The 57,671-nt window shown below is 27.7% G+C and carries 46 protein-coding genes (2 of these 46 only partly in view); 7 read left to right on the plus strand and 39 right to left on the minus strand.

Features of this window, described 5'->3' with window-relative positions:
• The 5 genes from CJ192_RS02305 to CJ192_RS02325 form a co-directional block, all read left to right on the plus strand.
• Positions 1-111: the 3' end of an oxidoreductase gene (locus CJ192_RS02305; protein WP_102197612.1), read on the plus strand. Its footprint begins 435 nt before the window's first position; the window shows 111 of its 546 coding nt (coding positions 436-546); its start codon lies beyond the left edge, outside the window; the stop codon is at positions 109-111.
• A 453-nt stretch (positions 112-564) separates the two neighbouring features.
• Positions 565-3,174, plus strand: a complete 2,610-nt coding sequence (gene mutS, locus CJ192_RS02310; RefSeq protein WP_102197613.1) for a DNA mismatch repair protein MutS — start codon at positions 565-567, stop codon at positions 3,172-3,174.
• Positions 3,171-4,976 carry a DNA mismatch repair endonuclease MutL gene (mutL, locus tag CJ192_RS02315; RefSeq protein WP_102197614.1) on the plus strand — a complete coding sequence of 602 codons (1,806 nt, stop codon included), beginning with the start codon at positions 3,171-3,173 and terminating at the stop codon, positions 4,974-4,976. The genes mutS and mutL overlap by 4 nt, the downstream gene beginning before the upstream one ends.
• Positions 4,966-5,919, plus strand: coding sequence for a tRNA (adenosine(37)-N6)-dimethylallyltransferase MiaA (gene miaA, locus CJ192_RS02320; protein ID WP_102197615.1), 954 nt, complete (start codon positions 4,966-4,968; stop codon positions 5,917-5,919). The genes mutL and miaA overlap by 11 nt, the downstream gene beginning before the upstream one ends.
• On the plus strand, positions 5,909-7,204 hold the full coding sequence (locus tag CJ192_RS02325; protein WP_102197616.1) for a methionine gamma-lyase family protein: 1,296 nt from the start codon (positions 5,909-5,911) through the stop codon (positions 7,202-7,204). Before miaA ends, CJ192_RS02325 begins: the two co-directional genes overlap by 11 nt.
• Before the next feature lie 22 nt (positions 7,205-7,226).
• Here CJ192_RS02325 and CJ192_RS02330 read toward each other — a convergent pair whose 3' ends face one another.
• From CJ192_RS02330 to gmk, 15 genes are all read right to left on the minus strand, one after another.
• Entirely contained in the window at positions 7,227-8,219 is a 993-nt protein-coding gene (locus tag CJ192_RS02330) for a tyrosine recombinase XerC (RefSeq protein ID WP_102197617.1), read from the minus strand.
• A 389-nt stretch (positions 8,220-8,608) separates the two neighbouring features.
• A complete protein-coding gene (locus CJ192_RS02335) occupies positions 8,609-10,864 on the minus strand; it encodes a glucosaminidase domain-containing protein (protein WP_102197618.1) in 2,256 nt (751 codons plus the stop codon).
• Positions 10,865-10,925: 61 nt separating this feature from the next.
• Complete coding sequence (locus CJ192_RS02340; protein WP_102197619.1) at positions 10,926-12,080, minus strand: hypothetical protein; 1,155 nt, start codon at positions 12,078-12,080, stop codon at positions 10,926-10,928.
• 155 nt (positions 12,081-12,235) lie between these two features.
• On the minus strand, positions 12,236-13,774 hold the full coding sequence (gene rny, locus CJ192_RS02345) for a ribonuclease Y (RefSeq protein ID WP_102197620.1): 1,539 nt from the start codon (positions 13,772-13,774) through the stop codon (positions 12,236-12,238).
• A gap of 84 nt (positions 13,775-13,858) precedes the next feature.
• A complete protein-coding gene (locus CJ192_RS02350) occupies positions 13,859-15,598 on the minus strand; it encodes an ABC transporter ATP-binding protein (RefSeq protein ID WP_102197621.1) in 1,740 nt (579 codons plus the stop codon).
• Positions 15,585-17,324 carry an ABC transporter ATP-binding protein gene (locus CJ192_RS02355; protein ID WP_102197622.1) on the minus strand — a complete coding sequence of 580 codons (1,740 nt, stop codon included), beginning with the start codon at positions 17,322-17,324 and terminating at the stop codon, positions 15,585-15,587. The genes CJ192_RS02350 and CJ192_RS02355 overlap by 14 nt, the downstream gene beginning before the upstream one ends.
• A 74-nt stretch (positions 17,325-17,398) precedes the next feature.
• On the minus strand, positions 17,399-17,926 hold the full coding sequence (epsC, locus tag CJ192_RS02360) for a serine O-acetyltransferase EpsC (RefSeq protein ID WP_102197710.1): 528 nt from the start codon (positions 17,924-17,926) through the stop codon (positions 17,399-17,401).
• Between the two features lies 1 nt (position 17,927).
• The gene (gene cysK / locus CJ192_RS02365; RefSeq protein ID WP_102197623.1) at positions 17,928-18,839 is read right to left on the minus strand and encodes a cysteine synthase A; all 912 of its coding nucleotides are present in this window, start codon (positions 18,837-18,839) and stop codon (positions 17,928-17,930) included.
• A gap of 144 nt (positions 18,840-18,983) precedes the next feature.
• The gene (tsf, locus tag CJ192_RS02370; RefSeq protein WP_180960880.1) at positions 18,984-19,655 is read right to left on the minus strand and encodes a translation elongation factor Ts; all 672 of its coding nucleotides are present in this window, start codon (positions 19,653-19,655) and stop codon (positions 18,984-18,986) included.
• Positions 19,656-19,665: 10 nt separating this feature from the next.
• Positions 19,666-20,439, minus strand: a complete 774-nt coding sequence (gene rpsB / locus CJ192_RS02375; RefSeq protein ID WP_102197625.1) for a 30S ribosomal protein S2 — start codon at positions 20,437-20,439, stop codon at positions 19,666-19,668.
• A 137-nt stretch (positions 20,440-20,576) separates the two neighbouring features.
• On the minus strand, positions 20,577-21,683 hold the full coding sequence (ftsY, locus tag CJ192_RS02380) for a signal recognition particle-docking protein FtsY (RefSeq protein WP_102197626.1): 1,107 nt from the start codon (positions 21,681-21,683) through the stop codon (positions 20,577-20,579).
• 9 nt (positions 21,684-21,692) lie between these two features.
• The gene (priA, locus tag CJ192_RS02385) at positions 21,693-24,071 is read right to left on the minus strand and encodes a primosomal protein N' (protein WP_102197627.1); all 2,379 of its coding nucleotides are present in this window, start codon (positions 24,069-24,071) and stop codon (positions 21,693-21,695) included.
• A 9-nt stretch (positions 24,072-24,080) separates the two neighbouring features.
• Positions 24,081-25,253 (minus strand): bifunctional phosphopantothenoylcysteine decarboxylase/phosphopantothenate--cysteine ligase CoaBC, encoded by a 1,173-nt coding sequence (gene coaBC, locus CJ192_RS02390; RefSeq protein ID WP_102197628.1) that lies wholly within the window; start codon positions 25,251-25,253, stop codon positions 24,081-24,083.
• Positions 25,246-25,434 carry a DNA-directed RNA polymerase subunit omega gene (gene rpoZ / locus CJ192_RS02395; protein WP_004816458.1) on the minus strand — a complete coding sequence of 63 codons (189 nt, stop codon included), beginning with the start codon at positions 25,432-25,434 and terminating at the stop codon, positions 25,246-25,248. The genes coaBC and rpoZ overlap by 8 nt, the downstream gene beginning before the upstream one ends.
• A gap of 2 nt (positions 25,435-25,436) precedes the next feature.
• Positions 25,437-26,033, minus strand: coding sequence for a guanylate kinase (gene gmk / locus CJ192_RS02400; RefSeq protein ID WP_004813319.1), 597 nt, complete (start codon positions 26,031-26,033; stop codon positions 25,437-25,439).
• Positions 26,034-26,133: 100 nt separating this feature from the next.
• On the opposite strand from gmk, the gene CJ192_RS02405 reads away from it, so the two are divergent.
• Positions 26,134-27,882, plus strand: coding sequence for an Rqc2 family fibronectin-binding protein (locus tag CJ192_RS02405; protein WP_102197629.1), 1,749 nt, complete (start codon positions 26,134-26,136; stop codon positions 27,880-27,882).
• Positions 27,883-27,937: 55 nt separating this feature from the next.
• Here CJ192_RS02405 and CJ192_RS02410 read toward each other — a convergent pair whose 3' ends face one another.
• The 10 genes from CJ192_RS02410 to rpiB all read right to left on the minus strand — a co-directional run bounded on the left by CJ192_RS02410 (position 27,938) and on the right by rpiB (position 39,917).
• Complete coding sequence (locus tag CJ192_RS02410; protein WP_004813313.1) at positions 27,938-28,219, minus strand: HU family DNA-binding protein; 282 nt, start codon at positions 28,217-28,219, stop codon at positions 27,938-27,940.
• An 88-nt stretch (positions 28,220-28,307) separates the two neighbouring features.
• A complete protein-coding gene (locus CJ192_RS02415; protein ID WP_102197630.1) occupies positions 28,308-29,228 on the minus strand; it encodes a SurA N-terminal domain-containing protein in 921 nt (306 codons plus the stop codon).
• Complete coding sequence (locus tag CJ192_RS02420) at positions 29,173-30,210, minus strand: peptidylprolyl isomerase (protein WP_102197631.1); 1,038 nt, start codon at positions 30,208-30,210, stop codon at positions 29,173-29,175. Before CJ192_RS02420 ends, CJ192_RS02415 begins: the two co-directional genes overlap by 56 nt.
• On the minus strand, positions 30,210-33,701 hold the full coding sequence (gene mfd / locus CJ192_RS02425; RefSeq protein ID WP_102197632.1) for a transcription-repair coupling factor: 3,492 nt from the start codon (positions 33,699-33,701) through the stop codon (positions 30,210-30,212). Before mfd ends, CJ192_RS02420 begins: the two co-directional genes overlap by 1 nt.
• Positions 33,694-34,278: an aminoacyl-tRNA hydrolase gene (gene pth / locus CJ192_RS02430; RefSeq protein ID WP_102197633.1), complete on the minus strand. Its 585-nt coding sequence runs from the start codon at positions 34,276-34,278 to the stop codon at positions 33,694-33,696. Before pth ends, mfd begins: the two co-directional genes overlap by 8 nt.
• Positions 34,279-34,281: 3 nt before the next feature.
• Entirely contained in the window at positions 34,282-35,265 is a 984-nt protein-coding gene (locus tag CJ192_RS02435) for a ribose-phosphate diphosphokinase (protein WP_102197634.1), read from the minus strand.
• A gap of 2 nt (positions 35,266-35,267) precedes the next feature.
• The gene (glmU, locus tag CJ192_RS02440; RefSeq protein ID WP_102197635.1) at positions 35,268-36,659 is read right to left on the minus strand and encodes a bifunctional UDP-N-acetylglucosamine diphosphorylase/glucosamine-1-phosphate N-acetyltransferase GlmU; all 1,392 of its coding nucleotides are present in this window, start codon (positions 36,657-36,659) and stop codon (positions 35,268-35,270) included.
• A gap of 9 nt (positions 36,660-36,668) precedes the next feature.
• On the minus strand, positions 36,669-37,388 hold the full coding sequence (deoD, locus tag CJ192_RS02445; protein WP_102197636.1) for a purine-nucleoside phosphorylase: 720 nt from the start codon (positions 37,386-37,388) through the stop codon (positions 36,669-36,671).
• Positions 37,389-37,479: 91 nt separating this feature from the next.
• The gene (gene tkt, locus CJ192_RS02450) at positions 37,480-39,474 is read right to left on the minus strand and encodes a transketolase (RefSeq protein ID WP_102197637.1); all 1,995 of its coding nucleotides are present in this window, start codon (positions 39,472-39,474) and stop codon (positions 37,480-37,482) included.
• Entirely contained in the window at positions 39,474-39,917 is a 444-nt protein-coding gene (gene rpiB / locus CJ192_RS02455) for a ribose 5-phosphate isomerase B (protein WP_102197638.1), read from the minus strand. Before rpiB ends, tkt begins: the two co-directional genes overlap by 1 nt.
• 165 nt (positions 39,918-40,082) lie before the next feature.
• On the opposite strand from rpiB, the gene murC reads away from it, so the two are divergent.
• On the plus strand, positions 40,083-41,474 hold the full coding sequence (gene murC / locus CJ192_RS02460; protein ID WP_102197639.1) for a UDP-N-acetylmuramate--L-alanine ligase: 1,392 nt from the start codon (positions 40,083-40,085) through the stop codon (positions 41,472-41,474).
• A gap of 41 nt (positions 41,475-41,515) precedes the next feature.
• Here the strand turns inward: murC and CJ192_RS02465 are convergent, their stop codons facing one another.
• From CJ192_RS02465 to CJ192_RS02530, 14 genes are all read right to left on the minus strand, one after another.
• Positions 41,516-42,370 carry a ComEC/Rec2 family competence protein gene (locus CJ192_RS02465; RefSeq protein WP_102197640.1) on the minus strand — a complete coding sequence of 285 codons (855 nt, stop codon included), beginning with the start codon at positions 42,368-42,370 and terminating at the stop codon, positions 41,516-41,518.
• Positions 42,370-42,714: a type II toxin-antitoxin system PemK/MazF family toxin gene (locus CJ192_RS02470; protein WP_004816686.1), complete on the minus strand. Its 345-nt coding sequence runs from the start codon at positions 42,712-42,714 to the stop codon at positions 42,370-42,372. The genes CJ192_RS02465 and CJ192_RS02470 overlap by 1 nt, the downstream gene beginning before the upstream one ends.
• Positions 42,704-43,807 carry an alanine racemase gene (gene alr, locus CJ192_RS02475; RefSeq protein ID WP_102197641.1) on the minus strand — a complete coding sequence of 368 codons (1,104 nt, stop codon included), beginning with the start codon at positions 43,805-43,807 and terminating at the stop codon, positions 42,704-42,706. Before alr ends, CJ192_RS02470 begins: the two co-directional genes overlap by 11 nt.
• A 1-nt stretch (position 43,808) precedes the next feature.
• Positions 43,809-44,996, minus strand: coding sequence for an NAD(P)H-hydrate dehydratase (locus tag CJ192_RS02480; RefSeq protein WP_102197642.1), 1,188 nt, complete (start codon positions 44,994-44,996; stop codon positions 43,809-43,811).
• A complete protein-coding gene (locus CJ192_RS02485; protein ID WP_102197711.1) occupies positions 44,993-46,273 on the minus strand; it encodes an amidohydrolase in 1,281 nt (426 codons plus the stop codon). The genes CJ192_RS02480 and CJ192_RS02485 overlap by 4 nt, the downstream gene beginning before the upstream one ends.
• 29 nt (positions 46,274-46,302) lie before the next feature.
• Positions 46,303-47,724 (minus strand): Asp-tRNA(Asn)/Glu-tRNA(Gln) amidotransferase subunit GatB, encoded by a 1,422-nt coding sequence (gene gatB, locus CJ192_RS02490; RefSeq protein WP_004813281.1) that lies wholly within the window; start codon positions 47,722-47,724, stop codon positions 46,303-46,305.
• Positions 47,714-49,123, minus strand: a complete 1,410-nt coding sequence (gene gatA, locus CJ192_RS02495) for an Asp-tRNA(Asn)/Glu-tRNA(Gln) amidotransferase subunit GatA (RefSeq protein ID WP_102197643.1) — start codon at positions 49,121-49,123, stop codon at positions 47,714-47,716. Before gatA ends, gatB begins: the two co-directional genes overlap by 11 nt.
• 9 nt (positions 49,124-49,132) lie before the next feature.
• The gene (gene gatC, locus CJ192_RS02500) at positions 49,133-49,411 is read right to left on the minus strand and encodes an Asp-tRNA(Asn)/Glu-tRNA(Gln) amidotransferase subunit GatC (RefSeq protein WP_102197644.1); all 279 of its coding nucleotides are present in this window, start codon (positions 49,409-49,411) and stop codon (positions 49,133-49,135) included.
• Positions 49,412-51,418, minus strand: coding sequence for an NAD-dependent DNA ligase LigA (ligA, locus tag CJ192_RS02505; protein WP_102197645.1), 2,007 nt, complete (start codon positions 51,416-51,418; stop codon positions 49,412-49,414).
• Position 51,419: 1 nt separating this feature from the next.
• The gene (locus CJ192_RS02510; RefSeq protein WP_102197712.1) at positions 51,420-53,609 is read right to left on the minus strand and encodes an ATP-dependent helicase; all 2,190 of its coding nucleotides are present in this window, start codon (positions 53,607-53,609) and stop codon (positions 51,420-51,422) included.
• Positions 53,610-53,761: 152 nt separating this feature from the next.
• On the minus strand, positions 53,762-54,079 hold the full coding sequence (locus CJ192_RS02515; protein WP_102197646.1) for a YerC/YecD family TrpR-related protein: 318 nt from the start codon (positions 54,077-54,079) through the stop codon (positions 53,762-53,764).
• 9 nt (positions 54,080-54,088) lie between these two features.
• Complete coding sequence (locus CJ192_RS02520) at positions 54,089-55,738, minus strand: formate--tetrahydrofolate ligase (RefSeq protein WP_102197647.1); 1,650 nt, start codon at positions 55,736-55,738, stop codon at positions 54,089-54,091.
• Positions 55,739-55,840: 102 nt separating this feature from the next.
• Positions 55,841-56,491, minus strand: coding sequence for a type 1 glutamine amidotransferase (locus CJ192_RS02525; RefSeq protein ID WP_004816437.1), 651 nt, complete (start codon positions 56,489-56,491; stop codon positions 55,841-55,843).
• On the minus strand, positions 56,488-57,671 hold the 3' portion of the coding sequence (locus CJ192_RS02530; protein WP_102197648.1) for a Mur ligase family protein. The gene runs 148 nt beyond the window's last position; 1,184 of the gene's 1,332 nt are visible here — the last part of the coding sequence; its start codon lies beyond the right edge, outside the window; the stop codon is at positions 56,488-56,490. The genes CJ192_RS02525 and CJ192_RS02530 overlap by 4 nt, the downstream gene beginning before the upstream one ends.

A 57,671-nucleotide genomic window follows, 5' to 3' on the forward strand; every position in this document is an offset into this window, starting at 1 on the left:
AAACCTAATATTGAATATAATAAAAAATTGGGTGTTTTATTTGCTTTAGATAAACAAGATAAAGATTCAGGTAAATGGATTAGAAATATACAAACAATTAATATTAAATAACTCATGGTTTTTCATGGGTTATTTTTTTAACTTTATATTTTTCTATAATATTTTTAAATTCTTGGATACAAGTTTATTATAATATTATGATTTCATAAAGTTGGTGAAAATATTTAATTAAAGAAAATTTAAATAATATTGAAATTTATAAGCTCCTTAAACAAATGACTTGATGAATAATAATTTAATCAAGACTTAATACCTGCCAGTAGACTAGATTTTATAGAAATAATAAGATATATCCTTTTATAAATGTTTTTTAAAATATAAATATATATAAGGGATTGACAATCAAGTATTATGTATACAATAATTTTGTAGTAAGAACTGAGATAAAAGTAAAATAACTTTTTTATGTTTTTTTAAAAAATTAAATTTTAAGCAAGAGTTCTAAATTACTATATTTATGGTACAATATAAGATGTTAAGTGAAGATTTTAAGGATGTGATTATATGGACCAAGAGTTTAAATACGAAAAATTAACACCTATGTTAAGGCATTATGTAGATGTAAAAAATGATTTTAAGGATTCTTTGCTTCTTTATAGGGTCGGGGATTTTTATGAGGCTTTTTTTACTGATGCTATAACTATCAGCAAGACCTTACAGCTTGCTTTAACAGGAAAAGAATGTGGTCATGATAAAAGAGCTCCTATGTGTGGAGTTCCTCATCATGTAATTGATACTTACATTAATAAATTGGTCAAGAACGGATATAAAGTTGCTCTTTGTGATCAAGTTGAAGATCCTAAAAAAGCAAAGGGTTTAGTGAAAAGAGCTATTACTAGGGTTATTAGTCCAGGTACTGTTGTAGATTTAGAATCTTTGGATAAGAAAGATAATAATTTTCTATTGTCAATTTTTGAGAATAAGTTTGGTATAGGGGCATGTTTTGCTGACATATCTACTGGAAAATTGATGACTTTTGAAATAAAAAGTGATAAAGATTCTAGTGCAAATAAATTAATTAATGAGATTGAAAAAATATCTCCATCCGAAATTATTATAAATTCTAATTTTACAAATAAAAAAGTTTTGGATTATTTAGACCTAAATAAGGAAACATTAATAAATAAAATTGATGAAACAGATAGTTATAAGTCTTTAAGTAAAAATGTATTTAAGCATTTAGGTGAGAGAAATTTTGAAAAGGTTAAAAACTTAAGAATATCCTTAATAGCTATTTCAAATTTACTTGATTATATTTATAGATATCATAAAAATAATCTAGCTCATTTAAATGAGATTGAAATTCTTGAAATTTCTTCTTATATGCAACTTGATGCTAATACAAGAAGAAATTTAGAACTTCATACTAATATAGATAAAAAAGGTAAGGAAAATTCTTTATTCAAATTAATTGATAAGGCTGATACAGTTATGGGTTCAAGACTTTTAAATGAATGGCTTGAAAGACCTTTAATTGATAAAGAAAAAATAGAAAAAAGATTAGATTTAGTTGAATATTTTTATTTGAATACTGATATATCTCATAAGATTTCTTTTTATCTTGATGACATATATGATCTTGAAAGAATTATCGGAAAAATTTCTTATCAAAGGGCTAATGCTAGAGATTTCATTTCCTTAAAAACTTCATTAAGAAATATCCCAGAATTTAAGAAATATCTTTCTAAATTAGATAATAAAGATATAGTAAGTTTTTCTAAAAACATACCTGATGTCTCAAATATTTATGAAATTTTAGATAAGTCTATAATTAATGATCCACCTATTGTAATTACTGAAGGTGGAATTATAAAAGAAGGATTTAATGATGACCTAGATAAGTTAAAAGAGTCATCAATATCTGCTGAAAAAGACTTAATAAATTATGAAAAAGATGAGAAAGAAAAAACAGGAATTAGTAAGTTAAAAATAAATTATAATAAAAATAATGGATATTCAATTGAAGTAACAAAGGCAAATACACACCTTGTTCCAGATTATTATATAAGAAAACAAACCTTAAAAAACCAGGAAAGATATACTACAGAAAAGCTTGAAGAACTATCAAATTTAATTCTTGGTTCCAGTGATAAGATTAATGAATTGGAATATAAAATCTTTGGAGAAATTCGTGAATTTATTTTAGATAATACCAAAAAACTTCAATACTTGTCTAAACTAATTTCGATAATAGACTCATTAAACTCTCTTGCAAAACTTGCATTGGAAAATAATTATAAAAAACCTAAAATTACCACCGATAATATCATAAAAATTAAAGATGGAAGACATCCTGTAATTGAAAAAAATTTGAAAGAAAATGAATTTATAGCAAATGATACTGATATCGGTGAGGATGATAATTTAATTCAAATCATTACAGGACCAAATATGGCTGGAAAATCAACTTATATGAGACAGATGGCAATTATTATTATTCTTGCTCAAATGGGATCTTTTGTCCCTTGTCAAAGTGCAAGTATTTCGGTTTGTGATAAGGTATTTACAAGAATTGGAGCTAGTGATAATATTTCAAAAGGTGAATCAACATTTATGCTTGAAATGAATGAAGTTAGTAATATTTTGAAAAATTCTACAGAAAATTCCTTTATAATTTTAGATGAAGTTGGTAGGGGAACAAGCTCTGATGATGGTTTATCTATTGCTATGAGTCTTGTTGATTATTTAAGTAAGAAAAAAAGAGCAAAAACTGTCTTTGCTACACATTTTCATGAGCTTACCATACTTGAAAATAAGCTTGATAATGTAGTTAATCTAAAGATAGATATTTTGGAAGAAGATAATAACTTGGTATTTTTAAGAAAAATATCCAAAGGTAAAACTGATAGGTCTTATGGTATTGAGGTTGCAAAACTATCAGGTTTACCAGATGAACTTATTGAAAACGCTAAAATTTTTATGGATAAACTAGATGAAGATGACAGGGTATTTAAAAATAGCACAAATATTGTAAATAATACTATTGACGATATATATAAGATAAAGGTGGATAAGTTAAAAGAAAATATTGATTCTATAAATATTAATGAGCTTACACCTCTTGAAGCTATAAATGTTTTAAGCAAGCTTATTGAAAATATTAAGGAGATATGATGAAAATCATAGAATTAGATGAAAAAACTATCGAACAAATTGCAGCAGGAGAAGTCATAGAATCTCCTGTTTCTATTATTAAAGAGTTAGTTGAAAACTCAATTGATGCAGATGCAAAAAATATAATAGTTGAAATAAAAAATGGCGGGAAATCATATATTAGAGTTACAGATGATGGTGTCGGAATTGAAGAAGATGATTTTATACGTGCTTTTAAAAGACATGCTACTTCAAAAATTAAAGATTTTTCAGACCTTTATAGGATATTTTCTTTAGGTTTTAGGGGAGAAGCCCTTTCATCAATTATTTCTTGTGCTGATGTTAAGGCTGTTTCTAAAACAGAAAATCAAGATATAGGTAAGAAATTAGAATTTAAAAACGGAAAAATAGAATCAATAAAATCTATTGCTACTAATAATGGGACTAGCATAGAAGTATTTAATCTATTTTCAAATATACCTGTAAGAAAAAAATTTTTGGGTTCAGATATAAATGAATCAAATAAAATTTCTAAAATAATTCAAGCCTTAGCCTTAGGTTACGATAATATTTCTTTCAAATTTATCAAGGATAACAGGTTAGTTTTTCAAACATTGGAAAATGATAGCTTAAAAGATAAAATTATAAATCTTATTGATGAAAATCTAAAGGATAATATTTTAAAAATAAAAGCTAAAAATTCTTTGTATGATATAAGTGGTTATATTTCAAATACAAACTATTATAGGGGAAATAGGTCTTTTCAATATATTTTTGTCAATAATAGGTTGATTGAAAATAGTAATATTAGTAAAGCTATTGAAAATAGGTATAAATCTTCAATTCCAAGTCAAAGATATCCTGCTTTTTTCTTATTTATTAAAACAAATACAAATAATATTGATGTAAATATTCACCCAAATAAAAAAGAAATAAAATTTACCTATGAAGATAATCTAATAGAACTTTTAGAAGATAATGTATCAAAAGTATTATATGAAAATTCTGATTTTAAAAAAGTAAAAGTGCCAGAGGATCAAAAGGAAGAATTAAACTTTTACGATGACTATGCTGAGGTATTAAACTTATATAATAAGGTAAATGAAGAAAAAACTTCTTACGAGAAAGAGAATATTGATGATAAAAGTATTAGTGATCCCCATGATGATTTTTTTGAAGTAGAAGAGCTAAATTTCATAGAAAAAGAAGAAAAAAAGAAAGCCTCCAAAGAATTAGAAGATAAGAGAAACAAAAATTTCATTGATACTAAAAATTTGTTATATAAGACTAGCATCTTTAATCGTTATTCTTTATTCATAAATTCAGATAAAATCCTCTTATTAGACCATAGAAGGTCAGATCAAAGGATAAAGTTTGATGAATTCATTGAAAGTTTTGATAAAAATCAAATAAATTCACAGCAATTGTTAGAGGCTAAAATTATAAAAGTCAGCCTTGAAGAATATAATAAATATTTAGAAAAAAAAGATGTTTTCAAAAAACTAGGCTTTGAAATAGATACTTTTTCCTTTGATAAATTGATAATAAGGTCTGTACCTCTTGTCTTTGATAATCCAGAAAATCTTGAGTTTTTCTATAATTTACTAGATATAGATGATTCAAATGAAAGTTTATTTAAAGAAAAAATTTCTTCTTTAATAAATAAGAATACCTTTAGAAAAGGTGATAAAATTGATGAATCAGAGGCTTATGCTACTATAGATAAATTAAATAAATCTGAAAATCCATATAAAACATACGATGGTAAGCCTACTATAATTACAATAGATGAAAATGAATTGGAGAAATATTTTGACAGATAAAGTTTTGATTATAACAGGTCCTACTGCAAGTGGTAAAAGTGATATAGCAATAAATTTAGCTAAAGAGTTTGATGGCGAAATTATTTCTGCCGATAGCCAACAATTATATAAGGAAATGGATATTGGAACAAATAAAATAAAATCTAAAGAGATGGGTGGTATCAAACATTATGGTCTGGATTTAAAATACCCTTACCAAGACTATTCAGTAAGTGAATTTAAAGATTTAGCAAGGGATTTGATCAAGGATATAAATTCAAGGGATAAACTTCCGATAATTGCTGGTGGAACTGGATTTTATATAGATTCTATAATTTTTGATATGAATTATGGAAAATATAAAAAAGATGAGAATTTGAGAAAAAAATTAGAAAACGAAGCAAAAACTTATGGGAATAGTTATATTTATGAAAAATTATTAAAAATTGATCCAGTAGCAGCAGAAAAATATCACCCAAACGAAATTCAAAGAATAGTAAGAGCTATAGAAACTTATGAACTAAGTGGAAAAAAGCCTAGCCAAATAAGAAAAGGTGAAAAAAAGCTGAATAAAGAAATCAATCCCTTATTATTTTTTATAAACTACGATGACAGGGCGATTCTTTATGAAAAAATCAACAAAAGAGTTGACTTAATGTTTGATCAAGGATTAGAAAGAGAATTTAGAGATGTAGTTAAAAAATATTCTTTGAGTAAAAATTCTAAATCTCTTCAAGCAATAGGTTACAAAGAATTTTTCCCTTATATTGAAGGAGAATACTCAAGGGAAATTTTATTAGATGAAATCAAAAAAAATACTAGGCGTTATGCTAAAAGGCAAATAACATGGATGAAAAAATACTTAGCTTATGATTTCTCTTATCCTATTTATAGGGATAAGATTTCAGATGAAGAAAATTTATCATATATTACAAACTTAACAAAGGAGACTTATGATTTATAATAAATTTTATAATATAGATGAAAATATTGAAGAATATGTAGAAAAAATTGATATAAGTTTAGAAAACAGATTTAAAAAACTTGATAAAATTAGTGAATACAACCAAATTAAGGTTTTAAAAGCTTTTAATGAAAACAACCTTTCTAGTATACATTTTAATTCTGCAACTGGGTACGGCTATGCAGATATAGGAAGAGATGTTGTCGAATCAATTTTTTCATCAATTTTTAAATCGGAAGATTCTTTAGTCAGACCAAATATAGTTTCTGGAACCCATGCCATATCCTTGGTTTTATTTTCTCTTTTAAATTATGGCGATAAAATACTATCAATTAATGGAGATCCTTATGATACTTTACAGCAAGTTATAGGTATCGAAGGAAATAAAAAAGGTAATTTAATATCTAAGGGTATTAAATATGACAAAATAGACTTAAAAAATGATCAAGAGATCCAATACGACAAAATTAAAGATAAGTTAAAAAATGATATAAAGTTAGTTATGATTCAAAGATCTACTGGATATACAAATAGGAGAGCTTTTAGTATAGAAGAAATTGAAAGAGCTATTAAAGCTATTCGTGAGGTAAATGAAGATGTAATTATATTTGTAGATAATTGCTATGGAGAATTTACTGAAACTAAAGAACCTATAGAAATTGGGGCAGATATTATTGCTGGATCATTAATAAAAAATCTCGGTGGGGGAATTGCCCTTACTGGTGGTTATATTTCTGGAAAAAAAGATTTGGTAGAATACTGCTCTAATACATTGACAGCACCAGGAATAGGTAAAGATGAGGGGCTAAGTTTTGGAACTACAAGAGGTGTTTTACAAGGTCTGTATTATTCAAGCAAAACAACAATAGAATCAATAAAGGTAGCCTTATTATTTGCAAAAGCCTTTGATAATTTAGGTTTTGAAATAATTCCAACAATGGATGATCCAAGAAGTGATATAGTTCAAGCTATAAAACTAAAATCTAGTGAAAGACTGGAATTATTTGCTAAAGCAATACAAGAATCATGTAGTGTTGATTGTAATCTAACACCAATTGCAGATGATATGCCCGGATATGAAGATAAGGTAATAATGTCATCAGGAGGTTTTGTGGAAGGTGCTACTTCAGAATTATCTTGTGACGGACCTCTTAGAAAGCCATACACAGTTTATCTTCAAGGTGGATTGAATAAATTTCATGGTAAGTTAGCTCTAATGAAAGTATTAGAAAAATATATAGATAATAAAGTTTTAGACCAAAAGTCTTTAAAAATAAATTCTTAAAAATAAGCTCCAAAATTGGGGCTTATATTTTTAAATTTGATAAAGGATTTTTATTTACAGCTCTTTTTAAATCTTCATTATCCAAGTGAGTGTAAATTTGAGTAGTTGAAACACTTTCATGACCTAAAACATCCTTCAAAGCTCTTATATCAACATTTCCATATTTATACATAAGGGTTGCTGCTGTATGTCTTAATTTGTGAGTGGAGTAGACCCTTGTATCAAATCCTGCCTTTTTCAAATATTTATCAACGGTAGATTGAACAGCCCTGTTAGATATTCTTTTTTTTCTTGTAGAAATAAATAGGGCATCAATTTTAATATCTTTTAAATAATTTTTTCTAATCATAATGTAATTATCTATTAAATCTATACAATTTTTGGTAAGATATATGGTTCTTTCTTTATTTCCTTTACCTATTATTGTAAAATGATCATCTTTAATATCCTTTAAATCTACACTAACAAGTTCTGATAAACGCATACCAGTTGTAAGAAAGGTAAAAACAATTGCCATGTCTCTATTTCTTAAAAACTCATTTTTTTCCTCATTTATTGTATCTAATAAGTGTTCGGTTTCGCTTAAGGTAAGGTATACTGGTTGTCTTTTTTGTATTTTTGGATTTCTTAATTTTTCTGTTATATTATTATCAATTATTTCAATTTCTTGGTGCAAATACTTATAAAATGACCTTAAAGCTGAAATTTTTCTAGATCTAGTAGAAGCGTTGTCGTTTAATTCATTATCTAAATATGATATATAAGAATACATATCTTGAATATTAATATCACTAATAAAGGATTTATTAAATATTTTATTGATATTAATTTTTTCATCTTCAATATCCTTATTTAAATTTTCCTTATCATTAAAGTAGACTTTTCTTAAAATTTGATAATAAATAAAGTTAATAAGATCGTATCGATACTCACTAATAGTTTTTTCAGATAAGGCTCTGATTGACTTTAAATAAGATAAGTAATCATCTAAAATTAATGGTGTTGTAATACTCATAAAATCTCCTAACTAACTTAACTATAGTTAATTTTAACATAAAAAGAAAAAAATATCAATCATTGCACAAAATTATTATTTTGTGCAATGATTTTTCCGTTAATATATCACTCCCCAAGACTATATTCTTATCCTGGTTTTAATTTTATAAAATAAGCCATATTAATTCTTTTTATAAATCTAAATAAGAAAACTGATAAAATTTGCAAAATTATACTCCATTAATCAAATCTCAAAAATCAATAAATTTTACAAGGCTCTAATTTACGATTTAAGCGATTTTATATTTTCACTAATACAATTGCATTAATGAAATTATTTATTTTTTTATATTAATTTATAATAAAAAAAATCGCATGCTATATTTCACGCATACGATTTATAAAGTCTTATCTTGCTCCAACTAACCTATAATATCTAACAGGATATTTAGTATCTCCCATTCTACCTTTTCTTTGAGTTATTGAAACTCCATAATCTGCATAGTTACAGTGAATTATTCTATTTCTATCTAGGATAAATCCTGTATGGCCGCCTGCACCAAGTGATTTTCCAGGTACTCCAGCTACAAATATATCACCATATCTAATTTCATTTTCAGATATTTGTTTTAAAATTTGTCCTCTTCTACCTAATTCAAATAATGTTTCAGTATTTCCATTAGGAGTATTTTTAGAAATAAAACCACCATGTTTCATAGCTCTATAAACAGCAGAAGAACAGTCAGCATATCCTATTTGATTTCTCTTTTGCCAATCCATACTATATTCATAGTGGAAGTTCATAGCTTGTTTCATCCATCCAATAGCTACATCCAAATCTCTTACTGGAGTATAATTGCTAGAGACTAAGTATCCTTTACCAGTATTATCGAAAGAATATAGGTGTTTGTTTACATAAACTTTGTAACCTTTTGAAATTCCATTATAGGTAAGGTGGTAATAATGGTTACCAATTTTGTGAATACCATATAATACACTACCGTTTGAATCTGTTCTGAAATCTTTACCAGCAACATTTACCCATGAATTTCTAGCTAATTGAACAGTATTATTGCTAAATTTATTATAAGCTTTACCATTACTTAAATATGAGGTTAAAATTTTAACTTCAGGTTTTCTCGTTAAATCTAAAGATTTAAATATTTTACCATTTGAATCAGTTGAATATTCATAATTTCCTATAACTGTTCTAGTATTAGATCTTTTATTTATTGATCCGCTGCTGTCAGAGGCATAAATATAATTATTTTCCTTAAAAATTTTATTTTTTTCTAATTTTCCTAAAATAGAATCAAATGAGTAAACTTTATTTTCAATTACAAATATTCCTTTATTAAGCTTACCTTGGCTATCGGTATGATAGTCATCACTATTAACCCTTATCCATCTATTTATAATAGGTGACATAATTCCATTTGATTTAATAATATAGGCACCAATATTTGTGATGATTTTTGTATTTGTTCTTAATTTTCCACCATTTGTAAAATAATATTTATTAGATCCAATTTTATATATTCCATCACCAATAAAGTTTCCATTTGGATCGGTATAATATCTGTCATTACCTTTATTTACCCAGGAATTTTTAGGATATGATTTTTTTGCTTGTCTAGAATAAGTGGAAGCAGAGGTTTGGCTTTGCTTATATTTAGGTAAAACACTTTTATCTATAACATTTAATACAGAGCTAACATAGTTATGTGCTGTAGCATATCCTGCATTTTTTATTCTTTGTACTTGTTCTTTATAGTCTTTTGCACTACTTACTCCGTATCTAGAATAATAAGGACCACTTAATAATTGTAAGTATTGTCTAATACTTTCTTCATAGGTGTTAAATCTTCTAAACTCGGCCTTAACTTTTACATATTTACCATTTATATATTCATAAGTATCGTAAAGATCACCTTTTCCTTGACCTTTTTCATTGTTAGGTACTTTAACTCCAAAAATATTCTTACTTTGTTTAGAAAGTATTGATTGTCCCCAGCCAGACTCAAGAATAGCTTGTCCCATCATTACTTCTGGGAAGATATTATATTGTTTTGCTAATTCAGCATGGCTTTGTAGCATTGTCAAAAATTCATCTTTTGTATTATACGTATTTATATAATTGTTTGCTGGACTATAAGATCTAGATTGATAACTAGAGACACTTCTAAAGCTTGCAGCATTTACTTCAGGAGAAAGATCAAGTTCATTCTCATCATTATTTTCTATTTGATTAGAATTATCATCTTCAACTTTATTAATATTTGTTGATTCAACCTTATCGGAGATATTATTACTATTTATTTTTGAGGTTTTATTATCTAGATTAGAATCCTTTTTATCACTATCATCTTCTTCAGTTTTATTAATAGAATTTTTACTAAGATTAGAATTAACACTTTCTTGAGTATTTTCGTTATTCAAATCCTCATTTGTTTTAGCATTACTTTCGTCAGTTTCTTCTAATTTTTGATCCTTACTATTATTATCCTTATTAACTTGTTCTTTATTTTCTGAATACTTTTCATATACTTCATAAACCTTATCTTGGTATTCTGAGTCATCAGCCAAAGAAATACTACTAGTGGCAATAGTAGTTGTTAAGGCTATGAAAGATGAAAGTATAAATTTAGATTTTTTTATTGTCATATATATCCTTTCAAAATAAAAATATTAGCTAATAAATTAAATTATTAGCTAAATGATTTTATTATTTTCTTTTTTTACCTGCAAATAAAGCTAAACTTGAAGAACCTAATGTAAGAAGTACAGATGATAATGAACCTACTCCTGTTTGAACGTTATCTGTGTTTGATTTGATAACTGTTTTTTGAGATGGCTTATTAGATTCTTTATTAGAAACTATTTTTTTATCATCATTTTTTTCTACATTTGTTTCTTTTACTACTTTTTTCTTTAATACATTTATTTGTATATAATTTATAGCAGATTTAACTTCAGCTAGGTCTTTATCTTTTAAATCACCTTTAAGTAAAAATGCTTCTAAGTTTGTTATTTTTGTCTTTGCAGCCTTTACAGATTCTTCACTCCAAGTTCCATCATTAACTAAAGCTTTGATATTATTTATTTCACTAGCAATTTCACTTTTTAATTTTTTAGAATCTTGATCATCACCTTGTCCTGGAACTGTTTGAGATTTAGGTTTATTTTGATTTTTTTGAACACTATTGTTTGTTTCTGTGTCAGTTTCTGTATTTTCTTTTTTAGAATTTGTAGTTGTATCTTCAGATTCTTTTTTTTCTTTATTTTTATCAGTTACTTTATCTTTATTTTCGTTTTTAGTTTCTTTTTGTTTTTTTTCTTCTTTATCAGATTGTGAAGGTTTAATCACAGCGTTACCTTGATTATTATCTGCAGATTTAGAATTATCTTCTGTTTTCTCAGTATCTTTTTGATTTTCTACTTTTTTATCTGGTTGAGAAGATTGAGACCCAGCGCTTTCAGCTGGGTTTTCTTTATTATTACCTTTATTTATATTATTTTGTTTTTCTTCATCTTTATTATTAGAATCCTCAGGAGAATCTATAGGTACTACTTTAGTTGCTTCTTCTACTTGTTTTTCAGCTATATCTTTATTAGAAGTATTTAACTCAGAATTACTTTTATTTGTTTCTGGAGTATTTTCTATACCTTTATTATTTGCACCTAACTTTTCTAATGCCTTAGTAATTGATTTTTGTTCTTCTGATTTTGTTTCTGATGGATCGACAATAGCATTTTTTACTTCATTTATATTTTTTTCGGAATCAGCATTTGAATTGCCAATATAGCATCCACTCGCTAATAGTAAAACCAAGGCCCCGCTTGTAATTTTTGTAATGTTCTTGTTTTTATTTTGTTTCATATTTTCACTCCTCAGTATTGTTATTATTGCTTATATATGTTAATTATATAGATTAAATCTGATAATGTCAAGGCTTTGATTAGTATTTTCATTTATAATAAACAGAAATAAATTTGACACTTTTTTGTAACAAAAAAGAGAGGTCCCCCTCTCTTTTACTTAGCATATTCAATTGCTTTTGACTCTCTTATTACATTAACTTTTATTTGACCAGGATATTCTAATTCATTTTCAATTTTTTGTGCAATTTCTCTAGCAATTACAACCATTTGATCATCTGATATCTTTTCAGGTTTTATCATCACCCTTAATTCCCTTCCTGCTTGTACAGCAAAAGTTTTTTCGATTCCATCAAATGAATTAGCTATTTCTTCTAGGTTTTCCAACCTTTTAATGTAATTTTCTAAGCTTTCTCTTCTTGCCCCAGGTCTTGCTGCTGATATAGCATCTGATGCTTGCACTAAAATTGCCGCTATGCAATTTGCTTCCACATCTCCGTGATGAGATTGTATACAGTTTATTACGTTTTTATTCTCACCATATTTTTTTGCAGCCTCAACTCCAATTGATATATGAGTACCTTCAACCTCATGGTCAATGGCTTTTCCTATATCATGGAGTAATCCACCTCTTTTAGCATCTTTTTCATCAAGACCTAATTCTTGAGCAAGCATTCCTGCAATTTTTGCAACTTCTATGGAATGTTTTAAAACATTTTGTCCATAAGAAGTTCTAAATTTAAGTTTTCCTACAAGTCTTACAAGTTGAGGATGAAGGTTGTGTATTCCCAATTCCTCAATAGCGCTTTGTCCATCTTCAATTATTCTTTGTTCAACTTCATCTTCTGCCTTTATTAACATTTCTTCGATTCTTGAAGGATTAATTCTTCCATCAAGTATCAATCTTTCTAATGCAACTTTAGCAATTTCTCTTCTGATTGGTTCGAATGCAGATATTACTACAGCTTCTGGTGTATCATCAATAATCAAATCTGTTCCTGATAACTGTTCAAAAGCTCTTATGTTCCTACCTTCTCTCCCAATAATACGACCTTTCATTTCATCACTTGGTAATGATACTACAGTAACAGTGCTTTCTGCTACCTCATCGGCCGCATATCTTTGAATTGTTGTTGCTATGATTTCTGAAGCTAATTTTTTGCTTTCATTTTTTGTTTTTTCTTCAAATTCTTTGATAATCTTAGCTTGTTCATGAACAACATCATTCTTTAAGCTTTGAAGTAAAATATCTTTGGCCTCACTTGTTGTAAGACCTGCAATATCTTGTAACTTCAATTCTTGTTCTTCGATAAGTTTCTCAATTCTGTCTTCTTTTTGTTTTAACTTTTTTTGGTCACTAGAGATTTCGTCAGATTTCTTATCTAATAATAAGGATCTTTTATCTAGACTTTCTTCTTTCTTTAAAAGATGACCTTCCTTAGTAGCAAGTTCATTATTTTTTTTGTTTATTTCTAGCTCACTTTCTAGTTTTCGTTTAGAAATTTCATCTTTTGCACTTATGAGTGCATCTTTTTTTAGGGATTCAGCATCCCTATTCGCTTCATCAATAATTCTTGCAGATAATTCTTCTGCAGAAGAAATTTTTGATTCACCTATTTTCTTTCTACAAAGATAGCCTATAAAAAAAGCTAATATTATGAAGGCGACAGATAGAATAATTTGATTTAAATTCATAGTATCACCTCCTATTTTTTGGATTTACATCCTGTAATTAATTATATCATAAATCTATAATTATACGAAAAAGTTTTTCTAAATTTATTTCTCCTTAATTTGCTTTAGATACATTTTTTTATAAAGACAATTTTTATCCATCAATTCTTGATGATTTCCGCTTTCTAAAATTTCTCCATGGGACAATACCAATATTTTATCAACATTTTTAATAGTAGAAAGTCTATGAGCTACAATAAATGTTGTCCTATCTTTTTTTAGTTCATTAATTCCTCTTTGGATTATATTTTCTGTTTCTGTATCTATATTAGAAGTAGCTTCATCTAATATTAAAATCTTTGGATTTCTAATATAAGCTCTTGCAAAAGATATAAGTTGTTTTTCACCTTGACTTAAATTTGATCCATTTTCTAATATTTGACTATCAATCCCTCTTTGTAACAGCTTGTCTCCTCCAACTTTTTTTAATGAATCTATTACTTCCTTATCAGTAAAATTCTCACCCATACTTATATTTTCTTTGATTGTATCTTTAAATAAGAAAGCATCTTGCAAAACTACTGCCATATCTTTTCTCAAGTCGTTTCTGTCTATTTTATTAATATCTATATCACCAATACTTATCTTTCCTTTTCTAGGAGAATAGAAATTTAATAAAAGATTTATTAAAGTTGATTTTCCAGAACCTGTTTGCCCAACAAAGGCTATAGAAGACCCACTTTTTACATTAAAGGATAATCCCTTTATCACTTCTTCAGTTGTATATGAAAAATATATATCTTCAAATTTAATATCTTGACTTAAATCTACTTCTCTCTTTTCTAATTTTTCTAAAGAATCCATATCCATAAGTTCGAATATATGGTTAGCTGATGATAGAGCATCTTCAACATCACCAAATCTCATTATAATTGTATTAATATTGTTAAATATTTTTGTAGTATAATCTATAGCCATATACAAATATCCGATTGTTACAAAATATATGTTTGTAATTGATCCTACGCCAAAATATATCAAGACAATAATTATGGCTAAAAATTGAATGATATCCATAGCCCTATAGCCCGAGTAGGACCTTAACTTGGATAGGTTTAAATTTATATTATAAATTTTCTTATTTATCCTATCAAACTTTTTAAATATAAAATTTTCCCTATTAAAAACTTGGATTATTTCCATGTTTTGTATATATTCATTAATTTTAGCATTTATATCTGCTGTATAAATTTTTATATCTTTAGTGTAAGCATAAGTCTTGTTCAAATAGGTTTTAAATATCATAAATACTATTGGCATAAGGATTAAAAGCATTATAGCTGCAATAAAATCCGTAATTAACAAGGTAATATATAGACCAACTATTAATATTATTGCGTTTACTATATCAGAAAAAAGTAGTTGAAACATAGTCTTTAATTTATTGGTATCATTAGTAATTCTAGATGCAATTTTTCCAGAGGGAAGATTGTCAAAGTATGAAATTGGAAATGTAGATACTTTATCGTAAACATCCTTTTGTACTTTTGAAGCAATCTTATTTGCAGAAATTTGAAAGTATACCCTGGATCTATTTAAAAGAATACCTGAACATACAAATACAATAAAGTATAAAAATAATAATACGGTAATAATTTTAAAATCTTTGTTAGTCATCTTATTTTTTAAAACTTTATTAATAAGATAGGCTATAATCATCGGTCCAATTATTTCTAAAATAGTACGTAAGAAAGAAAATATAAAACCTATAAATAAAGATTTTTTTTCATTTAAAGCATAATTCCTTAATCTAGTATAGCTTTCTTTTTTCTTATAATTGTTCATTATTATCACCTAAAATCTGATCTTCATATTGTTTCTTATACCATTTTCCATTTTTCATAAGTTCATCATGATTCCCCATTTCTGAAATTTCACCTTCATCTAGAACAATTATATTATCGCAGTTTTGAACTTGGCTAATTCTGTGAGCTATGATAATAGTTGTTTTATCTTTTCTATATTTGATTAAATTATTTAATATATTTTTTTCAGTATTAGCATCAACTGCACTCATAGCATCGTCTAAAATAAGAATTTCTGGATTGTTTACAACAGCTCTTGCAATAGACAATCTTTGTTTTTGACCACCAGAAAGGGAAACACCTTTTTCCCCAGTTACTGTTTCTAAACCAAGTTCAAACCCATCAATATCTTTTTTAAAGTCGGCTATTTCTATAGCTATTAAAAGTTCTTCTTCACTTACATTTTCGTTAGAAAATAAAATATTATTCCTTAAAGTATCTGAAAAAATCATATGCTGTTGTGGCACATATCCAATTTTTTCTTTAAAAGATTTAAAGGAAATATCAGATGAAACATCATCATTAAAATAAATACTGGACTTATCAACCCTATATATATCTAATAATTGCTTTATTAGAGTGGTTTTACCTGAAGAAGTTTTCCCCAAAATACCAAGCAAAGTTGAAGCTTTTATTTTTAAAGAAATTTCATTTAAAATATTATTTTTTGAACTTGGGTATTTAAAGCTATGCTTATCAAATTCTATACTTACTGGAGAATCTAAACTTTTTTTATTACTTGAATTTATAATATCTTCTTTATATTCTAATGTTTCATTAATTCTATCCATAGATGCACTTGCCTGTTGTTTTAAATTTATAAAATCGCCCAAGGCATACATTGGCCAAACTAGCATATTTAGGTAATAAGTAAATGAAACTATCTGTCCTATACTAATTTGTCCTAAATTCATAAGGAAAGCTCCGAATCCTATCGCAATAATAAAAGTTAATGAAGTAATAATTCTTTCAACAGGTGCAAGCAAAGCCTGATATTTGGCTAAAATTATGTTATTTTTAGCTAGCTTGTCTGCATTTTCATAAAATAATTTTCTTCTATTTTCTACAATATTAAAAACCCTAATTATTCTAATTCCTTCTGCATCTTCTAAAACAGTATCATTTAATTTGTCAAAAGCTTGGTTTACTTTCTTTGATTTATCATATATCTTATCACCTATTTTAAAATAAATTAAAGCAATAAAAGGTAAGGGCAAAATTGATAATAGGGTAAGTCTTAAATCAATGGTAAAAATCATAACCAAAATTATACTTAAAGGAAGAACTGTAGCATCAATCAAAGATAACGTACCATATCCTGCCATGATTGATATTTGTGTTATATCATTGGTAGACTTTCCCATTAAAGATCCAGTAGAATTATTTTCAAAAAATTCTTGTGATTGACCAAGAAATTTTTTCATCAACTTATTTCTAGTAAGATATTCTATACTACCGCTAGCCTTAAATACATTATAAGACCAGCCCATAGCGAGAAAATATTTTAAAATAATAATTATAATCGTAAATATTATTATTTTTGTAAAATAATATATATCAATTGAGCCTTGATAAATCAAATCAATCAATTTTCCGATTATATATGGTAAAAATAGAGAAACTACATCGCTAAGCAATAGAAATATAATCCCAATTATATAATTTTTTTTATAATAGTCTATAAACCATTTAAATTTTTTATACATATTAACCCCTTAAAATAAAAGGGCTGTTAATTAAACTTATTTTTAAAATTCGTCTAAAACAGTCCCTTTATAATTTAATTATGTTTATGTTTAATAATTTTTGCTGGCGCACCTACAGCTGTGCAATCATCTGGAACATCAGCAAGTACAACAGAATTAGCGCCTATCTTACAATAATTACCAATTGTAATATTTCCCAACAAAATAGCTCCAGCACCGATTAAAACATTATTACCTACTGTTGGATGCCTTTTTACTCTTTCATTTTTAACTCCACCCAAAGTAACTCCATGATACATTAAAACATCATCGCCTACTTCAGCAGTCTCTCCTATTACAACACCCATTCCATGATCTATGTAACATCTTCTACCAATTTTTGCACCAGGATGAATTTCTATACCGGTTTCTTTCCTAGCGTTTAAACTAATTTCGTTAGCTTTTGAAAATTCACCTTCTAAATATAATTTATGGGCCTTGTAATGAGCTAACAAAGCCTTAATACCTGGAGAAAATTTAATTGCTTCTTCAGCCTTAGTTAAGGCGGGGTCTTTTAAAAGAGCCGCCTCAACTAATTCTTTTTTATATTCTTCATATGTCATATTAATCCAAGTCATACAATTGTGTAGACAAATATCTCTCACCTGTATCTGGTAATACTGTCACAACTGCTTTTCCTTCTCCTAATTTATCTGCTATTTCTATAGCACCAAATACATTTGCGCCTGATGAAATTCCAACAGCTAAAGCTTCATTTTTAGCAAGGTCTCTTGATGTTTTAATTGCATCATCACTTTTTACATCAACTATTCCATCCACTACATCAAAATCTAAATTTTTAGGAATGAAGTTTCCACCAATTCCTTGAATTTTATGACCTGAAGCTTTACCTCCAGATAAAAGCGGACTTTCTGATGGCTCAATAGCATAAATTTTAACATTATCATTATTTTCCTTTAATCTTCTTCCAACACCTGTTACAGTTCCACCTGTTCCAACTCCAGCAATAAAAGCATCAGGAGAAATTTCATTTAAAATTTCTACACCTGTTGTTTCGTAGTGAGCTTTGACATTTGATGGGTTTGAAAATTGATCAGGCATAAAATATCCATCTTTTTTTGATAATTCTACTGCCTTATCTACAGCACCTTGCAAGGCATTTTCTGTCGTTCTTATAACTTCTGCCCCGTAAGCTTCTGCTAGTTTAGATCTTTCTATGCTCATAGAACTTGGCATAGTTAAAATACATTTATATCCTTTTGCTGCAGCAAGTGCTGCCAAAGCTACACCTGTATTTCCACTTGTTGGTTCAACAATTGTATCACCTTTTTTTAATTTTCCAGATTTTTCAGCTTCTTCAATCATGTAAAGTGCAATCCTATCTTTTATAGAACCTGCAAGATTGTTTTTTTCAACTTTTACATAGATGTCAGCTCTACCTTCTTTTTTCAAGGAATTTAACTTTAATAAGGGTGTATTTCCAATTAACTCTTTTGAATTTGTATTTAGTGTCATTTTAACTCCTTTAAAATGCTAATTTAAAATTTCATTTTTATCTTATTCATTATATTAGAAAAAATAAATCTTTCAATTAATTCATAGTAAAACACTAAGAATTTCATATAAAAAAAGAAAGCCCTGGGGCTTTCTTAAAAATTACTAAGCGTTCATTTGGCTTTGAACTTCTTTAGCGAAATCTTCTTCTTTTTTCTCTAATCCTTCACCAACTTCGAATCTTGCGAATCTTCTGATTTTGATGTTTTCTCCTACACTATTTGAAGTATCTCTTAGATATTGTTCAATTGTAAGATCAGGATTTTTAATATATTGTTGATCTAATAAGCATACATCTTTGAAATATTTTTTAAGTCTACCTTCAACTTTTTTATGAGCTATCATTTCTTTTTTGTCTTCAGGCATATTATCATTAGCTTCGTTCATAGCTTGTTTTATTAATATTTCTCTTTGTTCTGCTACATCTTTTTCATCAGCATCTTCTTCAGAGATGTATAGTGGATTTAAAGCAGCTATATGCATAGCTATATTCCTAGCAAATTCTCTTACTGCATCTGTATTTGCTGAGAAATCTGTTTCAGTGTTAATTTCTACAATAACACCTATTTTATCATTATGAATATATGAACCAATAACTCCTTCAGCTGCTATTCTATCAGCTTTTTTATCAAGAGTAGCTTGTCCTTTTTCCTTTAGTAATTTAACCGCTTGATCAATATCACCATCAGTTTCTGTCAAAGCTTTTTTACAATCCATCATTCCAGCACCAGTTTTTTCTCTTAATTCTTTTACTAATTTTGCAGTTACTGCCATAATATCCTCCTAATTATTCTTCAATAGATTCTTCTTGTTCTTCTACTGAGTCTACAGATTCTTCTTCAACTTCTTCAAAGTCTTCTTCGTTTACAGTAAACTCACTACCTTGGTTACCTTCTATAACAGCATCAGCCATTACTGATGTAATAAGTTTTACAGCCCTAATAGCATCGTCATTTCCTGGAATAGCAATATCTACAACATCTGGATCACAGTTAGTATCTACAATTGAGATAACTGGAATTCCTAAAATTTTAGCTTCATGAACAGCAATTTGTTCATTAGATGGATCTACTACAAATAAAGCATCTGGTAGTTCTTCCATTTCTTTGATACCACCAAGATTTTTTTCTAGTTTATCCATTTCTTTGTTGTATTGAAGAACTTCTTTTTTAGGTAAAAGATCAAATGTTCCATCTTCTTCCATTGTTTCATACTTTTTAAGTTTATTTACAGAATTTCTTATTGTGTTGAAGTTTGTCAACATTCCACCTAACCATCTGTTAGATACATAGTATTGACCACATCTTTTAGCTTCTTGTTCAATTGAATCTTGAGCTTGCTTTTTAGTTCCAACAAATAAAATACTTCCACCTTCACTTGCAATATCTTTTATTACTTCATAGGCTTTGTCAATTTGATTTGATGTTTTAGCTAAATCTATAATATAGATTCCATTTCTCTCTGTGAAGATGAATTTACTCATCTTAGGGTTCCATCTTCTTGTTTGGTGTCCAAAGTGTACACCAGCTTCTAATAATTTTTTCATTGATACTACTGACATTATTATCTACCTCCGTTTAATTTCTTCCATCTTTTTCTACTAAATTTTAAACTAATTAATATTAGCAACGTAAAAATCTATCCAAAGATGTGCATAGTACTAAAATAATATACCATAAATAATATTTAATTACAAGTTTATTCTATCATGGCTTTGACAAATGATTTTGAATCGAATTTTTCCAAATTATCAATTCCTTCACCAACTCCAATATACTTAATAGGCACTTCGAGTTCTACTTGTAGTGGGAAAATCACTCCACCTTTTGCAGTTCCATCTAATTTTGTCAAAATTAAGCCGGTTATATCGCAAACATTTTTAAACTCTCTTAATTGACTTATTGCATTTTGTCCTGTAGTTGCATCTAAAACTAATAGATTTTCTCTATTTGCATTATTAGCATGAGTTGAAATTGTCCTATTAATTTTTTCTAACTCGTTCATTAGATTTTTTTTGTTATGAAGTCTTCCTGCTGTATCGCAAATCAAAACATCTGAGCCATTGGCTTTTGCTGCTTGTATAGCATCAAAAATTACTGCGGATGGATCTGAGCCTTCTTTGTGAGCTATCATTTGAGTATTTGATTCTTTAGCCCATGAATCTAATTGTTCAATCGCTGCAGCCCTAAATGTATCAGCAGCTGCTAAGGTTACTTTATGCCCTTCTTTTTTTAAATTGTGTGCAAGTTTTCCTATAGTTGTAGTTTTTCCTACCCCATTAACTCCTATAACAAGTATAACTGATAACTTATCATTTGAAATTAAAAGCTCGTTATCAAGATTTTTTTCATCTAGTTTATCTTCCATTATTTCTTTTAATAGAGGAAAAATTTGATCAGCATTCTTTATCGATCTTTCTTTTATTTTATCTTTAAGCTCATCTACAATTTCTATAGTTGATTGCATTCCTATATCTGCTGATATAAGAATTTCTTCTAATTCATCATACAAATCATCATCTATTTTTACATTTGCTGTAAATAAATTCTTTAATTTTGATGAGAATTGTTCACGAGTTTTTGTAAGACCCTTAGATAGTTTTTCAAAAAAGCCTAATTCTTCTTCGTTCTCTTCACTTATTATTTCTTTTTCTTCATCTTCTTTATTTTGTGTATTGTTTACATCTTCACTTATATTTTCATCTTCATTTTCTTCTAATGGATTTTCTTTCTCAACTTCTTCTATTATTTCACTTTCTACTTGCTTTTCATTTTCATTCTTTTTTCTTTTAAAAAAATCAAACATTTTTTCTCCTTAATTTATATCACTCGGATTTAAAGCTATTATAATACTTGTATCTTTGTTCCTATTAATAAAATATTTTCTAAGTCTTGTTAAAAAACTAGAAACTTCTTCTAATTGTGAGTCTTTTAATTTTATAATAATATTATATCTGTATTTATTGTTTATACGAGATATTTTACATGGATTTGGGCCTATAATTTTCAGCCTAACATTTTCTTTATATTCTAAATCTAGATAATATTTTATTTTTTTTGAAATATCTATACATTTAATCCTAGATTTATCTAAAATTTTTATAGTAATTAAATTTACAAAAGGTGGGTATTCAAAGGCTTTTCTAGCCTGTATCTCATAATTATAAAATGACTGGTAATCATTTTTGCTTGCTGCATTTATTACAAAATTATCAGGTTTATAAGTTTGAATAATAACTTGACCTTGTTTTTTGGACCTTCCTGCCCTACCAGAAACTTGTGTTATAAGCTCAAAACTTGTTTCATAGGCAGTATAATCATCAATATTTAAAGATAAATCTGCACTTATAATTCCAACTAAGGTGACATTTTCAAAATCAAGCCCTTTAGCAATCATTTGGGTTCCTATTAATATATCCACCTTTTTTTCTTTCATCAACTTATACATATTGTCATAAGATGATTTGTCTTTTGAAGTCATAGAATCCATTCTTATGATGTTTGCTTCAGGAAATAAATTTTTAACTTCTTCTTCTAGCTTTTCAGTCCCTGCTCCAAATTCTTTAATTTTACTTGATCCACATACAGGACAAACTCTTGGCTGATTTTTAGTTCTTCCACAATAATGACAAACTAATTTCGAAACATTTTTGTGATAGGTCATAGCTACGTCACAAGCTTCACATTTTACAACATAGCCACAATTTCTGCAAAATGTAAAAGAATTATGACCAATTTTATTTAAAAATAAAATTATTTGTTCCTTATTTTTTAATTTTTCTAAAATTTTATCATATAATGAAGAGCTAATCATAGAATAGTTTGATTTTTTTAATTCCTCTCTCATATCAACTATTTCTACTTTAGGCATTTTCCCATTTACTCTATTTTTTAATTCAACTAAGTCATATTGTACATTTAAAGCTTTGGTCATAGTTTTTATTGATGGTGTTGCTGATGCAAAAATTAAAGTAGCTTTATTATATTTTTGCCTAAATAAAGCTAGCTCATCTGTATGAAATTTCGGGTCTTGTGATGAGATATAACTTTTATCATGTTCCTCATCAATAATAATAGCACCAAGATTTTTAAAGGGGGCAAAAATAGCGCTCCTTGCTCCTACAACAATTTTAACATCACCATTTTTTATCATTCTCCATTGTTGAAACTTTTCTTTTTGAGTAAGTCTTGAATGTAGTATGGCTATTTTTTGGTTAAACCTACCTTGAAACCTCTCAATAGTCTGTGGAGTTAGGGAAATTTCTGGAACTAAAATTATTGAATCTTTGCCATTTTTTAAATTTTCTTCTACAATTTGCAAAAACACTTCGGTTTTACCACTTCCTGTAACGCCCTTTAGCAAATAGGATTTATTAGGTTGATCCATTATTTTTTTTATAATCTTATTTTGTTCATCAGTTAATATAGGTTTTTTGTAGTATTTAACCTTACCTATAATTTGCTTATTTATTTCAATTTTTTTTATTTCTAATAAGTCTTTTTCTATTAAGGAATCCAAAGAATTTTTACTAGACTTAGTGTTTTTTAGAAGTTCTTTGTATTCGACATCTTTGTGATACTTCAAATAGTTTAATATCTCTTTTTGTTTTTTGGCATTTGATGGTAATTTTTTATCATCATATTCTTTTTTTAAATTGAAAATATAGGTATAATTAATTTTTTGATTTGAATTTATATCAAAAGATGTTTTTATGAGTCCATTCTTCTTATATTGATTTAATAAATCTTCCTCTATATTATATTTATTAAGAATTTCTTTCTTTGTAATTTTATTTTTGAAAACTTCATAAAATTCATCATCTTTTTTCAAATTTTTACTTGGATAATAATATTCTTTTATCTTGTCAATTTTTCCAGGCGGAAGTATCTGCCTAACACAAGATCTAAGCGGAGAAAGATAGCGCCTATTCATATAAAAAGCCAAATCTATAAGCTCTTCATCTACAAGAGCTTTTGAATCTACAATTTCTAAAATATCCTTAGTTTTAAATTCTGTGGTTAAATTTTCTACCAAATCATAAACAAAGGCAATAGTATTCTTATTGCCTTTGCCAAATGGAACTATAACCCTCATCCCTTTTTGTATTTTATTTTCAAATTTTTCTGGCACATGATAAGTGAAAGATTGATCTAAAAATCTACTTTTATTATCAAGTATTACTAAACAATACAAGTTATCACCTTATACCAAAAGATCTAAAATTTTATTTGCTAGTTCTTTTTTTGACATTAAGTCTAACTTATCTACCTTATCTTTTGACAAAATAGACGCTATATTAGTATCAACATCGAATCCTGCACCTTTTTTCTTCAAATCATTAGCTATAATATAATCTGCTTTTTTAGACTCTAGTTTTATTTTTGCATTCTTTATTAAATCATCAGTTTCTGCAGCAAACCCTATCAAAATTTGTTTATTTTTTTTATTTCCAAAGTATTTTAAAATGTCAATATTTTCTATTAATTCTAAATTTAAATTATTGCCATCTTTTTTTATTTTCTTATCACTAGCATTTCTTACCTTATAATCAGTTGGTGCTGCTGACATTATTAAGGCATGGCAATCATCAAATTCTTTTTCAATAGCATCTTTAAGCTCTTCATTTGTTCTAATATTTATCTTATCAATCCCATCCGTATCCATAGGATTTACAGGACCTGAAATTAATTTTACATCTGCCCCTCTTTTAAAAGCCTCGATTGCTATATTATATCCCATTTTTCCACTAGATTTGTTAGAGATAAATCTAACATAATCAATAGGCTCTACTGTTGGACCTGCTGAAACTACAATTTTTTTACCACTTAAATCTTTTTTTGTAAAATAATAATCTAGATATTTAACAATATTAACAGGCTCTTCCATTCTCCCATCTCCTCTTGTATCGCAAGCTAGAAGACCTGAATTAGGATTTATAATATGTATACCTCTTTCTTTAATTTTTTTAAGGTTTTCTTGAGTAGCCTTGTTATTTAACATATTTGTATTCATAGTAGGTGCAACAATTATATCCTTATCACAAGCCAAAAGAGATGCACTTAGCATATTATCTGCTATCCCATAAGTCATTTTTGCAAGTGTATTTGCACTTAATGGAGCTACCAAAAATACATCAGCCCATTTTGGTAAATCAATATGATAAACTCTATCATGGTGGCCTTCAAACATATCAGAATAAACAATACATTTACCCATAGTTTCAAATGACAAAGGACTTACAAATTCACAAGCCCCCTTAGTCATAATAATTTTTAGGTTTGCACCTTCTTTTTTTAATCTTGAACAAAGTTCTAAGACTTTATAAGCGGCAATTCCCCCACTAATACCTAGGAGAATATTTTTACCCTTAATCATTTTTCTTTACTTTTCCTTCCATTATTTCATGTAAAGCTTGAGTAACAGGCTTATCTTCGTGATCTTTAGTTAAAAGATCCGAACCATTAACAATTCTTCTTGCTCTTTTTGCCGCCATCATGCAAATCTCATACCTACTTGAACTTATTTCTGCTAAATCTTTAAAAGATGGATTATTCATATTTACTCCTTATCAAAATTTATATTTTCTCTAAAAACTCTATGTTTTTCTGCATTTATTATCTCATTAACCAAATTAATTGCTGAATTCAAATGATCGTTTACAACCAAGTAATCATAATTTTTAATATAAGATAATTCTTTTTTAGCATTTGACATTCTCAAATTTATGTCACTTTCTGTTTCAGTTCCTCTATTGACAATTCTATTTTTCAACTCACTAAGGCTAGGAGGCGCTAGAAAAATATATACTCCATTGTCAATATTTTTCTTAACATTCAATGCTCCTTGAACATCTATTTCCAAAATTACTATCTTACCTTCATTGATTTTTTCTTCAACAAATTCTTTTGGAGTTCCATAATAATTATCGTGTACTTTTGCAAACTCCAAAAATTTATCTTCTTCAATCATTTTTTCAAATTCTTCATGACTCTTAAAAAAATAGCTTACTCCTTCTATTTCACCAGGTCTTTGTTTCCTAGTCGTAACAGATACCGAATAAACTAAGTTTTTTTGCGTATTCATAAGGTCATGCAATACTGTTCCCTTTCCTACACCGGAAGGACCAGATATTACTAATAAAAATCCTTTTTTCATCGCGCCTCCTTATTAGTTCTATTTTACTTTATGGAAAAATTTAGTTCAAGTATATTCTTCTGATATAATAGATTTATATACAAAATAAAGAGGTGATTAAATGAGTTATGATGGTTTAGTAACCAGAGCCGTAACTTTCGAGATAAAAAAATTATTATTGGGTGCGAAAATTCAAAAAATAAGCCAGCCATCAAAGAATGATATTATATTAAATATTTATTCTTTTGGTAAAACTTATAAATTGTTACTAAGTGCTAATAATAATGAGGCAAGAGTTCATATAACAGAAAAGAAATATGAAAATCCTGAAGTACCACCGAATTTTTGCATGGTTTTAAGAAAACATCTAAGCCAAAGCAAAATTATAGGTATAGATCAGTATAAATTAGATAGGGTAATTGTTTTTAAAATTTCTTCAGTTGATGAAATGGGATTTGATGTTTCAAATAAATTAATTGTTGAAATAATGGGAAAGTATTCAAATATAATTTTAACTGATGATAAATATAAAATAATAGACTCAATTAAAAGGGTGAATTTTAAAATGTCATCAGTTAGAGAGATTCTTCCCGGACTTGAGTACAAATTTATCGAAAGTGATAAGATAAATATTTTAGACAAAGATTTTTCAAAAGATATCTTAAGTCTAGATAAAAATTTACCTGATAGCCAAATACCGCAAAAAATTTTCTACGAAAACTATCTTGGATTTTCCCCTACTATAGCAAAAGAATTATTATTTAGATCAAACATTGATCCTAGAATAAACTGGGGACTTGTAAGCGAAGATGAAAAAAGACTTTTAAATGAAAATCTTTATAAGTTAAGAGATGACTTAATTAATAATTCCTATAATCCTTGCCTTTATAAAGACAATAGAAAATATAAGGAGTTTTATTCTTTTGAATTAAAATCTTTAGCATTTGAAGAAACTAAGTGTAAGTCTTTAAGCCAAGCTATAGAGAATTTCTATGAATTTAATAGGTCAAACGATAGGCTAAGACAGATAAAAAATAATATAGAAAGAAAAATAAATGGTCAAAAAAAATCAGTAAAAAAGAAAATTCAAATCTTAAATAAAAATATATCAAAAGAAAAATCTATGGACTCCTATAGGAAAAAAGGTGATATATTAGCAGCAAATATAAATAAAATAAAAAAGGGTGATAAAGAAATAAATTTGAGTAATTTCTATGATGACAATAGAAATATAAAGATAAGCTTAGATGATAGAAAAAATCCTTGGGAAAATGTAGATAGTTATTATAAAAGATATAAAAAGATAAAAAATTCTATCGACTTTGCAAAAATTGACCTACCTAAACAAAATGAATACTTAGACTATCTAAATCAAATGTCAGATTTTGTAGAAAGAAGTGAAAGCATTAAAGATTTAGATGAAATAAGAGATGAGTTAATCGAAAATAAAATAATAAAAAGAACAAGTAAGAATAAAAATAATAAGAAAACAAAATCTAAGCCTATGCAATTTAAAACTATAGATGATAGTGATATTTTTGTAGGAAAAAATTCTAGGCAAAATGATTATATAACTTTAAAATTAGCAGGAAAAAATGATTATTTCTTCCATGTAAGAAATGCACCAGGAAGTCACGTTATTTTAAAAACTAACGAATTAAATGAAAATGATATAAAAGCTGCATCTTATCTTGCAGCAATTAACTCTTCCCAAGCAAATTCTTTAAAGGTAGATGTTGATTATACAGAGAAAAAAAATGTAAATAAAGCAAAAGGTGCAAAGCTTGGTATGGTTTATTATGAAAACTTTAATACCATTACTGTTGATATGGATGAAAATCCAGATAAACTATACAAAAAAATAAAATAAGACATCAAAAAAGCCCAGCTAATTAGCTGGGCTTTTCAAATTTATAAGTAAATAATTATTTATTATTAACAGCTTCTTTTAGAGTTTTACCTGCTTTAAATACTGGAGCTTTTGATGCTGGTATTTTAATAACTTCATCAGGTTTTCTAGGATTTCTTCCTTCTCTAGCTTTTCTGTCTCTTGTTTCAAATGTTCCAAATCCAACAAGTTGAACTTTTTCTTCTTTTTGTAGAGATTCTGTTACTGTTTCAATAAATGCATTTAAAGCTCTTTCAGCTTCAACTTTTTTAAGTCCACTTTTTTCTGAGATATTAACTAATAATTCTGATTTATTCATATATCCTCCTTATAAATCAATCTTAATCTTATTCTGCTTAACTCTAAGTTAGATTATACATATAAAATTTATATATTTCAAGCAAAAATCAAATAAAAAGCTTGATATTTGAGTTTTTTATAAGATTTTTTAAATATTTATCATATTCATTTTTTAAATAAATTTTCTTTGCGTCAATTAACAAATCATTTTCATTTTGATTAACAGAATTTATCATCGAAATTATGTATGAATCTTTATATTTAAAAATTTTGCTAATTTGATCAGCTTTTTTTAATGATGATTCTTTTAATAAAAAATCATCATTATAAACAAAGTCTGACCTGTATATATCATAATTTCTAACTTTAGAATTTAGATATTTTTTAAAATCTTGTGAGTTTTTTATATTGGCTCTTATTTTTATTGCCTCTGATTCGTTATCAAAAATTAAACAATCATACTTATATTTTTTCTGTAAATATTTATTTTCTTTAAAATAATCAACTATTTCAGAGTCCTTAGTATCATCATTAGAAAAGTAATAATCCATATGCTTTTTTCTAATTGAATCCATGTATGATATTTCATCAAACTCATCTTCATCAGCCCCAAATGATTTCACATTTTCAATTAGTGAATCTTTGGACATAGATTTTTTTGACAAATCTTCTATTACTTCCAAGCTATCATTTTTGGTTATCTTAACCTTATTCTTTCTTAAATCATTTATCATTATTTGATCTTGAACTAAAGAGTCTAAAAGTTCAGATTCTAATCTTTCATAATTAGTAAGGCCATTTTTAGTCTTCTTATCAAGATAGTTATTACCGTATTTTTTTAAATAAAATTTTTGATAATAACTTAACTCTTTCTCATAAAGATTTTTTGAAATTGCCTGTCCATCAACATAAGCTACATTATTTTTTTTATCAATTTTAGATGAACAAGATCCTAAGATTAAACAAAACAGACTAATTATTGCTATTATTGTTTTCTTTTGTATTAGAACTTTCTGTATTCTTTTCATCTTTATTTAAATCAGATGTTTTTGCGTCTTTTTTTGCATCTTTCTTTTGAGGACCATCTTCTGTAACTACATTGGCTTTATTAAATAAATCTGTTAAGTAATCAGCATATTTTTTATCGTTTAAAGCTTTTGAAATTTCTTCTTTTAACGCATCAGGATTATCTTTTTTATCTTCAACCTTAATTATATGATAGCCATATGATGTTTTTACAGGATCTGAAATCTCACCTTTTTTCATAGAAAAGGCTTTATCAGCAAATTCTTTTACCATTTTATCTTTAGTGAAGTATCCTAAATCCCCACCTTTAGCAGAATTAGCTGTATCCTTTGAATATTCTTTTGCAAGTTTTGCAAAGTCTTCTCCATCATCTAATTTTTTCTTAACTTCTTTAGCTGTATTTTCATCTTCAACTAAGATATGGCTAGCTTTTACTTGAGATAAAGTATCCTTATGCTCATCATAATATTTCTTAATATCTTTATCGCTTACTGGGTTTTTCTTTTCAAACCATTCTCTATGTTTTTGATAAATCTGATCTTTTTTTATAGTTTCCTTAAATTTATCACTGCTCATATTATAATCTTCAAGCATTTTATCAAATTTTTCTTGACCACCAAATTGTTGAATATATTGTAAAAATTTATCATTTAGCTCTTTATCATCAACTTTTACGTCATTTTTTTTCATATCATCTGCTATAAGCTTATCTTGAATAAGCATTTGAACAATAGAAGGTTTTAATTGTTGTTGGCTAGCAAGCATAGCAGAATAAAAACTCATTTCATCTTTATAAGATTCTTTAGAAATCTTTTCTCCACCAACAACTGCAACTGCATCTTTAGGTAAATCTTCTTTCTTAGCAGATTCTGATGTTTGAGTTTCATTTGATCCCTTGTCATTTTTATCCTTAGCATTATCGTTAGCACAAGCACTAAACAAAAAGCTTGTAGCTAAAACTAAGGCTATAATTTTTTTATTCATTATTTCTCCTTAATATTTTTAATAACTTTTAATAATTCGTAGCAATCTATCAATTTTGTATTCTTATTAGGCAACTTAAAGGCAGGATTCTCCGATAAATCAAAGGCTAATTCACCTTTATAATCTTCATTTATTTGAGATAATTCTTCAAAAGAAAACTTATTTCTATCATTAAATGAAATTCTTATCTCGCCATTAACTTCTCGTATTTGATCAAATCCCAATTTATCAGCCATAGATTTAATTAATGATACATACATAATATTATCAACCATTACCGGAATATCCCCATACCTATCAATTAAATCTTCAACTAATAAACTATAATCTTCCAAATCTTCAATACTTGATATTCTCTTATACATTTGAATTTTTTGGCTAGGATCTTCGATATAAGATTCTGGTATAAATGCATCAATTTTTATATCTATATAAACATCATTAAATTTAATTGAGTCAATATCTTTTCCACTAGCCTTATCAATAGCTTGTTGCAAAAATTTTACATATAAATCATATCCAATGGCCTCAACTTGACCACTTTGACTTTCACCTAATATATTTCCAGCACCCCTAAGCTCTAAATCTCTCATAGCAATTTTATATCCACTACCAAAGTCAGAAAAATCTTTAATAGATTTAAGTCTCTTCTCACCTATTTCAGTCAAAACTTTTCCTTTAGCATATGTAAAATATGCGTAAGAGGATCTGGATGATCGGCCTATTCTACCTTTTAATTGATAAAGTTGACTTAGTCCCATCATGTCAGAATCATAAACTATAATTGTGTTTACATTTTGTATATCCATTCCTGTTTCTATTATCGTAGTTGCAAGCAAAATATCAATTTCACCACTAACAAAATCTTCCATAATTTTTTCTAGACTTTTCGCAGACATTTGTCCATGAGCTATCTCTATTTTTGCATCTGGAACTAATAATTTTAAATGATTATAAAGTTTATCAATATTATAAACCCTATTGTATACAAAATAAACCTGACCATCCCTATCAAGCTCTTTTTCAATAGCCCTTTTTATAATAGAAAAATCATACTCCAAAACGTAAGTATTTACAGGTTGTCTTCTTTCTGGAGGTTCATCCAAAGTTGACATATCCCTAATTCCTGTAAGTGACATTTGCAAAGTTCTTGGGATTGGAGTTGCAGATAAGGTTAAAACATCTATATTTTCTTTTAATTTTTTTAATTTATCTTTGTGCCTAACTCCAAATCTTTGCTCTTCATCAATAATTAAAAGACCTAATTTTTTAAATTTAATATCCTCTGACAGTAATCTATGAGTACCAACTATAATATCAATTTTTTCCGATTTTAAATTGTGAATATATTTTTCTTGATCTTTTTTACTTACAAATCTTGATAACATAGCACAATCTATAGGAAAGTCTTTAAACCTTTCTTGCATAGTTTTAAAATGTTGACGGGCAAGTATAGTGGTAGGAACTAAAAAACAAACTTGGTATCCATCCATGACAGCTTTAAAGGCAGCTCTCAAGGCGACTTCTGTTTTACCATAACCTACATCCCCACAAAGTAACCTATCCATGGGTTTAATATCTTCCATATCATTTTTTATTTCATCTATAGACCTTAATTGACTATCAGTTTCTTCATAAATAAAAGAATCTTCAAATTCCTTTTGCCAAGGTGTATCTTTTGCAAAAGCATGGCCTCTTGCTTTAGATCTTTTAGCATATAATTCAACCAAATCATCGGCTATCTCATCAACAGCTTTTTTGGCCCTTTGCTTAGCCTTTTTCCATTGATTACTACCTAAAGATGAAATTTTAGGTTTATCACCCTTATTCCCAATATATTTACTAACCAAATCCATTTGGTCAACAGGTACAAATACCTTATCATTACCTTGATATTCTATTACAAAATAATCCTTTTTAGTATTATTGACCTCAATCTGGCTAATTCCCTTGTAGATGCCAATGCCATTATTTTCATGAACAACATAATCGCCTATTTCTATATCAGAATAATTAATTATATCTCTAGCATCTAGGGCTTTATTTTTTCTTTTCTTGTTTTTATGTTTTTCTTTTCCAAAAATATCCCTATGTGTATAGGTATTTATCTTGTAATTAGTAAATATATATCCTCTAGAAAGACTCTTATCGCTTAAATATACATTATTTTTATCATCTTCAATTTCAAAATCCAAGCTATAATTAACTATTTCATTTTCATCAAAAATTTCTTTAATATTTTCTAAAGATTTTTTGTCTGATGCAAATATATATGCTTTCTCATTATTTTTTATAAGAGTTTTTATATTATCTACAAAATTACTTATGTTCCTATTAAAATTTTCTTGTTCTATGGATTTTAATTCAATAATTTTCTTTGCCCTAATAAAATCATTATTTTTCAATAGGCTTGATGAATTTATAATGGGATAAGATTTAATATTTTTATAAATTTCATCTATATTAATTTTAATGTTTTTAAAAGTAGAAAAAACCTCTCCATTGTCCATCTGATTTGCTAAATCTAGATTAAACTTATCCATAATGTCATTAAAATTATCAATAGACCTATTTAAATCTTCAAATACAAAAATAGAATCTTTCTTTATATAATCAAAAAAATCATCAAAATTATCAGCTCTATAGGGACTTATTAAATCATCATTAGATATATATAAATTGTCCTTTAAGTAAGATACAATTTGACTATACTTGTCCTTTAACTTAGACATTCCTAGATTATCTGACAAACTATCTATATCTTTATCAATTAATTTAATTGATTTTTCATAATCAGATTTTTCATAAATAAGCTCCTTAGTTGGTCTTACCAAAATCTCATCAATATTTTCTAAAGATCTTTGACTATCTTTATCAAAAAATCTAATAGAGTCAATTTCTGTATCAAATAATTCTATTCTAATCGGATTTTCATATTCTATTGGCCAAAAATCAATTATTGACCCTCTTATAGAAAATTCTCCCTTAGATTCAACTAATTTTGTAAAATCATAGTTTAACTCTATGAAAGAATTTTTAATTTCTTTAATATCAATTTCATTATCTATATCTATTTTAAAAGACTTCTCTTCAAATATTTTTTTGGGTGTTAGTTTATTTCTTAGTGCATCTAAACTTGTCGTAATTATAAAATTATCATTTCCTATAATTCTAATTAACACTTCAAGTCGTAAAATCTGATTATTATTTTCTAGGTTTTTAATGTTATAGTAATTTATTTCTGTTGAAGGAAAATACATACACTTATCTTCTACTATAGAATTAATATCCTCACACATTACTTGTGCTTTTTTTTCATTTTCACAAATAATAACTATAGTTTTATTTGTGTATTTAAAAATTGTAGAAAATATATGCGCTTTACTTTGATCAGTTAATCCATGTAAAAAGACAGGTGAAATTTTAGTATAATTATCTATTATTTCCCTAACCTGGCTGATGTTATAAATTTCTTTCAAAAGATTAGTCATTATCTTCAACTAACCTTTTTGCATTATATATACTCATTGTTTTATCAATGCCTTCTTCAAGAATCATTTCAATGGCATCACTTAAAAGCATAACTTCCTCTTCTATTATTTTTGCTTCTTTTTTTGAAAATCCACTTAGAACAAAATTTGCTAAATCCATATACTCTGGCTTTTTGCCAACAGCAACTTTTATTCTAGGAAAATCATCAAATTGAAGATTATAAATAATTGATTTCATTCCATTATGAGTACCAGCTGAACCTTTTTTTCTTATCCTAATTGAGCCAAAGTCTATGTCTATATCGTCATATATAACAATTAATTTATCGTGGTCAAAATCAAAATAATTAAATATTTCTCTTATGGCTTCACCTGAATTGTTCATATAAGTTTGAGGCTTTACAAGCATAACTTTATGGCCAGAAATTACTCCCTGGCCAATTAAAGATTTAAATTTAATTTTTCTTACATCAATATTATATTTTCTAGCTAAATAATCTATACTTATAAAGCCAGCGTTATGTCTTGTATTCTCATACTGCATTCCAGGATTGCCCAAGCCTACAATATAATACATATCCTATATCTCGTCATCAAACAAACCACTGATTGATTCGTTCGTATTTATTCTGTGTATAGCCTCAGCTAATAAAGGAGCTATTGACATTTGTTTTATTTTTCCAATTTTTTTATTTTCAGGAATTTTAATGGTATCTGTAATTACAACTTCTTTTACGCATGCATTTTCTAATTTTTTACATGCATCCCCACTTAATACTCCATGAGTTGCAGCTATCGATACATCTTTAGCACCATGATCTTTTAAATAATTTGCAGCATTACATATAGTTCCAGCGGTATCAATCATGTCATCTACTAATATGCAGTGTTTACCTTCAAAGTCCCCAATAACATTCATTACTTCTGATACATTTGGTCTTGGACGTCTTTTTTCAATTATTGCTATTGTTAATTTTAAAGAATCTGCAAAGTTTCTTGCTCTTGTAACCCCTCCTAAATCAGGACTTACAACAACATACTCATCTGGATTGTTATAGGCTTCTTTAAAATGAGAAGATAGTAATTTAACAGCTGAAAAATGATCTACTGGTATATCAAAATATCCTTGGATTTGTCCAGCGTGAAGATCCATTGTTATTACTCTATCAGCCCCAGATACTGTAATTAAATTAGCCACAAGTTTTGCACTAATTGGTTCTCTTCCTCTTGTTTTTCTATCTTGTCTTGCATATCCATAATAAGGAACTATAACATTGACATATTTTGCAGAAGCTCTTCTACAAGCATCTGTCATTATAAGTAATTCCATAAGATTATCATTTGTAGGATAAGAAGTTGGTTGAATTATATAGACATCCTTACCTCTAACAGCTTCATTTATTTTTATATTTATTTCGCTATCAGCAAATTTTTTGACTTCAACTTTACCTAATTCAAGACCTAAGGATTTAGCAACTGCTTTTGCTAAATCTGGATTTGAATTTCCTGCAAATAATATCATTTCTCCCCTATTAATATGTGCTGAACTTGTAGATTCACTCATTTTTATTTTTGCTCCTTTAATTTTTCTAAATCTCTTTTTTTCTTTTTTTCAACGTATCCAGGTATATTTTTTTGCTCTGCTCTTTCTATTGAAAGTACACCTTCATCAACATCTTTAGTGATAGTTGATCCTGCAGCAATATACCCTTCTTTTTTTACATGAACTGGTGCTACTATATTAGAATTAGATCCTATAAATGCACTATCTTCTATTTTTGACCTATGTTTAAATTTACCATCATAATTTACAAAAATTACTCCACATCCTATATTTATATCTTTTCCGAGATCACAATCTCCAATATATGCAAGATGCCCAGCTTTTGTACCATCATCAACATTGGCATTTTTCACTTCAACAAAGTTTCCAATATGAACATTTTTTCCTAATTTAGCCTTAGGTCTTAAATGTGAAAATGGTCCTATGTCAGTTCCTTGATCAACAAAAGATTTTTCAATTACAGAATTATCGATTTTAACATTATCTTTGATTATAGAATCTTCGATTCTTGTAGATCCCTCTATAATACAATTTTCTCCAATCTCTGTATCTCCTAAAATTTTACAAGGTCCTGAGATTATTGTATCTTTTCCAATCTTTACACCTTTTTCAATATTTACTATACTAGGATTTTCGATAATTACACCATTTAGCATATGATAATCGTTAATTCTTTCTCTTAATAATTTAGCAGCATTAGCTAATTCTTTTTTATTATTAATACCATAAAATTGATCAGGATTATCAGCTACAAAAGATTCAACTTTTTTGCCTTCATTGTTCAAAATCTCAATACAATCTGTTAGGTAATATTCATTAGAATTATTATTTGTATCTATTTTTTTCAAGGATTCTTTTAAATCTTTTCCTTTAAAAGCATAGATGCCAACATTGATTTCATTAACTTTTTTCTCATCTATACTTGCATCTTTTTCTTCTACAATTTTTTGGAATTTATTATTTTTTCTAATAATTCTTCCATATCCAGTTGGATTATCAATTTTTGTAGACATAACAGTAAGATTATTATTATTTTCTTTATGAAAATTTATAAAATCCTCTAAAGACTTTTTTGTTATAAGTGGAATATCACCATTTAAAATAAGACAATCATCATTTTCATTAATTAAATCAACCGCCATACTAACAGCATAAGCTGTACCATAAGGAAAATCATCCCCTATTTTTTGTTCCTTTATTTCAAGGTTAGGATATTTTTCTTCTAGTAATTTCTTGTTTTTTCCACCTATAATGATTGTTTTAGAATTTTCAAATGAGCAAGCATCAACTATATAAGTTATAAGCTCCCTATTTAAAATTTTAGTCATAACTTTAGAGGTATTAGATTTCATTCTAGTACCTTCTCCAGCTGCAAGTATTATATTTTTTAACATTTATACTCCTTATTCTGGTGCAACTTCTAAAGCAAGTGTCATCATTTGTGTATAAGCACTTTGCCTATTTTCTGCACTATCTGACTCATTAGAAACTAAGGAATCAGAAATTGTAAATACTCCCAAAGCCTTCTTTCCATATTTTCTTGCTACAGTAAAAAGACCATATGATTCCATTTCTACACATAAGACTCCATATTTTTGTAAGTTTTCAAATACTTTTTGATCCATATCATTATAAAATTGGTCTGAAGAATGTACTTGACCACAATGAGTAGTATATCCTAAATCTTGACTTTTTTTGTAAGCCTCTAATAGTAGATTAAAATCAGGTGTAGGTGAAAAATGAATATTGCCAAATAAATTATCATTAATTGAAGATTCACTACATGCACTAGTTGCAAGAACTATATCGTGTAATTTAATATTTTCTTGCATACTTCCAGCACTTCCAATTCTTATTATTGTATCAACATCATAGAAATTAAATAATTCATTGAAATATATCATTGATGATGGAATTCCCATTCCACTTCCCATAACTGAAACTCTTTTTCCTTTATAATATCCAGTATATCCGTACATACCCCTAGTTTGTGTAAATTGTTTTACATCTCCTAGAAAATTTTCTGCTATATATTTAGCTCTAAGAGGATCTCCTGGCATCAAAACAGTATTCGCTATTTCATCTTTACTTTTTGCTGAAATATGTGGTGTTGGTATTGTCATAATCACTCCTTATTAAATATTTCTAATAATATGATATCACTTTTTAAAATTTTTTAAAAATAAAAAGGCAAGTTAAAACTCGCCTTTAAAATTAATTAAATTTTTGTATATATTTTTTAGAAATTTCTTCTTTTGTAAAACCTAATTCTTTCTTTACATCTTTAAAGTTACCAGATATTCCAAACCTATCAATTGAAATATTTAAACCCTTATCTCCAGTAAATTCACTCCATCCAAATGAAGTAGCCATTTCAATAGAAACTCTGTTTTCAACTTCTTTTGGTAGAACTTTTTGTTTGTAATCATTATCTTGATTTCTAAATAATTCCATTGATGGCATAGATACAACTCTTACATCTATATTGGATTTTTTCAATTCTTCTTTTGTTTCTAAAGCTAATTCTACCTCGCTACCTGTTGCTATTAAGATACCATCTGGAGTTTCTTTATCAGAATCAGAGATTATATATGCTCCTTTAGAAATATCTTCTAAATCTTTAGTAGCTTCAAGATTTTTAACATTTTGACGTGTAAGTGCAATAACAACTGGTGAATCTTTGCTTTCTAATGCAATTTTCCAAGCAAGTCTAACCTCATTAGCATCTGCTGGCCTTAGCATAATTGTATTTGGAATGGATCTAATCATAGCTAATTGTTCTATTGGTTGATGTGTTGGTCCATCTTCTCCAACTGCAACTGAATCATGTGTTAATACATATGTTACAGGTATATGTGAAAGAGCAGAAATTCTAAGGCCTGCCTTCAAATAATCAGAGAATACAAAAAATGTTGATACATGATGGAATGTACCACCGTGAGCTACAATACCATTTGCAATAACACTCATTGCAAACTCTCTAACTCCATACCAAATATTTCTTCCTTCAGGATTTTTATCAGAAAATCTTTCACTATCTTTTATATCTGTCTTATTTGATGAGAATAAATCAGCACTTCCACCCCAGAAATTTTTAGTAACTTTAGCAAGGTCTTGAATTATTTCTCCACCAGATGCACGTGTAGCTAAACTATCATCTTCTGGAGAATATTTTTTAACTTGGTCTAACCAATTTTCTGGCAATTTCCTTTCAAATCCATTTATATACTCTTTATAATCTTCTGGATATTTTTCTTTATATTCATTTAATAAATTTTCCCAATCAGAATAGGCTTTTTCTCCATTTTTGATTATATTTTCTTTGAAAATATCGTAAACATCATCTGAAATATGGAAATCTTCATCTTGCCAATTGTATGCTTTTTTTGCCTCTACAAAATCCTCTTGACCTATTGGAGCACCATGAACCTTATTTGTTCCTTGGTTTTTAGATCCAAATCCTATAATTGTTTTTACTTCAATAAAAGTTGGTCCTTTTTTGTTCTTTTTTGCTGTTTCTATCGCTTTATAAATTTCTTCTAAATCATTCCCATCAGAAACTTTTATATAATTCCAATTTTGAGCTTTAACTCTTTGTTCAATATTTTCAGAAAATGATGTATTTAAATTTCCGTCAAGACAAATATCATTTGAGTCATGTAGGATAATTAATTTATTTAAATTTAAGTGACCAGCAAGTGACATAGCTTCATATGAAATACCTTCCATAAGATCTCCATCACCACAAATTGCATATGTGTAATGGTCTACAATATTAAAATCTTTCTTGTTATATAATGAAGCAAGGTGTTTTTCAGCTATTGCAAAACCTACTGCATTTGCAACTCCTTGCCCTAAAGGTCCTGTTGTTACTTCAATGCCGTCAGTATGTTTTCTTTCAGGATGGCCTGGAGTTTTTGATCCAATTTGTCTGAATTTTTTTAAATCTTCAATACTCAAATCATATCCAGATAAGTGTAATAGGGAGTATAGCATAGAAGAACCGTGACCTGCAGATAGAACAAACCTATCTCTATTATGCCAATCGCTTTTTTTAGGATTTACATTCATTACCTTATTCCATAAAACATAGGCCATAGGACTTACTCCCATAGGAAGACCTGGGTGTCCACTATTTGCTTTTTCAATTTGTGCTATTGATAAGCATCTAAGGGCATTTACTGCCTTTTTATCTATTTCATTAAACATTAATTTTTCTCCTCTATTTCTGTAATTTTTTCTACTCTATTGCTGTGTCTTCCGCCTTCAAACTTTGTATTTGCAAAAACTTCCACAATCATTTTAGCTACTTCAGATCCTATAACCCTAGATCCAAAACATAAAACATTACAATTATTGTGGGCTCTAGACATTTTTGCTGAAAATACATCAGATACACAAGCTGCTCTTATTCCCTTAAATTTATTCGCAGCAAGGCTCATTCCAATTCCTGTTCCACAAATTAAAATAGCAAAATCAGCTTGATTTGCTAAAACTTTTTCACAAGCTTCTTTGGCAAAATCTGGATAATCACAAGAATCCTCTGTGTATGTTCCAATTTTTTCTACTTCATGACCAAGCTCTAAAAGCTTTTCTTCAACGCTATCAACAAGATCAATTCCACCATGATCATTACCTATTATATATTTCATTAATAACCTCTCTAATTATTGTTTATAAATAAAGATTATCATTTTATAACTTCTGTGTCAATTTATGAAATTTTCTAAATTTTAAATTAATTTATAAATGGTTATCAAACTTTAATTATGGTATAATATTTTAATGATATAAGCTTATTTTAAAAAGGAGAATCAATGTTTGAATTTAATATAAATGATCATAAATATAAAAATATACACATGATAGGAATTGGTGGAATATCAATGAGTGGTATTGCAATCTTATTAAAAAACAATGGTTATAATGTCACAGGATCTGATTTATCTGTTTCTGAAACAAGTAGACACTTGGATAAAAATGGTATAGATTATGTAATTGGTCAAAAAAAAGAAAATATTAAAAACCCAGATTTGGTAATCTATACCGATGCTATCTCTGATAATAATGAAGAATTAATTGCGGCAAGATCCCTTGGAGTTCCTGTTGTAACTAGAGGAGTATTTTTGGGCGGCTTAATGAAAAATTACAAAAACTCTATTGCTGTTTCAGGCTCTCATGGAAAAAGTACAACAACAAGTATGATTTCAAAAATTCTTATGAATTCAACAAAAAATCCTACAATTTTATTAGGAGGAGACTTAGATGAGATTGAAGGAAATGTTCATGTTGGTAATGAAGAAATTCTTGTAACCGAGGCTTGTGAATACAAAGGAAATATTAGATACTATTATCCTTCTATAGGAATTATTTTAAATATAGATGAAGACCACCTTGATTATTATAAGGATTTAAATGATATTATTGAAACTTTTAAAAGTTATTTAAAAAATCAAGATGAAAATTCTAAAACTATTTTAAATTTAAATGAAGAAAATAATAAGCTAGTTATTGATTCTGTTCAAGGAGAATTGATTACTTATGGTCAAGAAAATCCAGATGCTGATTATAATGCGACTAACATTACTTTTGATGAGGATGGAAAACCTAGATTTGATTTAATAATGAAAGACGGAAGTACTGTGCATTTTGAACTATCCATCTTAGGTAGACATAATATTAATAATGCGTGTGCTGCAATAATTTCTACCTTAGAAAGTGGAGTTGATATTGAAACAATAAAAAATAGCATTCAATCTTACAAAGGACTTGAAAGAAGAATGCAGTTATTAGGAAATATTGATGGTTGCAAAATTATATTAGATTATGGTCATCACCCTTCAGAGATTCAAGTAAATTTAAGTGCCTTAGCAGAACATACCAAGGGTAGATTAATATGCGTTTGGCAGCCACACACTTATACAAGAACAAAAAGGTTATTTAATGAATTTGTAAATTGTTTTGATGATGCTGATGAGGTAATCATTACTGATATTTTTGCAGCTAGAGAACCTTTTGATACATCAATATCAAGTAAAGACATTGTTGATGCCTTAGTAAAAAAAGGAAAAAGTGCAAAATATCTTCCAACTTTTGACCAAGTTAAAGAATATGTACTTTCAGATATAAAAGAAAATGATCAAGTTATTGTAACAGGTAGTGGAGATTCAGATCATTTAGCTAAAATGATAGCTGGTATTTCTGAATAAAAAAATAGCAAGATAAAATAATTATCTTGCTATTTTTTGTTTTATTTTTTTGTAGTTATTTTAATTTTTTTACCATCACATTTTATACTTATATCTCCATCCTTATCTGTTCTAAGAATTTTAATATTTTTATCATTTAAAATTTTTAAAACTCTACTTGATGGGTGGCCATATCTATTATTTTTTCCTACAGAAATAACTGCTAACTTAGGGTCAACTTCTTTTAAAAATTGCTTAGAAGTTGAGTATTTACTACCGTGATGGCCTAGCATTAGCACATCACTTTTTAGGTTAAATCCACTATATATTAATTGATCTTCAACATTTGTGCTAGCATCTGCTGGAAATAAGAAAGACATATTACCATATCTTAACTTTACAACAATAGAATTATCATTATCTACGCCTTTTTTATATTCATTTGGCCATAATATTTGTATATTAGCATCTGAAATATTAAATTCATCTCCTTTTTTGGGATAAACTATATTAGCATTAGATTTTTTCAAACTTTTTTTAAAAGACTTATATATTTTTGTATCTTTTTTATAATTAGGGCACAAAACATTTGAAACTTCATAATTTTCAAGAATTGATATTAGGCCTGCAATATGATCTTCGTCATAATGGCTAGCTATCATATAGTCAATTTTCTTTACATTTTTATTTTTTATAAAATTATAATAATATGAACTATTTGATCTGTTCCCCCCATCTATTAAAAGAGTCTTATCATTTGATTTTATTAAAACTGCATTTCCCTGACCTACGTCTATGTAATTAATTTCTAGTTCTTGTAAATTTTTATGCCCTTTATCCTCTTTAGTATTTATTAAAAGAAATATAAATATAAGTGATAGAAATATAATTAGAATATTTTTTATTTTTGCTCTCATCACTCTATCCCTACAGAAATAGCTATGGCTGCATCTATTTTTAACATTATGGACTTATCAAAAGATCCTATTTTATCCCTAAGTCTTCTTTTATCAATTGTTCTTAATTGTTCTAATAATGCCACGCTATTTTTAGGAAGACCAAATTTATTTCCACTTAAGGTAACGTGAGTCGGCAATTTAGATTTTTTTAGTTGACTAGTTACTGGAACTACAATAATAGTAGGAGAGTATTTGTTTCCCATATCATTTTGAACAACAATAACAGGCCTAACACCTCCTTGCTCACTTCCTACAACTGGAGAAAGGTCAGCATAAAATAAATCTCCTCTTTTAACTTTCATTTCTATCTCCTATAATTTTATTGTTAGCCTTATAAATTCTAGGAACTCTATTTGAAATTGATGTCATCAACTCATAAGCTATAGTATGTATTTTATTTGCTTCTTTATAGATATCAGGATATAAGGTAATATAATCACCAATTTTACAATCTATTCCACTTACATCTACCATTATCTGATCCATACAAACTCTTCCCACAACTTTTGCTATTTTTCCATTAACCAAAACTTCTCCTATATTGGAAAATGATCTTTTAAAACCATCAGCATAACCAATAGAAACAGTTGCAACTTTTATATCTTTTGGAGCAATATAAGTTCTACCATAAGATATGCTTGTGCCCTTTCTAACATCTTTTATAAAAGAAATTTGAGCTTTAAATTCAAAAGCTTGACATAATTTTATCTTCGATATTTCTCTTATATAATCCGAAGGATAAATTCCATATATGCCAATACCAAGTCTTAGTAAATCGGATTTTAAATTATACTCCATAGAAGCTGCTGTATTTGATATATGCACTAACTTTAAATCAAAATCATCTTTTATTTTTTCTATTATGTATGTAAATTTTTGGTATTGAATTTTAGTGTATGTTAAATCTTTTTCATCTGCAGTGGCAAAATGAGAAAATGCTCCTATAAAATTCAGCTTTTTTAATTTTTTTAATTCTTTTATTTTCTCTATTTCAAAATCTCTAAAGCCTAGTCTAGTATGACCAGTATCTAGAAGTATATGGCAATTTATTGGATCAAGTATGCTTTCATTTATTTTTCTTGCATAATCTAAGTCATATATTCCAACGTCTATATTAAGGCTAGAACATTCCTTGTATTTATCTATAGGCAAATATCCAAGAATCAATATTGGTTTATCTATCCCATTTTCTCTTAAATATTTTGCCTCTTTAAATTGAGCTACCGCTATGTAATCTATTTGATCATTAATGTATTTGGCAATTTCTAAAGCGCCTAGACCATATCCATCTGCCTTTAAAACTGCACAAATTTTTGAATTTATCGATTTTTCTTTTATTAATTTAATATTATTTAATATTTTATCTAAATCTACTAACAAATAATTTTCTTGCATTTTAACACCTCATTAACCTGTAGGCTTTTGGTAAATTTTCTATAATATCACTAGCAATTAAAGAATCTTCACAATTATTTTTTGCGTAAATATCTCCAGCTAAACCATGCATATAAACTGAAAAAACAGCAGCCTCAAAGGTATCCATAAGACAAAGATTAGAAAGTAATATCCCGGTAAGCACATCACCACTTCCAGCTGTCGCCATACCAGAGTTTCCTGAACTATTTATGTATAATCTATTTCCATCTGTTACGATTGTATTTTTTCCCTTTAAAACCAAAATAACTTTATGTTTTTTTGCAAAATCAACTGCTACTTTTTCCCTATTTTTTTTAATATATGATAATGGAAGTCTTGAAATTCTTGAAAATTCCATTTCGTGTGGTGTTAAGACTATATTTTCTTTTCCATTAATTATATGAATATCATTTTTAAGAGAGTTAAGTCCATCAGCATCAATAACAATTTTATTATGGTAATTATCTAAAATTGCTTTAACTAATTGATTTAAATCCTTTCCTTTGCCCATACCTGGTCCAATAGCTATTGCATCTTTATCTTTGCTTAAGTCTAAAATTTTATCTACTATATTTATTTCATTATAAAAATAATCACAATCTACTTCTTCTATTATACTTTCTGTTGACTTTATTTGTAAAATATCTGAAATTGATGAAGGACATATTATATATGAAAGTCCAGCACCTGACCTTAGTGAAGCGAGTGATGACATATAAACGGAACCTGCCATTCCTTTTTTGCCACCAATTACGGCAACTTTTCCAAAATCTCCCTTATGACCAAACTCTGGCCTTTTTTTTATTAAATTTTTTATGTCATTGTCTATTTTAAAAATTTCATCATTTTTTGTACAAACAGCTACAGCGTAATTTCCATCATGACTTATGCTAAGAGAAGCTTTTGATTTTTTACCATTTATATATATTTCTGGCTTATTATTTATGTGTTTAATTTCAATTTTTTTTCTTAATATGTAGGCTAAATTAAGGTTGTAAGCCTTAATTATAGCTTCTTTTGCTGCAAATATACCAGCAAAAGTTTGAATAGAATTTTCTTTTTTTCTAGAATAATGAATTTCATTATCAGTAAATATTTTACTATCAAAATTATTTTTTTCTAATTTATTTTTTAATTTTTCTATATTTACTATATCTATTCCTATCATTTTCTTTTCCTTAAACTATCGAAGGCTAGTTTTGAATTTTTCATTATTTCTTCTATATCTAAATTAACAAATTTTTTATTATCATATACCAATTCGCCATTTATTATTACATATGAAACATCAGTATCAAATGTTGAATATGATAATGATGATATAAGGTTATTTTGTGGAGTATGGTTTGGGTTATTTAAATCAATCAAAATAATATCTGCTAACTTTCCTTCTTCTAAACTACCAGTTTCTTTGTCTATGCCTAGAGCTTTTGCCCCATTAATTGTTGCCATTTTCAAAACATCATAGGCTCTTAAATTTTTGGGATCCTTATACTTAGACACTAAGGATGCTATTGAAATTTCTTTTAGCATGGATAAATTATTATTACTCGCTGAAGAATCTGTTCCAATAGCTAAGTTAATTCCTTTATTAATAACTCTGGTGCAATCTAAGAATCCTGATGATAGTTTTAAGTTACTTGAAGGATTATGGACTACAGAAACATCATATTTTGACAAGATTTCTAAATCCCTATCAGATAAGTGGACCCCATGAGCTGCAATTGTTTTATTTTCAAATATACCACATTCTTCAAAAACTTCTGTTGGACTTTGGCCAAATCTTTTTATGCAGTCATCATTTTCAATTTTTGTTTCAGATAGGTGGATATGAATTGGAATATTATATTTTTTAGAAACTTTGGATATTTCTTTCAAATAGTTTTTATCTGTTGTATAAACAGCATGAGGACCTAAAGCAATATTTATTCTTCCATCTTGACTATTTTCATATTTTTTATAAAGATCAATATTTTCTCTAATTTTAGAAAAATTTTCATCTTCAAGAGTTAATCCTCTTGAAATTTGTGCTCTCATTTTAGATTTCTCTAAAGCTTCTATAGTTTGATCTTCGTAGTAATACATATCCGCAAAAGTTGTTGTTCCTGTCATTATCATTTCAGCTTGTGATAATAAAGAAGCCCAGTAAACATCTTTTTCAGTTAACTTATCTTCTAGTGGCCATATTTTATTATTTAGCCAATCCATAAGTTCAACATCATCACTATAGTTTCTAAATAAACTCATCCCAACGTGGGTATGGGCATTTATAAAGCCTGGCATAGCAAGAAAATTTTCTCCATCGATTTTTTTATCATATGAAAATCCAATTTTCTCCTTACTTATTTTTTTTATTTTTCTATCTTCTATATAAATATTTCCATTTTTTATTACTTCCCCATCTGCCATTGTGAGGATTTTAACATTTTCAATTAATATATTCATAATAAATAAGAGCAGCACAAGGCCTGCTCTTAAATTTCTCCTATTCTTTCTTTCAACAATGCATTTACTTGTTGTGGATTGGCTTTTCCTTTGGTTTTTTTCATACATTGACCCACCAAAAATCCAAAGGCCCTATCTTTACCATTTTTAATATCTTCAACAGATTGTTGGTTTTCTTCTAAGACTTCTTTGACAATATCTTCTAAGAAATTTTCATCAGAAATTTGAAGTAAGTTTCTTTCTTTTGAAAGCTTTTCAGGATCTTCATTTGATTCAAAGATTTCTCTTAATAGTTTCTTACCAACATTATTATTTATTTTATTATCTAAAACTAAATTAATTAACTTAGCAAAATTTTCAATAGATAAATTCATTTGATCTGCTTCAATTTCACTTTCATTAAGTCTTCTAGATAATTCTGTTAGTATCCAATTTGAAACTTCTTTAGGATTTTTTACTATTTCATTTGTTTTTTCAAATAAATCAGCTAATTTCCTATCATTTGACAAAAGACCTGCATCATAATCTGAAAGTTTGTATTCTTTAATATACCTTTTTGCTTTTGCTTCTGGTAATTCTGGTAAATTATTCTTTATTTCATCAATAAATTCTTTGCTTAGTTCAATCCTTGGAATATCTGCTTCTATAGAAAATCTATAGTCATTTGCAGTTTCTTTTGTTCTCATAGAAATTGTAGATTGAGAATCATCGTCCCATCTTCTTGTTTCCTTTACAGATTTTTCTCCATTTTCTAGCATTTTTTTGTGCCTATCAGTTTCAAATAATAAGGCATCTTCGATGGCTTTTATAGAGTTTAAGTTCTTAATCTCTGAAATTGCAGTTCTTTCGCCTGTTTCAAGATTTTCTAAGTTTATATTTACATCACAACGCATTTGACCTTCTGCCATTATACAATCTGACACGTCTAAAAATCTTAGAGTTTGGGCTAATTTTTCTACAAATTCTTTAGCTTGTTTGGCTGATTTCATATCTGGCTCAGTTACAATTTCTATTAGTGGAAGACCTGCCCTATTATAGTCCATTAGGGTGTTGTTATTCTCATCGTGATTTGACTTTGCTGTATCTTCTTCCATATGAATTGAATTTAACCTTATTTCATCTCCATCACTTAAAATAATATGGCCACCGATAGCATAAGGTTCATCTTGTTGAGTTATTTGATATCCCTTTACAAGATCTGGGTAGAAATATTTTTTTCTATCCATTTTCATACTTTGTCTAATTTCACAATCTAAAGCTAGACCTGCTTTTATTGCATATCTTACAGCTTCCTTATTTATCAAAGGTAAAGTTCCTGGATGACCTAAACAAATTGGACATGTATTTGTATTTGGTACAGCACCGAATTCATTTTTACAGGAACAAAACATTTTTGTTTTTGTAGATAATTCTACGTGAATTTCTAATCCTATAATAGTTCTAGTCTTCATTTATTTTCCTTTCGAAAGTTTCACAAGCATTTATAATATCATTATCTTTAAACCTATCTCCAATAATTTGAATACTTCCAGATATTCCCTTTCTAACTGGAATAGATACTCCACAAAATCCAGTTAAATTGACACAAACATTAAAAATATCTGAAGTAAAGTCCTTTAAAGGATCATCAACATATATTCCTAATTTAGATGGTAAATCTACAGTAGTTGGTGTTATCAAAAGATCATAATTTTTGAAGATTTCTTTAAATTCTTCAACGATTAATGTCCTTAACTTTAATCCTTGTTTATAAATTCTTTGATCATCTTCGCTTGAAAGATACATTGTTCCAAGAGCTATTCTTCTTTGAACATTTTCTCCAAAGCCTTCTGACCTATTTTTAATAAATAATTCTTCAACATTTTTGTATTCATCAGTTTGATGACCAAATCTTATACCATCAAATCTTGATAGGTTGCTTGAAACTTCTGAACTCATTACTACATTATAAACTTCATTTGCATATTTAGAATATTTTAAATCAATAGGAATAATTTCAGCTCCCAATTCTTTTAAAATTTCTATTGCGTGTTTATAATCATCTTCAACTTCTTTATCTAAATTATAAATATTATTTTCATTTTTGATAACTGCAATTTTCTTTCCTGAAAAATCAAAATTTTCTTCATTATATTCATATTTTTCAAGACAGGATGTCATATCAAATTTATCTGGAGATTGACATGTGTTAGCTATTGTTCTTAAATCTTTTACGTCTTTAGCAAAAAATGATACTTGGTCCAAACTATTAGCCATTGAAACAACTCCAGACCTGCTCATCAAAGAATATGTTGGTTTATATCCTATAATATTGCAATAACTTGCAGGTTGTCTTACTGATCCACCAGTATCTGTTCCAAGTGATACTAGTACATCTCCTTTTGCAACACTTACCGCTGAGCCTGAAGAAGATCCACCCGGAATTAAATTTTCATCTAAGGGATTTTTTATTGGACCAAAGTATGATGTTTCTCCTGATCCTCCCATTGCAAATTCATCCATATTTGTTTTTGCAATAATAATCGCATCTTCCTTTAAAAGATTTTCGACTACTTTTGCATTGAAAACAGGATTAAAATCTTCTAGCATTTTTGAAGCACAGGTCATTTTCATATTTTTGTAAGAAATGTTGTCTTTTACGCTAACTGCTATTCCAAATAATGAACCTAATTCTTCTTTATTTTTTAATTTTTCATCTAAATACTTTGCCCTTTCTAAACTATCTTTCTCATTTATAGAAATATAGGCATTGTATTGGTCATTTTTTATCTTATCTAAGATGTTTTTTGTATTTTCATATACTGAAATCTCATTATTTTTAAATTTATTAATTGTTTCTTTAATATCCATACTTGCTCCTTAAAGTTTCCAATCCAACCTAAAATAACCATATTCGGTATCTTTAGCATTTTTTAGAGCATCTTCTCTATCAAGAGATTTTCCTGGTACATCTTCTCTTAAAATAGCCTTGTGATTGTCTAACATTTCAGTCATTTTCACATCTTTGCAATCAACATCAAAAATATGGTCAATAAAATCTAAAATCTTATTATACTTATTAGAAATTAATTCTACATCTTGGTTAGATAAATCAAGATTTGCTAGTTTATAAATTCTAAAAACTTCATTTTTATCCATTTAATCCTCCTCTAAATTTTTTATAAATTCAAATAATTCTTCATTTTCTAAAATTTTTATACCTAACTGGTCTGCTTTTTCTTTTTTACTTCCTGGTTTCTCTCCACATAAAACAAGATCTGTATTTTTAGAAACAGAAGAAGAAACATCTCCTTTATGGTCTAGTATAAGTTTCTTAATATCATTTCTTTTGTAATTTTCAATACTGCCAGTAATTACAATCTTCATCCCTTCTAAGGAGTTAGATACTTCACTTTCTTCGATTTCTTTAATTTTAATACCTTTTTCAAGTAATTTATCTATTGACTCTTTTATATTTTTATCATTAAAAAATTCAACTATATCATGAGATGTTTTTTCGCCAATATCTTCTACTTCAACTAAGTTATCTTCTTTAGCATTTCTTAAATTTTCTAAAGATTTATATTTCTCAGATAAGTCTCTTGCCGTTTTGACACCAACATTTGGTATGCCAATGGCATAAATAAAGTGATTTAAGTCGCATTTCTTACTATTTTCTATAGCCTGCAACAAGTTATTTGTCTTTTTTTCTTTAAATGATTCCAAGTTTATTAAATCTTCATATTTTAAATCATATAAATCATAAATCTCTTTAATATCTAGCTCATTGATAAATAATTCAACAGTTTTTTCAGATAAACCTTCTATATCCATTGCATCTCTAGATGCAAAATGTACCATCCTTGCCTTTAATTGAGGGGTACAAGAAATAGAGTTTGGACAATAAATATGAACATTTCCCTCAATCAATTCGCTGTGACAATAAGGACACTTTGTTGGCTTTTTAATTTCTACTGTATTTTCTTGGTTTTCATCAACAACTCCCAAAATTTCAGGGATTACATCATTAGACCTTCTTATAAATACTTGTGATCCAATCTTTACTTTCTTTCTTAAAATATCATCATAATTATTTAAGGTTGCTCTTTGTACCGTAACTCCCGAAAAATCTACAGGCTCCAAAATTGCTGATGGGGTAACTTTTCCTGTTCTTCCTACATTCCAAACAACATCTAAAAGTTTTGTTGTGTATTCTTCAGGATCATACTTATAAGCTATTGACCATCTTGGAAATTTATTTGTGTAGCCCAAAACTTTCTGCGTTTTAACATCATTTACCTTTATAACTACCCCATCTGTCAAAACATCAATATGATGTCTTTCTTCTTTTATATAATCAATTTCTTTAACTATTTCATCAAAATTTTTAATTAATTTTTTGTAAGGGTACACTGGTAATTTTTGTTCTTTTAAAAAATTCAACTTATCTTCTTCAGTTTTAAAATCTAAAGAGTTAGTAGAAATTTGATAAAAATAAGCCTTTAAATTTCTTTTTCTAGTTTGACTAGTATCTAGGTTCCTAATAGCACCCGCAGCTGCATTTCTTGCGTTTTTTAATGGAATTTCATTTTCTTCGTTATATTTTTTAAGGCTTGATAAGGGCATAACGGCTTCTCCTTGAATTTCAAGCAGAGACTTTTCTTTTATCTTTGTTGGAATGGTTGGAATTGTTAAAACTTGTTTTGTAACATCTTCTCCAACAATACCGTTACCCCTAGTTGATGCTGTTTTTAATAATCCATTCTCATAGGTTAAGTTTATAGTTAGACCATCAAATTTATATTCTGTAAGAAATTCTAATTTCTCTAACTTATCATCATGACTATTATTATATTGGTCTCTTAATTTCTTAGTCCTTATAATCCAATCTTTTAACTGATCTATGTTTTGAGATTTATCTTGGGAATATAGTCTTGTAATATGAAAGTGCTTTTCAAACTTATCTAAGATTGTTCCCCCAACTCTTTGAGTTGGAGAAAAAGCATTGATATAGCCAGTAGAATTCTCAAGTTCTCTAAGCTCGTCGTATAACTTATCATATTCACCATCAGAAACTATAGGTTCATCTAAGGTATAATATTGATAATTTAATTCATTAATCTTATCTATTAATTCATCTATTTTTATTTTATCTTTGCTATCCATCTTATATCCTTTTTATTGGTGCATAATCTTGATTAAGTTTTTTCAATCCTTTTTTATCAAAGGCTACAACAAGTTCATTGCCATCATCAGATTTTTTTATTTGAACTATCATGCCTTCTCCCCATTTAGTGTGGACTATTTTATCCCCAATACTAAATTCCTCTTTTGATGATTGCTTAACAGTGTTTTTCTTCAAAACACTTTCTCTTGCCTTATCTCTCATATAAGCCTCGTTACTTCTCATCTTTACATAAGGAGAGTAGGCTGAAGTTTTGTCTTGGTCAATTTGCTTTATAGATGATTTTATTTCACTTAAGAACCTAGAAGGCTTATAATATACAGCCTGACCAAATTGTCTTCTTATTTCAGCACTAGATAAATACAATTTTTCCATAGCCCTTGTAATAGCAACATAGCATAGTCTTCTTTCTTCTTCGATGTTTCCCTCATCTATAGATCTTTTTGATGGAAATAATCCATCATCCATCCCAACAACAAAACATACCTTAAATTCAAGCCCCTTTGCAGAGTGGATTGTCATTAAGGATATTGAATCATCACTTTCTTCTGTTTTATCAAGGTCTGATAAAAGAGATAAATTTTCTAGATAGTCGTGTATATTATCATCAGGATTATTTGATTCGTATTCTGCTGCTGAAGAAATAAATTCATTTAAATTGTCAATTCTCGACCTATTTTCAACAGAATAAGATTCTTCTAAAGCTTTTATATATCCACTCTTATCTAAAACTTCTTCGATCAAATCAACTATTTTATAATCCTTATAATTATCAAAGATTTCAGATAGGGGGTTATAGAATTTTTCACACGAAGTTTTTAACTTAGTAGGAAGATTAGAAAATAGAGAAGGATCGCAAACAAGCTCTGTTAATGAAAAGCCCAGTTTACTTGCTTCTTTTTCTAAATTCTCAATAGTTTTATTTCCAATTCCCTTTTTTGGCTCATTAATAATCCTTTTTAAGCTTATATCATCTTTAGGATTAACTAGAACTTTAAGATAAGAAATTAAATCTTTTATTTCCTTTCTATCATAAAACTTAAGACCACCTACAACCTTATAATCTAAAAGATTTTTCATAAGATATTCTTCAAAAATTCTTGACTGAGCATTCATCCTATATAAAATCGCCATATCTTTTAACTTATATCCATCATTTAGTAAAGAATTAATTTCGTCTATTACAAATTTTCCTTCTTCTGATTCTACTGATGATTTCTTGTACAAAACTTCAGATCCATCATTTTGAGATGTCCATAAATTTTTATCTTTTCTTTCAGTGTTATTTCTTATAAGTTTATTTGCTACATTTATAATATTAGAAGTTGACCTATAATTTTGTTCAAGTTTTATAGTTTTAGCATTTTTAAAATCTTTTTCAAAATCTAAAATGTTATTAATGTCAGCTCCTCTAAAACTATAAATTGATTGGTCTGCATCTCCAACTACCGTTATGTTATTGTGTAATTTTCCTATTGCCTTTATTAATTCGTATTGGCTCTTATTGGTATCTTGATACTCATCCACATATACATACTCAAACTTATTTTGATAATATTTTAAAGTATCAGGGTCAATTGCAAATAAATCCAATGTTTTTAAGATTAAATCATCAAAGTCTAAAGAATTATATTCAAATTTCTTTTTTTCATAATTTTTGTATATCTTATAATATTCTTCTTGTTTGGCATAGAAAGTGTTTATATTTAAAAACTCCTCTGGACTTATAGATTTATTTTTACAAAAGCTAATTACATTTAAAGCTTCTTTTGGGCTTATTTCATCCTTGTAATTTAAATCTTTAATTATTTCTTTTACCAAAGTTTTTTGATCATTTGTATCGTATATGGTGAAATTATTGTCATATCCAATTTTGTTAATATTCATCCTAAGTATTCTTGCACAAATGGAGTGAAATGTACCAATCCATAAGTGAGAAACATCTTCATTTAAAAGATTTGATATTCTTTCTTTCATTTCATTTGCAGCCTTATTAGTAAAGGTAATAGCCAATATATTAGTTGGATTTACAAATTTTTCCTTAATCAAATAAGAAATACTAGTTGTTAGAACTCTTGTTTTTCCACTACCAGCTCCTGCAACTACAAGTAAAGGTCCTTTCTCATGTAAAACTGCTTCTTTTTGTTTATCATTTAAATTAGATAAGTCCATCATTCACTTCCTTTCATCCTATTAATTATACCACAAGTGCATAAGTATTCTAAGGTTTACGGATAATACAATATTAAATTACTAATTATTTTAATAAATGAAATATTAAAAAAACGAACTTATCAATAAAGATAAATTCGTTTCTACTACTTTTACTTATTTTTTTCTTCTTTTAGATTATTTGCTATAAGTTTTTCTAAAACTAGATCATATCCATCTGTTCCGTAATGTAGGGACCTATTAACTCTTGAAATTGTCGCTGTTGATGCTCCAGTTTGTTCTTCGATTTCACTATAAGTTTTTCTAATTTTTAATAGTTTTGCAACTTGCAATCTTTGTGAAATTGATTGAAGCTCTCTAGCTGTACAAGCATCTTCAAAAAATTTGTAACATTCGTCTATATCTTTTAACATCAATATTGCGTCAAAAAATTCGTCTAAATCTTTGCTTTGTAATTTTGAATCTGTCATTATTATCTCCTAAAATAATCCAATGATATTTCCATGATCATCAATATCTATATCATATGCAGCAGGTCTTTTTGGAAGTCCTGGCATGGTTAAGATATTTTGAGTTAGAGCTACTATAAAGCCTGCTCCTTGATTTAATCTTATATCATTGATTGTAATCTCATATTCGCTATCTGGATTTAAATTTTTAGGATCGTCAGAAAGTGAATATTGAGTTTTAGCAATACATATTGGTAAATTATTTGAATTTAATTTATTAATTCTCTTAATTTCGTTTAAGGCTTTTTTTGAATAATTAACCCCACTTGCCCTATAAATTTCTTTTGCAATTATTTCAATCTTTTCTTCGATTGGTAAATTTTCATCATACAATACTTTGAAGTCATTGTCATTTTTGCTATTTTCTATTATATATTCACATATATCTAGACATCCTTGGCTGCCCTTATGATAAACATCACATTCAAACGCTTTTAAGGATAAGTATTCAACAAGATTTTTTAAGGTATCTAATTCTTCTTGAGTATCTTGATCAAATTTATTGATTGCAACAACAATATTGTTTGAGAATTTTTTTAGATTTTCAAGGTGAGTTTGTAAATTTTTGAAACCTTTTTTGAGACTTTCAATATTTTCTTGGTCGATATTTTTTAAATCTTGACCACCATGATATTTCAAAGCTCTTATAGTTGCCACTACAACAGTCATATTTGGTTTTAGGTCAGCTTTTCTGCATTTTATATCATAGAATTTTTCAGCACCAAGGTCAGCTCCAAATCCTGCTTCTGTTACTGCAAAATCTGAAATAGAAAGAGCAGTTTTTGTAGCGATTATAGAATTACAACCATGAGCTATATTTGCAAAAGGACCTCCATGAATTATAGCTGGTGTATTTTCTAAAGTTTGACATAAATTTGGCTTTAAGGCATCTTTCATTAAAACACAAACTGGGCCTGTTGCTTTAATATCATCAACTGTAACAGCATTACCTTCATAATCATAAGCAACTATCATTTTTGATACTTTTTTCTTAAAGTCAAATAGGTCATTGCTTAGACAAAATACAGCCATCATTTCAGTTGCAACTGTTATATCAAAACCATCTTGCCTTACTATACCATTAGTTTTTTTACCAAGACCTACTACAACTTCTCTTAGCGCCCTATCATTTAAGTCAACGCACCTTTTCCAGACAATATTATTCAAATCAATATTTTTTTCATTTCCTTGATAAATATGATTGTCAATCATTGCAGCTACCAAATTTACGGCACTTGTTATTGCGTGAAAATCTCCAGTAAAGTGTAGGTTAATATCTTCCATTGGTATAACTTGAGAATAACCTGCTCCACAAGCTCCCCCTTTGATACCAAAAGATGGTCCCAAAGATGGCTCCCTTAAAACAGAAATAGATTTTTTACCTAACTTATTAAGTCCCATTGATAAGGCAATATTCATGGTAGTTTTTCCCTCACCAAAAGGTGTTGGAGATATAGCAGTTACTAAAACAAGTTTTGAATCTGATTTCTTGTCAAAATTTGGTTTAATTTTCGCCTTATATTTTCCGTACTTTTCATAATCATCAATTCCAAGATAAGCAGCTATCTGATCTATATCTTTGATATCAGCTTCTCTTGCAATTTCAATATCTTTTTTCATTTAAACTCCTATAATTTACTATATATTTTGCTTTTCAGATACATTATATCAACTATTTGCATGTAGTGCAATAGTTTATTAAAGTGAATTAAAATTTATTAATTAACTTTTATTATTTTCTATAATATCTAGGAAAGTATTTACCAGATTTTCATTCCTAGCTAGAAGTGGCCCATGTAGGTATGAAGCAAAAGTATTCTTATATCTAAATCCTTCTGTTTTATCTTCTCCATTGTTTCCATTTCCTTCTATTACACTGGCAAAGGCATTTTCCTTCTTCTTTAAAAAAGTTACTCCACCGTGATTTTCAAAACCTCGATAAATTTGACCGTTTTTATTATCTTTAATCTCAATATTTCCTACAAATCTATTTGCATTTTCTTGATTTTTTGTATAATAATCAAAAATTTTAAGTCCCTCAATTTTATTATCATAGGCATCATAATAATATTGACCCATCAATTGATAGCCCCCACAAATTGCCAGGAAAAGTCCATTATTTTCTATATATTTTACTATATTTTCTTTTTTATCTTCCAAATCTTTTTCAACAATTGATTGTTCATAATCTTGACCTCCACCAAAAAATACAAAGTCATATTTCTTATAGTCAAAATCATCTTTTAAGCTAACTACATCTACATTTACTTGGTGACCTTTTTTTTGGGCAAAATATTTTAAGGCCATTACATTTCCAACGTCTCCATAAGTATTTAATAAATTTCCATATAAATGACAAATATTTATAATCATTTGAGTTTTAATACCTCTCTTAGTCTAAGCATAGCTGTATATGTTGAAAGAATATATATTTTATTACTTGATTCTTTTTTTATTTTTTCAAAAATTTCATCTTCATAATCAAATTCTTTAATTTCGCCATCAAAAATATCTGCTATTTCAAGTCTTCTTTTCATATCAGCCTTTCTGATTCCCGATACTTTTATAGATTTTATATCTAATATTTTTAATTTCTCATAATATGAATCGTATATCCAAGATACATCTTTACCATCAGCATAATTATCATTTAAAATGCAATATAGACTAATTGGCTTATCCTCAAGAAGCATTAGATTTATAATTTGGTTTAGTCCAGTTGGATTTTTAACTAGGTTAATAACTATTTCCTTACCTTCTATATCAATAACTTCTTGCCTACCAAAAACATGCTCTTGTAATTTCAAACCATTATATATTTTATCATAGGGAATTTCTAATTCATTTGCTAAAGAAATTGCGCTTAGGGCATTATATATATTATAAAATCCACCAATTTGCGTTTCGTACTCCTTACCATTAACTATAAATTTAGAAAAATTCGCCTCCATACTTATTATTTCATTAATCCTATAATCTAATTTAGGAGAATGAAAATCACAAGTTGGACAAGAAAAGTCTCCAAGAGAAGAATAATTTACCAAGTCATATTTTAAAACACTATTACATTTTGGACATAAAATTCCATCACTATTAAATTCTGCATCTAAATTGTAAGAATTAGAAATCTTATTATCTTCCCTGATCCCATAATAAATAGGTTTATAATTCTTTAATGAATCATAGGAAAAAATCGGAAGATCTCCATTAGCAATTATTTTTACATTATCTAAATCTTCAAGACCACTTAATATTTTCTTATAAACATTATAGATTTCCCCAAACCTATCCATTTGATCTCTAAAAATATTTGTCAAAACTACGTAATCTGGTTTTAAAAATTTGCTTACCCTAACTAGATTAGCCTCATCTACCTCCAAGACTGCTACTGTATTTTCATTTTTATCATTATCCAATAAGCTTGTTATTATGCCTTGTATCATATTTGAACCTGAATCATTTGTAAAAACATGATTGTAATGATTTCTTAAAATATTAGAAATAAAATGTGTCGTCATTGTCTTTCCATTTGTTCCTGTTACAAATATAAATT

The organism is Anaerococcus hydrogenalis (genome assembly GCF_002871895.1).
GTDB classification, from domain to species: Bacteria; Bacillota; Clostridia; order Tissierellales; family Peptoniphilaceae; genus Anaerococcus; species Anaerococcus hydrogenalis.

What these genes read in the sequence shown, in the direction of transcription:
- mutS (WP_102197613.1), top strand. Translation starts at nt 565, where the DNA reads ATGGACCAAGAGTTTAAATACGAAAAATTAACACCTATGTTAAGGCAT.
- mutL (WP_102197614.1), top strand. Translation starts at nt 3,171, where the DNA reads ATGATGAAAATCATAGAATTAGATGAAAAAACTATCGAACAAATTGCA.
- CJ192_RS02325 (WP_102197616.1), top strand. Translation starts at nt 5,909, where the DNA reads ATGATTTATAATAAATTTTATAATATAGATGAAAATATTGAAGAATAT.
- CJ192_RS02330 (WP_102197617.1), bottom strand. Translation starts at nt 8,219, where the DNA reads ATGAGTATTACAACACCATTAATTTTAGATGATTACTTATCTTATTTA.
- CJ192_RS02335 (WP_102197618.1), bottom strand. Translation starts at nt 10,864, where the DNA reads ATGACAATAAAAAAATCTAAATTTATACTTTCATCTTTCATAGCCTTA.
- CJ192_RS02340 (WP_102197619.1), bottom strand. Translation starts at nt 12,080, where the DNA reads ATGAAACAAAATAAAAACAAGAACATTACAAAAATTACAAGCGGGGCC.
- rny (WP_102197620.1), bottom strand. Translation starts at nt 13,774, where the DNA reads ATGAATTTAAATCAAATTATTCTATCTGTCGCCTTCATAATATTAGCT.
- CJ192_RS02350 (WP_102197621.1), bottom strand. Translation starts at nt 15,598, where the DNA reads ATGAACAATTATAAGAAAAAAGAAAGCTATACTAGATTAAGGAATTAT.
- CJ192_RS02355 (WP_102197622.1), bottom strand. Translation starts at nt 17,324, where the DNA reads ATGTATAAAAAATTTAAATGGTTTATAGACTATTATAAAAAAAATTAT.
- epsC (WP_102197710.1), bottom strand. Translation starts at nt 17,926, where the DNA reads ATGACATATGAAGAATATAAAAAAGAATTAGTTGAGGCGGCTCTTTTA.
- cysK (WP_102197623.1), bottom strand. Translation starts at nt 18,839, where the DNA reads ATGACACTAAATACAAATTCAAAAGAGTTAATTGGAAATACACCCTTA.
- rpsB (WP_102197625.1), bottom strand. Translation starts at nt 20,439, where the DNA reads ATGTCAGTAGTATCAATGAAAAAATTATTAGAAGCTGGTGTACACTTT.
- ftsY (WP_102197626.1), bottom strand. Translation starts at nt 21,683, where the DNA reads ATGTTTGATTTTTTTAAAAGAAAAAAGAATGAAAATGAAAAGCAAGTA.
- coaBC (WP_102197628.1), bottom strand. Translation starts at nt 25,253, where the DNA reads ATGATTAAGGGTAAAAATATTCTCCTAGGTATTAGTGGGGGAATTGCC.
- rpoZ (WP_004816458.1), bottom strand. Translation starts at nt 25,434, where the DNA reads ATGAATAATCCATCTTTTAAAGATTTAGCAGAAATAAGTTCAAGTAGG.
- gmk (WP_004813319.1), bottom strand. Translation starts at nt 26,033, where the DNA reads ATGAAAAAAGGATTTTTATTAGTAATATCTGGTCCTTCCGGTGTAGGA.
- CJ192_RS02405 (WP_102197629.1), top strand. Translation starts at nt 26,134, where the DNA reads ATGAGTTATGATGGTTTAGTAACCAGAGCCGTAACTTTCGAGATAAAA.
- CJ192_RS02410 (WP_004813313.1), bottom strand. Translation starts at nt 28,219, where the DNA reads ATGAATAAATCAGAATTATTAGTTAATATCTCAGAAAAAAGTGGACTT.
- CJ192_RS02415 (WP_102197630.1), bottom strand. Translation starts at nt 29,228, where the DNA reads ATGAAAAGAATACAGAAAGTTCTAATACAAAAGAAAACAATAATAGCA.
- CJ192_RS02420 (WP_102197631.1), bottom strand. Translation starts at nt 30,210, where the DNA reads ATGAATAAAAAAATTATAGCCTTAGTTTTAGCTACAAGCTTTTTGTTT.
- mfd (WP_102197632.1), bottom strand. Translation starts at nt 33,701, where the DNA reads ATGACTAATCTTTTGAAAGAAATTTATAACATCAGCCAGGTTAGGGAA.
- pth (WP_102197633.1), bottom strand. Translation starts at nt 34,278, where the DNA reads ATGTATTATATTGTAGGCTTGGGCAATCCTGGAATGCAGTATGAGAAT.
- CJ192_RS02435 (WP_102197634.1), bottom strand. Translation starts at nt 35,265, where the DNA reads ATGAGTGAATCTACAAGTTCAGCACATATTAATAGGGGAGAAATGATA.
- glmU (WP_102197635.1), bottom strand. Translation starts at nt 36,659, where the DNA reads ATGTTAAAAAATATAATACTTGCAGCTGGAGAAGGTACTAGAATGAAA.
- deoD (WP_102197636.1), bottom strand. Translation starts at nt 37,388, where the DNA reads ATGACAATACCAACACCACATATTTCAGCAAAAAGTAAAGATGAAATA.
- tkt (WP_102197637.1), bottom strand. Translation starts at nt 39,474, where the DNA reads ATGTTTAATGAAATAGATAAAAAGGCAGTAAATGCCCTTAGATGCTTA.
- rpiB (WP_102197638.1), bottom strand. Translation starts at nt 39,917, where the DNA reads ATGAAATATATAATAGGTAATGATCATGGTGGAATTGATCTTGTTGAT.
- murC (WP_102197639.1), top strand. Translation starts at nt 40,083, where the DNA reads ATGTTTGAATTTAATATAAATGATCATAAATATAAAAATATACACATG.
- CJ192_RS02465 (WP_102197640.1), bottom strand. Translation starts at nt 42,370, where the DNA reads ATGAGAGCAAAAATAAAAAATATTCTAATTATATTTCTATCACTTATA.
- CJ192_RS02470 (WP_004816686.1), bottom strand. Translation starts at nt 42,714, where the DNA reads ATGAAAGTTAAAAGAGGAGATTTATTTTATGCTGACCTTTCTCCAGTT.
- alr (WP_102197641.1), bottom strand. Translation starts at nt 43,807, where the DNA reads ATGCAAGAAAATTATTTGTTAGTAGATTTAGATAAAATATTAAATAAT.
- CJ192_RS02480 (WP_102197642.1), bottom strand. Translation starts at nt 44,996, where the DNA reads ATGATAGGAATAGATATAGTAAATATAGAAAAATTAAAAAATAAATTA.
- CJ192_RS02485 (WP_102197711.1), bottom strand. Translation starts at nt 46,273, where the DNA reads ATGAATATATTAATTGAAAATGTTAAAATCCTCACAATGGCAGATGGG.
- gatB (WP_004813281.1), bottom strand. Translation starts at nt 47,724, where the DNA reads ATGAAGACTAGAACTATTATAGGATTAGAAATTCACGTAGAATTATCT.
- gatA (WP_102197643.1), bottom strand. Translation starts at nt 49,123, where the DNA reads ATGGATATTAAAGAAACAATTAATAAATTTAAAAATAATGAGATTTCA.
- gatC (WP_102197644.1), bottom strand. Translation starts at nt 49,411, where the DNA reads ATGGATAAAAATGAAGTTTTTAGAATTTATAAACTAGCAAATCTTGAT.
- ligA (WP_102197645.1), bottom strand. Translation starts at nt 51,418, where the DNA reads ATGGATAGCAAAGATAAAATAAAAATAGATGAATTAATAGATAAGATT.
- CJ192_RS02510 (WP_102197712.1), bottom strand. Translation starts at nt 53,609, where the DNA reads ATGGACTTATCTAATTTAAATGATAAACAAAAAGAAGCAGTTTTACAT.
- CJ192_RS02515 (WP_102197646.1), bottom strand. Translation starts at nt 54,079, where the DNA reads ATGACAGATTCAAAATTACAAAGCAAAGATTTAGACGAATTTTTTGAC.
- CJ192_RS02520 (WP_102197647.1), bottom strand. Translation starts at nt 55,738, where the DNA reads ATGAAAAAAGATATTGAAATTGCAAGAGAAGCTGATATCAAAGATATA.
- CJ192_RS02525 (WP_004816437.1), bottom strand. Translation starts at nt 56,491, where the DNA reads ATGATTATAAATATTTGTCATTTATATGGAAATTTATTAAATACTTAT.